We start from the raw sequence: 57,671 nt of genomic DNA, 5'->3' as shown, positions 1-57,671 counted from the left end.
GGACAGATAGGGCTAAGCCCAAATAGACCAACATCCCCTCAATAAGTCAACTTTAACGTACACAATTGGTTTATATAGTTTAATAGTGTAGCCGAATCTTTGTCATGAAGATTCGGTTTTTTATCTTGTTTTATTATCCGATCAGAAAAGCATTTTTCATTTCCAATTCAGACTTTCTTTAGTAACTTTAATCCATTGTAAACGCTGAACTCATCGTTTACAAGACTTTGCAGAATACGTTTTGCCTTGTACAACGTTGATCGGCAAGGTTCTTATGTATCGTCCTTGGTCGCAAGTCCAAGGGTGTTCATCGACCTAAGTAAAGACGATTCTGGGATGGTTTCGTGCTTATATCGATTGTCATGTTTCAAAAAAAAATAAAAAAAATGCTCTTTATAATTTTATTCATTGTGGCGGTAGTCGCCGCAGGTGTGGCCTATTATTTATTCACCAATGGTAACGTTAAAGTAGATATGGCTTTGAAATCAGCTACGCTATATGGATTTAAAGTTAAGGGGCTGGACGGCTCGTCCATCGATTTCACGCAATTTAAGGGTAAAAAGATACTCGTCGTAAACACCGCTTCTAAATGTGGGTTTACACCTCAGTACGAGGGACTTGAACGCTTATATAAAAGATTCAGTGATAAGTTGGTTATTATAGGTTTTCCTTCAAATGATTTTTTAGACCAAGAACCTGGTAAGGATGCCGAAATAGCTGCTTTTTGTCAACGGAATTACGGCGTAACTTTTCCGATGGCAGCAAAGATTGATGTTAAAGGAAAACGGCAGGCGCCTATTTATCAGTGGTTGACCAACAAAAGCTTGAACGGCGTAGAAAGTTCTGCTGTCTTGTGGAATTTTCAGAAATATCTAATCGATGAAAATGGCAGGCTTATGAAGCATTTTCCTCCAAAAACAGATCCCGAGGATCCTGCAATTGTGGCGTTGCTCGAGTAATATCAATCTGAGGAGAATCCTAGTTTTCTACGTAATTCGGTATGGTTCATTTTGCCATATGCCAATTTACTTTATACGGAAAGGACTCATAAAATGAGTCGTCCTCTGTTATTGTAAATCCCTGTTCAGCATTGACTTTAGCCTCTCGCATGAGTTTTTCGGCATTGACAGCATCTTTTTTCTGTAGTAAGCAAAGTCCTTTATAATATTTTGCATCTGAAAAATTTACATATTCACGCAAAGACTTGTCAAAATATAAAATTGCCTTATCGTACTCCCTTAATTCATATTGAATAATTCCCATATAAAATAAATCCAAAAAATGAATCCAGTTCTCTCCGCGATCTTTTATTGTTTTTTCGAAGTCTTTTGTCAAGATTTGTGCTGCTTTTTCAAAATTGTTCTGTTGTAAATAGCATAATGAAATATAGAACTGATAGGAGTGATCATTTTGATAACCGTAACCAAATTCTTTTTCAGCCATTTCCATATCGGCAATTGCGCTTGTATAGTCTTTTTGAAAAATACATTTTAAATATCCCCTCCTTCCGAGGTAGCTTTCGCGGTCATAAAGGACCGCTTTATTATAGCATCGTAATGCTAAATCATATTTTTTCATTTTCCAGTAGGGAAGAGCCTTGTTTTGCCATAATATGGCAATGGTCGAATCCTTTTGAAGGGCTTTATTAATATTATCCTCCCACCCCTGTAGGGTATAATGATAGCGATAAGCACCGTTTTTGAGGTATTTTTCTATGATGGCTTCTTGCTTGGTTTGACTGCATCCTGATGAAAATACCAGTAACAATAAGAGTGAGGAAACTATTTTCATTTTTTAATTTTTTATAGTGGAAAATCTTTTATTTTACCTGACATAACGTTTTCGGATTACCGCCACTTACTTACCTGCAGTACGTTTTCATCCAGTTGTGCCGCTAATGATTTCGCCCGTGCTTTTAAGATCAATTTTCTGCCAGTAATTGTTCGGGTAAAGATTAAATCACAATTCCCTACGTGTGCTTCCCACTGATTGCTAAAATATTCGGCGAACTCTTTTTTGCGTGCCAGCAGTTCCGGAACAGCATGATAATCTTCCTGCTTGACAAAAAAAGCAAATTTGTTTTTCCTGACAATCACATAACGCGGATTATTGATCGGTGCTATAATCTCCTGTAATGCATTGATGAATATTGATTTGTCGTATGTTGTGCCCCCTTCTAAATGGCAGTAAACGGAACCCGAGCGATCAACTTGCGTTTCTACGCGTACTTCGTTTCGATCAGTCCGTATGATATGAGCTTTTAGCAAGCCATTTAAGAGTGCATAACTCACTTGGTTGAGATCTTTGGAAATATCTCGGTATTTCAAATATAGTCTGAGTGACCTGACTGTATTTCTACCGAAAAGCAGCATTCCGACTGCACCCAAACTGGCCATGTAAATATAAAAATCTTTTAGGCTTTGCATATTTTTTAATGCTCTAAAAAATCCCTGTACATTGTCAAGTCCAAAACTAAGCCAGGCAGCGCCCACTGTCGCGAGTACGTTTCTAATTGTTTTGTTGAGATACAACGATTTTACACGTTGATAATCTTGTTCTTCAGCAAAAGGTATCTTGATCTCCTCGACGAGATTCACTCCTTTGCTAAGTGCATCATTCCACCGCTGTCTGAGGTTCTCTCGGTTGGCAGCAAATAGCAACATTTCCGCATTTTTCCGTGAAATTTCCCCAACGTTGTTTATGTTTTCGGGTAGATCAAAACGGCCTATACCATTTTCAATTTCAGGTTCTTGTCGCAGCGAGACGCCGACAAAACTTTTGAACCGTCGCTTTAATAATTTAAGGTCATCACCGCCCGTTGCGGAAGTGGAGTCTGCACATACCAAATGCCAGATATTTGCCGTTTTGTCCTTATTGCCCTGTTGTGCTCTGATAGCCCGACCCCGCATCTGATTGGAAAGTACAAATGAGCCGACAAAGCTCGCTAAAATCAGGGCATTGATTGCCGGAGCGTCCCAGCCTTCACCTAACAATGACTTGGTCCCCAGTAGGACTTCAATTTCTCCAGTCTGGAATAGCTGTGTGACGATGTGAACGATATCGTGTTTAAGTCCCTCTGTTTGGTTTATTAAAAGGTAATTTGTATCAAAAGGAACAGGGCTCGCAGCGTTGTCATAAATATCATACTTAGCAGCAGTGGTTTGAAATACAGCGTAAGTGCTAGCCGGAATAATGATCAAGGATCCTGTAAGCACAGCGATTTTCTTATTATTCTTATTTTCCCGTCTCAATTTTTCGAAAATAGGTATAACACCTATTTTGTTCAATTCAAGCGTATTATGGTCGGTGCTTACATAGAATTCTTTTCGGATAAAATCCGAAAGGACTACCAACCGTAGGTTTTTACCCAATTTTTCATATTCAAAATCCACAATCGCTGTAATAGCGTCCATTTTACTGATACTGGATGTCAAATATTGTCGGACACGGCTATTTTGGGAAAAGTTCACCCGTTTTCTTTCCGTGGCACCATGCCTTTGTAATCTATTTTCTAGCATGTTGCGGTGTTCTTCAAACGCATTGAAATGTACCTTTTCCTGGTACAGATAAAATTCAAGTAGAATTTCGAGCCATTCATAATCCAGGCGAGGTATTTTAAAATCTTTGCCACCGATGATCTCCATATGGAGCTCGGGAATTGGAATTTGGTTGGCATGGAGAAAAATTAAGAATGCTGAGTAATATTTCAGGTTATTATAGACCCAGTCGAGATCATCCATCGGGTTTAACCATATAGGATGATTTTGGACCGCCTGAAGTACGATTTTGTCGCTGCTTACTTCCTTAAACAGTTTAAGCATGCTATCCCTATAATCGGCAATAAACTGTCTTTCCTTCTGGCTAGGATTGGTGAAATAGATATAATCCTGATGCGGACATAGATCACTCTCAATGACAAGTTTGGGGACGGAAATTTCTGCATCTATGGGACCATTTAGATCCATGTAGCGCTGCCATTCTGTTGGAGTGACATCGTAAGGTGGAGTTGCTGTTAGACCAACAACCGTCGGCTTCAGCTTTTTCTTTATATGGGTTAATGTATGCCACCATTCATTTTTAAGATGGTGTGCTTCGTCGACGACAATCGTGCCAATTTTTTGCGATTTCAATCCCTTTAGGATAAGCTCAAGGTTTGACCCGAGCTCCGGCGCATCCTGATCATTGCAGGCAGCATGCAGTCCCTGATAGGTTACTACGGTGAAAAATTTTGGATTCCGGATATCCCTGGAGATCCAGTCCGGCATGGTGTCCGTTTGAAGAAAAAGTTCACAGAACCGTTGTATCCATTGGTTACGGATTGCACGCGTCGGTGCGAGAATTAGGGTTGGTTTATTGATGCGTATAGCGACTTCAAGCCCCAAAACCGTCTTACCTGAACCGGGAGGTGCCACCACATGTAAATGACCATCTTTAAGATGCTCTTGTAATTCTTCAAGTACCCGTTGTTGGTACTTGCGCCATGAATATTTGAATTTAATTGCTTTAGGGTATTCAGTCAATAGATCCGGATAATTTAAAATTTACACTATATTGTAGCGCAATATACCAATTTTGGTTGCAAATACGATTTGCAGTAGAAAACTCGTATAATTCCTTCTATTGACCTCGAATATAAGTTATATATTGAATAAATTTTATTTAAGTTAAATTCCGTGTAAGCTTTCCGAAGAGGAAAAATAGCCGTTTTATCCAACATGGAGGTGCCTCCTAAGTACGTTTAATGCATTTTAAAAGCACTAGTCCCTTGTGCCTGATCAGTGTTATATCCGTGCTTGATCCGTACATCCTTCAAAAACGGGCTAGTTTCAAGCGATTAATTTTAGCAGTTGGTTAATTTTTGATTAATTCTGGACGAGCGGGATTTGGCATCGTTTCATCCTCCGTTAGGCTTATTGGACAGCGGAACAATTATTATTCGCGGAGACAGAATTTATATTCGTACATCACTCCCGGAAAATAACTTGATATCTTTGTAAGCGTACTTGAAAGTGTTATCGATGAATAGACAACAATAATTATAAAAATACGGGTAATATGGGAAAAATTATATTCAGATTTTGGTTGCTTAATGTACTGATAAGTGTCGCGCTATTTATCCTATACCGACTTGTTATTGCAGAGACGAATACGGCTGCTACAGGATTTCTGGAGACGATTATAGTTATACTGGACATTGTTGTCAATTTAGGTTTTTCAACAATTTACCTTTTCGTAGTGATTTTATGTTCTTTACTATTTTTTCTAAATCACATCGAAAAAATTCGCCGAAATAAAGTATTATCGTTTCTGACATTTTCGGGAATACCTGCTGTTTGTCTGGTCTTACTGATTATTTATATTTTGGCTGGAGTTTATAAATATAATATGGTTCTTGACCCGTTAAAAATGCTGCTCCTTTTTTTCGTTGTTTATCTAGCCAGCACCGTCTTAGAATTTGTCCTGTTCAGAAAAATAATCGAAAAACAGCAAGCTGCTCCGAAAGTTAAGCAATAAAACTGCATCATTGTCGTCTGTCTGACTATTTGTTTAATCAAATTAATCAAAATTGGCTGAGTTCAGATACCCCGATGATCTTAATGTTTCTAAGATGTAATTCGCTTCAGCTTGATCCATATCATTCGCGAATTTTATTGTTTTAAAACCATATTCAAATCGAATAGTCCCTCTATTTTTAAACAACGACAAATCATTCCTGCGGCCCCAAAAAACGAATTCAAAGGGCTCCTCTTCGATATGAAAATTCTTTACTTCCCGTAGATCAAATATCTTATTTCTGAAGAATATATCATTTTTTCTGGCCATGCTGATCTGCTCACGATCTATCACGATGATTTCTTTTCCAATTAAGTACCACGATAATGTTTTAATCACAAATAAGCCCCCCAGAGTCCAGCCAATCAACCAGATTACTTGAAACAACCGGTCAAATTCTAATCCGCTATTTCCGTTATTAAAAAAGTCCTTTACGAACGAGCCTCCAACAAAATTTAATCCAATAAACCAAGCGACCAGCCACAAACTAAGGAATGCTATGACAGGCATATGTTTTTTTGCTGGGATGGTAATTTGGTATCCATTTGACGTTTGGTCAATATTTGCAATACCATCATAAGGTCTTTCCATGGTGATAATTTGTTACTCGTTCAAAATTGGTTAATTTAACAGGGACTAATATGCGAAAAGTCAAACAATAAAAAACTATTTTTTATCATTAAATTATATTAATTTTTTCAGGATAAGCCATTTGATTTATGCGTAATTCGCAGATCAAATTTTTTTATTGTTGTTCTCGATGAATTCTAATGCTTCCTCTAACTGATTTTCATCAAAATATCGCTCTTCTAAAGCCGAGTTAAATAAATGGAGCATCTTGTTTTCAATATTGACTATTGACTTCATGAAATCAGAATGGGATACAACCGCACAGCGTCCGATTTTTCCGAAATGTTTAATTCCCCATAATTCCCCTTCAAAAAATGCTTTTAATTTCATGTCTTTCATCATAGACATGTCTTTAACCTTAATCAATATGTTGACATGCGCATAACCTTCATTCAATTTTTCTTCGAAAAGTTGTTCTATCAAAAGCGCATCAATTTCTGTAAATGATCCTATTAATTCCAACGCAAGTGCATTGCCTTTAAATTTTTTTATTTGATTGATCATGATGGTTTGTTGGTTTTATTGTTTTGCATGTCATCTATATCGTAAAGTTAAAAAATATGGAACGTAATTGAAATTCAGTTATTCACATGAATTAAAACCCAATTGCGGGGGCTGACGAATGAATGGTCACTTTCTGGCATATTTACTTTCCTTTACAAAAAAACGTAGAGGTAGAGCCGCGTGTTCCTGAGCATAAGCAATACCGATTCGTGCTGCTTTTCCGATTTGTGCGGGATTGTATTTTAATCCCTGATCTTCAATCCAAATGCGGTCGTCGGTCAATAGCGCATCATTAAACGACGCGTCAATTCCCAAAGCTTTGGCCGAAGAACCCGGTCCGTTGGAAAATGAGGGTTTTTCTGGCAGCACGTGTCTCCGCAAAGCCATCACGTCAATGCCAACGAGCGGTTCAATACTTCTTATTAAAACGCATTGGGGATCCGCTGCACCGGACGTAACAATATTCAACAGATGGTGAATTCCATAACATAGGTATACATAGGCCACACCACCTTCACGATACATCGGCTCAGTCCTGGAGGTTCTCTTTCCGTTAAATGCATGAGATGCTTTATCCATAACGCCAAAGTAAGCTTCAGTTTCGACAATTCTACCCCCTGTTAGCAGGCCGTCTTTTTGCGTATAGAGTACCTTTCCTAACAGATCTTCTGCCAGGAATAAAGTATCGTTATTGTTATAATAAGATTTAGGCAGTTTACTCATCCTTTATACAAAAAATTGACTTATTTATCATTCGTATGTTACTCGTATCAGTAGAGGCATTCAATCCTTCTCTAAGCACAGTTTTGTTTATCCCTATTTCCGAGTTCTTTTTCTCCTAGGTTACATCGTATGTGTTCTCCAAGATTAGCCAATCCAAATCTGAAAGCAATACCATGCCATAACTGGCAACATCAATAACCTTACCCATCATCATCTATGAATCAAATTGTCAACGATTATGTCCATCGTCTAACGTTGATTAAATATAGGGAAAATCAACATTTTATCGCTAACGAAGAGTAGTTAAGCAAATGATTTTCAAACTCAAATTACAGCGCGGATAAAAAGCCTTTTTATCTTAATTTTCGTAAAGCCTAACAGCGGCAATAGGGAAGGTGGCATAGGCTGACAAATAGTAAGCAATGTATACGTATGGTCTGCCAAAAAAATATGATGACGGCGATTTTTCAGGTATCCATACCAATATTGCTTTAACGTGGCACGCAGCAAATAAGGACAACATTGTGGCGCTGAGCACTGAGCTGACGGAAGCAGAAATACAAAGGTATTTACACATTACCTTGCCCTGATTGACCGAGCCAAGGTTCGGTTTTTTGTGATGGCAAAAAATTTTGATGAGCTGCTGAACCGCAAAGAAAATAGGAGTGAGATCAAATTGCCAGGCCAACTCTGGAATATGTAAGCTCCTGGAAATACCTTTACGAACTGGATGAATAGGGGGCGTCGTTTTTTTATTTTATAAGATATGGGTTGCACCAAATTGACCAGGCATTAAAGTTGTTGCCGCTTTGATCTTGCGTAAGGAGCTCAAGATCATCGACACCTGTTATATCTAGATCAAAAAGATGCTGTTCATTGGGCTTGACATTATGGGAAGAAAGGATTTTCCCATTACCACGGATGATAAATTGAATGCCCTCTGGTTTTTGAGCGCCGTCACGTAAAGCTGCGATGATTTTTAATTGCCGCCACTTTTTTGCAAGCTTGTACTTATATAGGGATGGTGCATGGGCATATAATCCTTTGCGATATACCTTAGCGCTGTTTTCTAGGAAAAATAAAGCGTTAGATTCTGCTGTGTAATAATTTCTCGCTGGGTTTTCCCAACCTACGTAAGCTTCTTCCCATGCTGCGTCAGAAAGAAAAATACTATCCTTTTTTATGGTTTTAAGGTTGATGGGTTGGTCGTCCTGCAACAATTGATTTAAGATACTCAACTTGGCCTGTTTTTGATTATCCAGGCTGTCATTTTCTACTACTCTAATCAGGTCATTGACGGTAGCCTGACCAAAATTGTTAATGGTAAGGAAATCTCCATCGTTACTATGGCTAACCATTTTTCGGTATTCTTTAACTGATCCGTTGTCAAATAAAAACAGCATTCTAATTTCATAGGGTATATTGCCTTCAAAAGGAGCAATATCAATTTCTACAGAATTGCTCTGGTTGACTACAGCGGTAAAGCTGTTGCTCAAATACTCGGAGGTATTATAAGGGTGGATCAACGCTACAACGCCATATGGTACTGTACCTGCACGGTACTGGAGCTTTAATTTTGTCGTATTTTCAGCTTGAAATAGCTTAAATGATTGTAATAGGAATTCGTTTTTTTGTTGGATAGGTTTTGGTCGCTGTGTAAATATGGGATGACTACTTAATTGAAATACTGAAGCTTTGGAAAATTTAGCTGATTTTAAACCTCCCCATTTTTCGTCTTTGTAGTGCCTGCTGCCATATTCTCCCATTAAGGAAATCGTTTTTGAATTGAACTCATTTGGAAAACCATGATCGTGTGGTAATCCAAAAAGGTGGCCCATTTCATGTGCTATCCCACCTAGGTACCAACTGTTGAACTCTCCTACAGTACATGCTTTATTTGTGGCAAACATCTCAGTAAAAGTTATTTTGGTGCTTGCGTCCGTGAGTAGTGCCGGATCTAGGAGGTCGCAGTCTGCAACCATGCACAAGCCCGAGGAAGCAGAACCCCTGCCATAGTATGGCGAATGAAAGATGTAGGTACCATTTTCATCTTTATGGCTTAAAGCATTAATGACAAGAATATGTTCGGTGTTTGGATTGATAGCAGGTGCCAGTTTTTCGAAGATTTCATTTTCTATTTCACGCCCTGAATTTATTGTATAATCATTTGAGGATTTCGCCCCTTGAACCAAGTGGTACCGATAACCCGAATCGTCTGTCTCAAAAGAGATACCATCACTCTTAAATCCCGAATTTCCAAGCTCAGTTTTGTAATAGGAGGAGATATCTTTCAGTGTTCGGTCGAGACGATTTTTCCAATCGGAAGATAGTTTTGTGTCAGCAGGATAAAAATAAACAACCTTAACAGTATGAAGCAGTTTATTTTTATTTGTTGAAATTGCTCCTTGAGCGAATTGGTTGAGTGTTATTAGTAAAATAGACAGCATTATCCAGAGGAAGTTTGGCTGACGTTTCATCCATGGTACTATACAATCGCTATTGATTTCAATTAGGTTTAATCTAGGTTTCATATTATCTAGACACTAAGTTAAATAAAATCAGCATGATTTTCATTAATAATATGCATAAGTTCTTCTTCTATATAGTTTTATATCCTATTTGGCTTGAAACGCTGGTTAAGTGGAAATCAAAATATTCTTCCTTACGATAACCCAGGAGATCAAGTTCAGCTTGATTGCCCCAAATAATAACTCCTCCGTTTTTTGTCTTTTGTGGTTTCTATTTTCATATTTTGTTTGGGTGGAGTGCTGTCCATCTATCAAGGTGTTATGCATATGCGGGAGCCCGAATTGATGAAATATCCTTTGTGGAATTATATCGTCTTGATACTCTCACGTATTTGTTATAGCAGCTGCTTTCGTTTTATAAATGGGAGTATCAGCGGAGGTAGCTTTATGCCAGGATTGCAGAGGTAAAGCGTTGATTATGCCTACTACGATCAGATGAACCATTGTGATATTTGGAGATGATAACTTAGCGATTGATATTTACCGAAAAATGAAGGAATTGATATAAGAATGACAATGTAAAGATGTAAGTTTGTATATCACCAATATTAAATTTAAGGTTATGCTATATTTAGGAATTCTAGTCTTTTTTGGACTTATTACATTATTTGCTTCATTTTATACGGTAAAACAAGAATCTGCTGCTGTGATAGAAAGGCTGGGTAAATTTTTAAAAGTGAGTCATGCTGGTTTGCATTTAAAAATTCCGTTTTTGGATCAAATATCTAAACGTCTGAATCTTAGAATAAAGCAATTGGATGTCATAATTGATACCAAAACACTGGATAATGTTTTCATCAAGATGAAAGTTTCTGTCCAGTATCAGGTAATCAGAGACAACGTAAAAGATGCTTATTATCGTTTGGAGAATCCCGAAAATCAGATCACATCGTATGTTTTTGATGTTGTGCGTGCTGAAGTTCCAAAAACAAAATTAGATGACGTTTTCGTAAGAAAAGATGATATTGCCATTGCCGTAAAAAGTGAATTGCAGGATGCGATGCAAAGCTACGGTTACGATATTATTAAAGCATTAGTGACAGATATTGATCCTGATGAACAGGTCAAACATGCCATGAACAGAATCAACGCTGCTGAACGCGAAAAAACAGCCGCAGAATATGAGTCTGAGGCTCAGAGAATACGAATTGTTGCTGTAGCAAAAGCTGAGGCAGAATCTAAAAAACTACAGGGACAGGGTATCGCAGATCAGCGAAGAGAGATTGCGAAGGGACTGGAAGAATCTGTAAAAATGCTGAATGCTGCCAATATCAATGCACAGGAAGCCTCTGCGTTAATCGTGGTTACGCAACATTATGATACACTGAATGCTATCGGCGCCAATAGCAGAAGTAATTTGGTTTTGCTTCCTAACTCGCCGACAGCAGCAAGCTCTATGCTGAATGATTTGGTTGTTTCAATTGCAGCGGCACAGAAGATTGATGGACATAATAGTGCGCAATTGCCTGATCTTCCTAAAGATGGCGGTCTTTAGGGATAGAAATCCAAAGAAGCTCTTCCATAGACGTATTATCTAAATGTTGATGTAACTGAATTCCTCAAAAGTAGGATATGGGATAAGATTACCAAGGGTACCACCAGGTTGGGCAATAAAGCATATGGAAATTGTAACATAGCAATATTTGGCTGATCATAAGCGATCAATTGTATAGGAATTGGGGATGACAGTATTCCTAGAAGAACAACAATGAGAACTGAGCAAATACCGAATATGTTCCATAATCTGAAAATCTGGAAATTGAAAATTTTACGAAAGAATATGCCCGTTATCAAAAATATTAAGGCAGTAATTCCGAAAACTATATCATAATTGCAGCCAATAAAAGTCATTTCTCGCGGCAGCATTTTAGTTTTGAATAAAGCATAGAGAATAAATTCTACTGGAATACGCAAGATATGTATCGCCAAAAGCAAATACATATTTATTTTTGTATTAACCAATAGTATCGAACAACAGACGATTGTTATAACTGTACCCAATAGCGTTAAGGCGAAAGATGGGGGAAATTGTATAAAGAACCCTGCAACAGCGGCAAATGATATGAAGAGAGACCAAATGATATAAACTCGCGTAGAAAGTTTGTGGCGTACAGCGAACCAAAATAATACAAAACAACTTATTGTAATAGCTATAAATAGATTCTGCATGATTAAAAAGCATATATCTTATAAAACTAAAGCATAAAAGGCCTAAAATACTTGCCTTAAGGCAAGTATTTTAGTGACAGGAATTCCTCGCTATATGCTTTTGACCAAAATGAGAATATTATAACGACAGATGCTCCAAGCATTGGTCATTATCGAGAAAATTTTATTTAGCTTCCCTCAACAGGTATTTAGGAGAGCTTTTTACTTCGTTACCTCAAAACGATTTGCTCCATAATTCGAGTTATTCAGTGATAAGCCCATTGCGAATAGTAACTAATAAGCTACGAATTCTAAGTGACCATTTACAGATATTTAATCATCATTTAAATAATTAAATGTGTCTTTATTTTTACTGCCATATACAAGGGTATGCCGTCAAAACATACCATGGTTTAACAAGTAAATTTAAAGACAATGAAAAGATTAATGATGAGTTTGGTAGCAATGGTGATGCTATCATCTGTTGCTTCGGCCAAGACAGCCGCAACAACAGTCAACGGAAATGCATCTGTGGAAACAACTTCCCAGCGCCTGGCCAACAATACGGTTAGGGTTACCGAGGCAACCACTGAAACGAATGCGGCATTCGTACGCTGTAATTTTAAAGTAAGTATTTATAGCTGTGATGGTGTTTTATTAGGCAGCGCTGTCTACACAGATTATGCTTCTTCAGCTGGCGGCTGTGCTAATTTCTTTGCAGCAATGCATGACTGGGTTGCAAACAACTAAACTTTTATTCATTCTTACACAAAAACAAAAGCGGGGCTTTGACCCCGTCTTTCTAAACTAAATTATCATGCGTAAATATTATATATTCTTTTTATTTCTATTCCTTTCCAGATTATCTTCTGCACAGCGGCTTCATGCGACATATGAATACATCCCATCAGCCATGGCTACTTTTAAAGAAGATGTCTATTATGATGGAACAGTGAAGATTGCTGTTCGTGATTCGATGCCAATACGCAAGCAGGAGCTCAACAAAGATGGCGATGATGAAGTAGCTTCCTCATTTTCGATAACAATCGGATCTGGCAAGAGGTATAACAGGGTCGTGATCCATCAAAATAAGGCTGACCAACAGTTAGAAACCCGTTCCATTCAAGGTGTTAACTATTTGGTGACGGACAAATTTCCGGCATTGGTCTGGAATACCGATTACACCGATGTGGATACGTTAGGCAAACATGTATGCCACAAAGCAACGGCCTCTTATCGTGGAACTACTTTGGTCGCTTATTATACCAATGATATTCCCGTGCCTGTGGGACCATCGAAATTTGGTGGCTTGCCGGGCCTTATTGTGATGCTGTATAACGAAAGTGCCAATCCGAACTATTGGTACCTGAAGGAGGTAAATTATCCCTATGCGGGAAATATTCCCGTAAATGATAAATATATCCAGTCTTTACCCAAATTGAGCCTGGAAGAATTTGTCAAGAAAGACGACCAAATCAATGAAGAACAAATGCGTATTATGTACAGCAAAATGCCAATGATGGAAGGTGTAAGCGTTGATAGACAAAAAGTTAGAGGCAGTGTAGAGCAAGTGTATGAATGGGAACATCAATAAGCGGATAGCGGCCTTATTCAGCTTTTGTCTGTTGTTTATGGTCGTACATGGACAGGTTGCTATCCACGGAAGCGTTAGTACTGAGGGAAAAGCGTTAGGAGGGGTACGTATTGATTTACGGCGTGATGGCGATAACAAAATGTTGGCTTATACGTTTAGCGACGGCCAAGGCAAATATCATGTGCAAACGGCCCAAAGTGGACCATTTACGTTGCTATTCAAGGCGCTGAGCTTTAAGCCAGCTTCACTTTCGATTACGCCTACGCAGGCCGACACGCTGATTGATGTACAGTTATTAGCTGGAGGGGTGGAGCAATTGCAGGAAGTGATTGTCCATTCCAAAGGCCCCTACCGCCGGGGCAGAGATACCATTGAGCTTGCTGTGAAATCCTTTTTGCAGGGTGATGAGCGTACGGTAGAGGATCTTCTTCGAAAGATTCCCGGCATTCAGGTGGGGACCGATGGGAGTATCAAAATAGGCAATAAAGAAGTAGAAAAAGTGATGGTGGAAGGGGACGATTTTTTTGAAAAGGGCTATCGCCTGCTGACACAAAGTATGTCCGTTCGTCCCTTGGAAAAAATTCAGATATTGCAGCGGTATTCTAATAATAAACAGCTGAAAGGTATCGAAAATTCGGACAAAATTGCACTAAATCTGCAACTTAAGGAGGAAAGCAGGGCACAGTGGCTTGGCTCGGTGGATGCGCAGGTTGTTCCCATAGGTCCAAAATATTATCAGGTCAATGCGAACTTGATGAATTTTGGAAAAAAGAACAAATATTACCTATTAGGTGCTGCTAACAATAATGGAGTCGATGCCGTAAGCAGTATTAACCACCTGATCCAGTCTGGTTCTCCTGACGAACCAGGTCAGATTGGTGTCGGAATAACAACACCTACTTTGATAGATAATACGCCAAATTTGCCCGGTTTTGATTATAAAAGAACGAATTTCAATAACGATAAGCTGTTGTCCTTGAATACCATTTTAAATCCGACCCCACAGTTAAAGATCAAATGGCTGGGTTTTGCAAATCCTACTAAAAAATCATTTTATCGAAATACCGTTCAGAACTATCATTTGCAGGATATTCAATTTACCAATACCGAAGATTATCAGTTTACCAGAAACATCGATAACTACTTCACGAAACTGGAACTGCAGTTGGAGCCCAATAAGCGTACACTGTTGAGCTATTCAGGTACACTAGGTTCTCTGAGAAAAAATGATTTGGGTGCATTACTGTTTAATGGTGTTCAAAGTGAGGAACTGACCAAAAGTAAAGGATATTTGACCAACCATAATCTGAGTTATAGCTACAAATTTTCGGAGCGGGATGTACTGGTCAGCTCACTACGTTGGATAAAGCAACAGTCGCCATTGGACTACAGTATCAATCAATACTATTATGAAGATTTGTTTGGAGGTAAAGATATCCATGCGGTAAAACAACATATCGAAAATAATCTGCAGTATCTGGGGGCTACTACACACTATGTAAGCCGAAAGAAAAATGGTGATTTTTTTGAGTTGGCCTTCAATATGGCCTACCAGCAGCAACAGCTCAACACTGAATTGAAGTTGTTATCAAATCCAAACGAGTCAGGTGGGACAGCAGTCTCTCCTTCGGGATTTTCCAATGCGATGGACTTAAACGTGTTTCAGACGAACCTTATTTCCAAGTATACCTTTAAACGAAATAAATGGGAATTGACACCCCGCTTGCAGGCAGGTCTTGTACAGAACAGGTTGACAGATTTTGGGAAACCCAAACATAAAAATAGCCTGTTGCTTTCTCCAGGACTATCGGGGAAATGGGTTATCCACCCAAAAGGGCGACTGGAAACAGATCTCTATTTTCAGCAACAGAATACCTCACTCACCGAGCTAATTCCCCATTATTATACGACAGGGGTTCGAAACTTTATTCGAGGAATGGATAATCTAGCGACCTTAAGTAGTTCAGGTGGTACGCTGATATACACTTATGGAAGTATGACAGATCGTTTTTTTGCGAACCTTTCGGCCGGACATCAGATTTTGTTTGATTATATGGGTACAGAAAGCAGTTTAGACCCCAATTTTAGCCTTGTGCAACAAGTATTGCTTAAAAACAAAAAGAGCAGCAATTACAAGGCAGATCTCAATTATTACCTGAAAGTTGTAGGTGGAAATTTCCGTCTGGACTTAGGTGCAAACACGGCAGATTACGAAACATTGGTGGTGGGCGTGGGCAATCGTCAAATTCATACAGAGACATATGATTATGGACTATCGTTTAGAAGTGCATGGAAATCCAGGTTGAATATTTACACAGGTTATGCCCTGCAGTCGGTTACTTATCGCTCAGATAGCAAAACTACACTCAATAATAGCCGCGGATTTCTGAATGTATTTTTGAATATGGGAAAAAATATACAGTGTAATCTAAAGAATGAATCCTATCGCTTTGGCAGTTTCCTTGGGCAGGATTCCAAGACCTATTATTTTTCGGATTTCTCCTTATCTTATGAATTGCGGCAACATAGGACAAGATTTACCATGACAGCAAAAAATATTTTTAATACTCGCTTTTTCAGAAATGCTGAATTGACAGACCTTTATAATACCAGTACCGAATATAAACTTTTGCCGGGTTATATCAGTTTTGAGGTAGATTATAGCTTTTAAGTTTTTATCTTGAAACCAGGACAGAACATATCCTCGAAGATGAAAAATTCTTTCAGGATAGGCCTGCAACCGTTGCTTTTTATTACAAGTTGATTTCATCCGAAATTAGATTGTCAATAAAAACGCTTTGATCAATTCGGCGGTTTCAATAGGTTTTTCCGCAAGAATAAAATGGCCACAGTTTTCAATTTTTTTAAGTGTTAGATTACTGGTGATTTCCGGTAAAGAATGAAGCAGTAGGTCATAGCCACTTGCACCAATCGCCAGGACTGGCATTTCTAATTTACTGTAGCTCGCGTAATCTTTAATATCCTGTGGAAAGGCTTGATACCATGCATTGGAACAACGAATAGCATCTTTATTATCATAAGCTTCACTATAAACAGATCTATCAAATTGGCTTATGCTATCTTTATTAATCAGCAGGTTGTCAAATAACCAAGAGATGACGATTGACATGCGTCCCTCAAGTAACCTTTCCGGTAATTCTTTTACTTGATTAAAAGCTAGCCACCATGGATATAGATAAGTTTCCCCCAAAACAGGTAGCATAGGAAGCTGATACATGCTTGGGTCTGGATGTGGTGTATCCAGCAGTATCAATTTACTAGTTGCTTGAGGATAATTACAAGCAAAACTAAAAGCAACATGTGCACCGATATCGTGACCTGCAATAAAAACGCTGTCCAAGCCTAAATGCTTTACTAATTTGTAGATATCCTTGGCGATGTTCTTTTTGTCGTAACCATTTTCCGGTTTATCCGAGCTACCCATTCCTCTAATTTCAACTACAAATACTTGGTTGCTTTCTGCTAATATAGGCATTACATGATGATACGCCCACCATGTTTCTGGATAACCCGGAATAAGAATTATGGGGTCTCCTTTGCCTCCGTGAACATAATGGATTGAAATGTCATTTATTACGATAAAATTGCTTGTGAAGCCGGGTACAAGTTTAATAAGTTCTTTGTCGGAATATGCTGTTTTCATGATAAAAAGATATTTATAGCGACCATTGATTTTCTATAGACAAATTTAAACTGTATTTTTACAACCAACAAGTATGAAGTATACTTTATACTTGTGGTATTTTTTTAAACTATTGATTATCAAGTGAAATTAATTAGTCAACTAGCGAGGGAAGCGAACATTCCTATTGGAACTATACGTTTTTATGAAAAGAGTGGACTCATTTCTGGCAAGACAAAAAAGGATATAACTTCCAATAACTACGTTTATTACGATGATGAAGTAACCGAAAAACTGAGGTTCATAAAGATGGCAAAAGCTGTAGGTTTTACGTTAGCTGAAATTAAGCAGGTTATTGATGCATGGTATCAAAAAGAGCTAACTCAGACAAGTAAAATGGAAGTGCTCGATCTTAAATTGGAACAGATAGACGCTAAGATAAGGGAACTTAAAGTAATGAAAAAGCAAATCGAACAATGTAAAAGCAATATCCAAAATGGTTTAAGTCGATAACCTATGTTTCCGGCTTTACCTACTCCTAGCTCATTGAAATGAAAAAGATGAAAGAATACAAAATTGCTATTGGATTGTCAACCGTATTGTGTCTAATTGCCTTTTTTATTAGAGATCGGTTTTTAATGTTTTTTACAACCGAAATTATAGGTGAAAGCCCCTTGTTTAAGGATAGCTGGCGTCTACCTGGCCAGGTTTTACCAACACTGATTTTTATTTTCTCTTTTGGAATTCTCCCTTTTCTGTATTTGTCAGTCAAAAATTATTGTAAAGTATCTTCGGTAAGAAATCAACGGCTTTCCCTTCTAATTATCAGTACTTCGGGACTTATATTGTGTTGGGTGCGCTTGGTTTATTTAAAATTTAAAGTTGCTCAGATACGAGACCTGTTAAGAAGGGCCGAGTTTACTTCGGATGGTGATATACCCAGCGTTCGGTTTCAAGATATGCATCTAGAGTCTTATCTCTTAGTAGGCTTACTTGTTGGCTGGCTACTAAGTATTATTATTTTTAGAAAATCTACAAATCCTAAACTTTAATTTCCCCCCTGAATGCTTAACGAGAGGGGGATCTCGTACTATGAACTGCATGAGAGTGTAGAACATCCTGCGGTGTTGTCATAGCTAGAAGGACGTTTGACGGAAAATTTCGGAAATAATTCTTGGTATGGATTTTCTAATGCTTGCGTTAGTTTCATTAACATTGCTGTTTTTCCAGCATTAATTTCTTCAATGCATTGGTAAAGCAGATAGTTCCGCAGTATAAATTTGGGGTTTGTTTTTTTCATTAAATCCAGGGACTCAGCTTTTGAAATTGAATTTGAATACAAGCGGGATTGATACTGTTCCATGAAGTCTTTAAGTCTGCTAAGCTTTTCTTCATTTAAAACAGCGTAAGCTACTGGGCTAAAATGTTCATGTAAATCAGTTTCTGGAGTTATTTTTTCCAATTGATTGAAGAATAAGGTATGATCCAATGCAAGTTCTTGCATTAAACCCTGCCAGTTGTTAAAAAACACCTCATCTTCCTTTTTTAGCCCATCAAATCCGAATTTTTTGCAAAGCATTTTGTCATGAGCTTCCCAAAAATAAACGCCAAAATTATTTAGGGTGTTTTCAAGGAATTTTTCATCGTTGATGATAGGTTGGAGGGCATTCGCAAGTTTCCATAAATTCCAGTTTGCAATCTGTGCCTGCTTTCCAAATGCATATCTCCTTCCTGGTAGATCCGTGGTATTGGGCGTGAAATTTAAATTATATTCATCCATCATTGAATAGGGACCATAATCGATCGTTAGGCCTAAGATCGACATATTGTCTGTATTCATTACCCCATGCACAAAACCTACTCTAAACCATTCTACCATTAAGTCTGCCGTGCGGTTACATACATTTTCAAAAAAATCTTTATATTTCTGCTGATCGGATGAAACAATTTCAGGGAAGTAATTTTCAATCGTAAAATCAAGCAGATCCTGTAATAAGCTGTGCTCCCCCTGAGCAAACATCAGTTCAAAATGTCCAAAGCGAAGGAAGCTTTCGGCAGTTCTGATTACCACGGCTCCTTTTTCGTATTGTGGGTTGCCGTTGTACATGATATCCCGAAGAACATCTTCTCCCGAAAAGGCCAGGCTTAAGGCCCTGGTAGTAGGTATGCCCAAGTGATACATGGCTTCACTCATCAGGTATTCACGTACAGAAGATCGCAATACGGCTCTTCCGTCTGCACGTCTTGAATAGGGCGTTGCACCAGCTCCTTTCCATTGAATTTCGGTCTTCTTACCTGCGGCATTGGTAATTTCGCCTGCAAGAATAGCCCTACCATCGCCCAGTTGTCCGGCCCAGTTACCAAATTGATGTCCCGCATAAGCTGTAGCGTAGGTCTGAATATTGTTAGATAGGTGAGATCCTACCAAAAAGTTAAGATCCTTTTCTTCAAATTTACCCAGCCCTATTTCCTCAGAAAGAGCCTCGTTGAAAGCAATCAGTTGAGGCTGTTCAAACCCAGCAGGTTCGATCGTAGCAAATAACACTTTTGGCGTGCCTCGCTGTGTAGGATTATTGGAAAAATCTCCAGGGAATTTTTTGAGGAAAGGTTGTTTGATCTGTTCAATATTCATACGGCAAAGATATTAATTATAAAAGATATAGACTTTCCAAATTATGGAAAGGTCCTGCATATGGTCAAAGCGTTTTCAGAATGACAATGTTGAGAGAAAAATCAGTTGCTGTCGGACTAGGCTCGCTAATTATTGCAGTGACGGAACAATTCATGAAGATCAAAGCCTGTCTAACAGAATACAGAGTTCTGTTTTTCTCTAGCACGGTCGTAAGCCTTTTTCAAGAGGTAACAGGCATAGGCAACATCTTGCTTATTGTGAAGGTAAAAACTGATCCATCCTGAATTTTTAAATAGATGATGGTCCTTGATTTTTCCGTCCATCATTAATGATTTTTTTAGCTCTTTATTTAATAAAATGTCCACTAAACCATTGCTATGTACATGTGCGAATTCCTTTTCCGAATAATTGAACGCAGTCCCACCATATTTATGGATCCCAACCGTCGTTCCGGGCATACGTTCGACATTTTCTTCCAGGTCATCGATCCAATGTAGCAGTTCGGGCTTCGTAATGAACATCCAAAGTCTCATAAGACTATCAAATAGAATGGCTAATAAAGGGATATCCTTTAAAAAGCCAAGTCTTCTTACCACAAAAGAAAACATAGGTTATCGCTCGCTTAATAGTTTAATATGCTCCATTACTCGGAAATGGACATTCCTAGTGATACTTTCTGCCCAAAGGTCATAATACCAAGTAGGGAAGACATGGAGATTATACCAACTGTTCCCGATAAGGGTAGTGGTACCATTTCCATTGTCTTTCAACATAAATTGACCTCTTTTGATATCTATATGTCCCATAATTTCAGGGTCTTTGGGTTGATCAATGATATCAAAAACTAAGTTTTCATTGACGTCAAATTTTACAATCTTCTCATCGAAAATATATCCGTTGCTGAAAATGCATTTTCGGTTTGCGCCCAATTTATGCTCACTTACCGTTGTGGCCATTGGGCTCGGCATTCCTATATTAAAGAGCCAATAGTTTTCCTTCTGAGATATCGGATCGAAGGCGACCACGTGCTGCCATACTTGTGCTGGACTCGCATGAATCAAGATCTCATCGGAGACCATATTTTCGTGATGATGATCACTCAGGGAGTCAACAATAAAAATTCCAAGTAACAGGCTAACAATGCTTATATTCAATTTTTGATTGCTCTTTTTAAACATTGACCTTCCAATAAAGGCGCCTGCGATAACAAAACCAAAAATAAGAGGGGAAACAATTAAGAGGCAAATAATGCCTTCACCTAAGAATATAAAGCTCAGTAAGATAGCCATGAGACTACCCAAGATAGAGCATGCCGTTATTTGTGTTCCTCTCATGTTGGTATCTTTCCAACACCAAGCCATAATAATACCCATCAACAGTGGAATAATCACAAACTCAGAAAAGACAAGTACACCCACATCCTTGGGCAGCAATGAAGATTGCATACCAATAATTAGAAATGCAAAAATGTTGGCTATTAGAATGCCCTGAACTATTTTAGAACTTCGTACTTTATAAAACGTTTGTTTCAAACTCATCGTATTTGATTGTTAGGCTTCCCGACTCAGGCTGATCTGATTTTAGCCGCATATTCACACACTGCTTAAAGGCGTTTAAGTGAAAAGGCGATATCGGAGCTAATGCTTTTTTAATTGTTAATGACCAGTGGTGTCTCAATATTTATTTCGGTATTTTGTGCCTTTACCCAGGGACCTGCATAATAGTTCCATTCATCATTCGGGCGACCATTTATGAATATGCCACCCACTTTTGGCTTGCTATCCGTTGTGCTAAAACTTTGTATGGCTAAGATATTAAATAATTCGCTATTTAATAAATTTTGGAATGCTGCTAAATATAATGCTATTCAATTGAAGCTGATCAAAATGTTACAAATACGGAAATGCCTTTGCGTTGGAGGTATCCTACTTCTGAATTCGATACAAATCGCGAAAAAGTTGATGAAGCAAGTCTACGACAGTGGGGTGGAGTTGATAATGTGGATAAAATTATTTGGTTATTACAGAAATAAGTAAGAAACTCGCTTATAAGATAATGGTAGAAACCGCATTTCGATAAGAACGTTGTGGTAATGCTTGTTCATAGAAATAGACAACTCCAATGAAATTAAGAAAAATTATATTGCTTTCGGTGATAACCCTTTTAGGGCATACGCTCTTCGCTCAGGCAAAAAATAAGGTAAAGGTACTGCAAATCAATATCTGGCAGGAGGGGACTGTCGTGCCGAATGGGTTTCCTGCTATTGCAGACGAAATTATTGCCAAGCATGCAGATGTCGTTCTCTTTAGTGAAGTCCGCAATTACAAGGGAACAGATTTTATTCAGCGTATACTAACGGAACTCAAAGCTAAGGGGGCCATATATTTTGGCCAGTCCAGTGACGCAAAACTGGATGTCGGTTTTATTTCCAAATATCCGATTGAATCACAGCATGCGCTTTATGAAAAAGATAGTACTATGGGCGGTGTTTTAAAAAGTAAGATCAAGATTGGAAAGCGTTCTTTTGTATGTTATTCTTTACACTTGGACTACACGAATTATGCCTGCTATTTGCCACGTGGTTATGATGGTGTGACCTGGAAAAAGTTAGATCGTCCTGTATCAGACGTAGGTACCATTATTGAGGCTAATCGGAAAAGCAAACGTGATGAAGCTATCCAGGATATCCTGAGCGATGTAGAGAAAGAGGATCAATCACAATCGTTTATTATTGCAGGTGATTTTAATGAGCCTTCGCATTTGGATTGGACATTGGCAACAAAAGATCTTTTTGACCATCGTGGGGCAGTGGTTCCCTGGGACTGTTCGGTTTTATTAGAAAAAGCCGGATTTATAGATAGCTTCCGTCAATTACATCCCAATCCGGTCAGTCATCCTGGTTTTACTTACCCTGCTTTTAACAAGGATGTTCCCATTGAGAAATTGGCATGGGCACCCACAGCGGATGATCGGGATCGGATCGATTACGTTTATTACCGCAGCAAAAAGCCGTTGAAGCCAGTAAAAGCTAACATTGTCGGTCCTGTGGAAACCGTAAAGTATGGGCAGAAGCAGGAAAAAGATAGTGAAGATAACTTCCAGCTGCCCAAAGGCGTGTGGCCAACCGATCATAAAGCGATGTTGGTTATGTTTAAATTCTAGTGCATTAATAGCCATATGAAATATACCGAAAAGACCGTAAGTGCCTACGAATGATAATTTATCTTCAGCGAATTATAATTGGTTCGATTTTTAATAGGTTGTACTGTTAAATTTGTGTTTAAAATGATAAGTTTATCATGAACAAATCAAGCTAATGAAAAAGATTAAAAGGTTCGTTTTAGTGGTCGTCGCTCTATGTGTAGTAGCCCTGGTTGTTGTGGTGATAACCAATAGCAATGTAACGGCTAAAACAGATTCGGTGATTTTCACGGAACTTAAAGATGTGCCAAGAACCAAGGTCGCCATCATTTTTGGCGCTGGTATCAATGGTGATCAGCCAAGTAGATATTTGAAAGATAGACTCGATGCTGGGATTTCGTTGTACAAAAACCACAAAGTGGATAAAATATTGTTGTCGGGAGACAACGGAAGAGACGAGTACGATGAGCTTAGCGTAATGAAGTTGTACTGTCAGAAAAATGGCATCGATACCGCAAAAATTTACATTGACTATGCTGGGTTCGATAGCTATTCGACCATGTACCGGGCAAAATATATATTTAATGTTGATACGGCAATCTTGGTATCTCAGAAATATCATCTAAATAGATGTGTTTATCTGGGCGATAAATTGGGCATAAAATCATTCGGCTATAGTGCAGATCGGGGCGCTTACCCGGGGTATAAATATTATGTATTGAGAGAAAAACTATCAGTTACGAAAGCCGTTTTGGATATAATGAGAAATAGAAAACCAAAGTATTTAGGTAAGGAGGTGGATGTAAACGGAAAATCGAATTACACGAAAGAATAAGTTATGAAATTTTATAGATTGATAGACCATTTATTATCGCATAATTGTTTGATAAGCTAGATGTTAGTTTAATAATGTGCCATAGACAAATGAGAGTTATTCTAAACATATTTTTATTTTTATTCGGGATTGGGTTTCTAATTCTTTTTGTTGGTATCGGTTTGTTTATGGCTGGTTTTGGCGGTGTTGACAAAGATTATTCTGTAACGGAACTTAAAGAAAACTTTGAGGAAAAAAGAGCCGATATTTATGAAGTCAAAAATTATATAAACAAAATAATTCCACCAGATAAATCTGTTGAAATAGAATTTAGCAAAAACAATACTTTAGGTATTTTCCATTTGAAAGTGGACGGCAAGTTTGAAAGTAACTGGGATGTGAAAATTAATTCGAATAAAGCAGACTCTTTATTGCAAAAACTTGGTTGGACAAGAGGGACTTTAAAGACTCTCAAAGAAAAGTTAGATAAAGCAAATTGTATCGGTATTACAAGCGGAGAACCTTGTAACATAAGCTTTCAACGAAGCGGAATGGGGAGGTATTCCTTTAATTTGTTTGATAAACCAATTGCCGATAGCTTAAAAGCGCGTTACAATGACGGCTGCACTTACATTATGGTAAATGACAGGCTTGTGTTGGAATATGGTGGTGGTGCGATAGGAAGTCAATGCTTTTATAATTTAGAATAGGTAGAAAGCTTAGCCGCTAAAAAGAACAGGCCGTATGAAATTGACTATTAAAGAATCTTATCATCAACCGAAGAGTTACTCTTTGGTACCTTAACCATTTATAATTCCTTCAATAAACAAAAATCGTCATTCAGAAGTTTAAAATCATTTTAAAACTTCTGAATTCTTTGACTGGTAAGATCGCGGGATAAGAGTGAGCGCTAGAATAAACGAAGTTTAATCTTCTGCAGCGCCAGTATTCTTCTTTCTTTTATTAGTAGCATCCGAGGATAAAATAGCTAAAGCTAATGTCTTCAGGAGTTTGCGGGAATCAAGTTGAATAAGTATTTTCGTATAAATTCCAACTTGATATGAAATTCCTTTTAACCTTTATTTTTTGTTCCTGGTTTTCTTTTTCACTATTTTCTCAGGTTGGGAAAGTAGGCAGGCAGAAAGATCAATTTGAAGCAATTGATTCTGTTCTCGGCCAAGTTTTAAAAGATCATCATGTGGCGGGTTTTGCCGTTGCTGTTGTGAAAGGCGATAAAATAATTTATAATAAGGGATTTGGTTATCGTGATTTCGCGAATAAAAAACCCGTCACACCCAATACGCTTTTTGCAATTGGTTCAAGCTCCAAAGCTTTTACTGCTTCATTGTTAGGTTTGTTGAGAGCAGATGGCAAACTAACATTTGAGGACAGAGCGGTATCTTTACTGCCAACGTTGCGGTTTTACAATGATGAGATGGATAATCAAATCGTTGTTAAAGACCTAATGGCGCATAGGACTGGCTTGTCCCGCTATGATTTATCTTGGTTTCTGTTCAATAGCAAAAATAGAGATAGTCTGATTTCGCGGGTCAGATTTATGAAACCCAGCTCAGGCCTGCGAATGAAATGGTTCTATAATAACTTCATGTACCTTGCTCAAGGAATGATTGTGGAGCGATTGAGTGGTAAGACATGGGAACAAAATATACAAGAAAAGTTTTTTACCCCCCTACAAATGACCCGTTCTAATACCGATCTCTTAGCATTTCAACGGGACAGCGATGCTTCTTTGCCCTATACACTTTCCAAAGATAACACGATAAAACCGATTGATTATTATAATATTAGTGGTATGGGGCCAGCAGGAAGCATAAATAGCAGTGCTAATGACATGTCTAATTGGCTCAAGGTTTGGCTCAACCGAGGTTATTTCAATGGGAAAGAAATACTTCCTGCAAATTATATAAATGAGGCTGCGAGCTCCCAAATGGTGATGGATGCAGGTTTACCAGACAAACATAAAGATGTCTTCCTTTCCAATTATGGTTTAGGCTGGATGATTGGCTCCTATAGAGGACATTATCAAGTAGAACACGGTGGAAATATTAACGGATTTTCTGCGAATGTGGCATTTTTTCCAACAGATACACTCGGAATTGTCGTATTAACCAATCAAAACGTATCTAAAGTTCCTACAGTGGTCAGAAATTCCATAGCTGATATACTTCTTGGTTTGAATCCAATCGACTGGAATGGTGAAAAAAAGGCTGAAATTGACTCACTGCGTCATATTAAAAAAGAAGAAGAAGAAAAGTTGCCCGTTACAGCGACGAAACCTTCCCATTCCTTAAAACTGTACACTGGTTCTTTTGAAAACCCTGCATATGGAATTATTGAGGTAAGGCTTAAGGATAACAAGTTATACAGTGAACTCGGTTATGAGAAGGTTGTTCTTATTCATCGACATTATGATGTTTTTGACCCACGGTCTGTCGATAAAAATGGGGTAGCGGATACTGAACCAAGTAATCTTCTCTTTAACTTCTTTAGCGATGTGGACGGTCAGATTCAAGGTATAGGAATTCTGTTGGACGGTAGTGAAAAACCGGTTATGTTTGATCGTAAGCCCAGTCCTGTTGTTGCATCGCAGTAACCGACCAATCGTATGGACCAATAAGATGAAAAGGAAGGTGCCGACACGCTTAAGCCAGTTGCCACAGAAAGGATGAGGTGTCAAACTGTAATTGAATATACGAAAGCAGAAGATTGGATGGATTTTAGAATTGGCAACTTTAATGAATCTTAAGTATTATAGATTTTGTTATTGTTAATTTATAGACGCATTCTGATATATTCATCTGCAAAATTAATTGATTACAATTGGCATTTTGAAATAAAATAGCTTTTTTAAAGCATATTAGTTGGAGAATATGAACATCCATTCTAGGCCACAGGATATGATCTCGTAAACCCAAGTGAAAAAACCGATTTTATTATAAACCGAATGACTTCTTTACCAAAATTCTTATTAATTGGGATATTCTTCTTATGGAGCGGAGCCCTTTATGGGCAGGCTACGGAAAATATCGTGCAGGGTAAGGTCGTCAATCCTGATCACGTACCTGTTTTCCTGGCTACAATAAGCTTATACAGTATTGATAGCAAACTGATAGCTAGTTCAATGACAGATAGCACGGGCTGTTTTCAGATTGCGTATAAACTAACGGGCAACTATTATTTGTTGATTAAGCATCTTGGTTATAAAGAATTGAGGAGCAGTTCGTTTAATCCGACCAATGGCGACGTTGGGACACTACATCTCCTCCGACAGGAAAATACATTGGAAGCGGCGGAAGTCGAAGGCAAAAATAAGTTGTTTTCTGTGGATGGAGGTACGGTCGTCTATCATGTAGAGAATAGCATAGGTTCACAGGATATATCAGCTTTCGATGCTTTGAAAAGATCTCCTGGTGTGCAGATAGAGAACGATACAGACATTACACTCAATGGGAAAAGTGGTGTACAGATTCTCCTGGACGGAAAGCAAACTTTTCTTTCAGGAAAAGAACTTAGTGATCTATTGAAATCGATGTCATCCAATAACCTCAAATCCATCGAAATTATCAATAATCCAAGTGCCAGATATGATGCCACTGGAGCTGCAGGTATAATCAATATCAAAACCAAAAAAAATCAGACAAAAGGATTAAATGGAAACATTTCCACGACCTTTGTCTATGGTGTCAGTCCCAAACAATTGGAAAACCTTGCATTTAACTATCGGGTTAATAGGATTAATGTCTATGGAACTTACAATCATACATTGGGGTATTACAATTACCTTTATGGTACGGATCGCCAGCAAAATGGAAGGTCGTATGACAGCCATACGATCGACGTGGACAAACGTCAGAAAATGGCGGCTCAAGTCGGGGTAGACTATTTTATTGACGAAAAGAATACGGTCGGTTTTTTGGCAAATGGCAATTTTATCTTTGGAGGAGGTCTCACCAATACCGCTACAGCCATTACGACACCGCCTTCCACCACGGTTGAGGAAACGCTGGATGCCATTAACGATTATTACGGGCAGAATACGAAACGCTACAATTTTAACCTGAACTACAAATACGAAGATACAATAGGGCATAGTCTAAATATTGATGCCGATTACGGTCTCTTCGGTAAATGGAACAAAAACTTGCAGTCAAATATTTACCGTGACAATCAGTATGTCGTTACTGACGAAAATCTTTACCGTACGCTTAATGATATCGATATTGATCTAAAAGGATTAAAAATAGACTATGCGACGCGGTTATGGGGTGGGAAGTTGGAAACAGGTGCCAAATACTCCGCAGTAGGCTCGAAAAATAACGCAAACTTTTATCATGTTAAACAATCGGAAGATAGCCTAGACAACAGACGTTCAAATGATTTTCACTTCGATGAGCATATCAGCAGTGCGTATGTTGACTACAAACGGTCCATTGGTGCCTGGTCCCTACAGGGCGGGCTGCGACTAGAATATGCTGGCTCCAATGGTACCCTACTTTATCAGGAGTATGGGGCAGGTCTCAACGAGCATATCAATAGAAAGTTTACTAACTTTTTCCCCTTTTTTTCCATTGCCACACAATTGACTGCTAAACAGACGCTGTCTTTGTCTTATGCCAAACGTATAGAAAGACCAGCATATCAGGATCTCAATCCCTTTGTATATATGCTTGACGAGCTTTCATTCTGGAAAGGGAACCCTTTCTTGGTACCTTCATTGACCCAAAGGTTTTCGTTACTTTACTCCGTGAAAAATTCGACAATAATAGGCATAAACTATGCCTATACAGACCAATTGAATGCAAAAGTAACAGATACACTGGAACAGGATAAAATCATGATAATCAGTAAAAATGTGGGGACACAGCAACATTGGTCCCTGTCCCTGACGCAGACTTATTCGCCTAGGCCCTGGTGGGACATGACTTTCAATGGCCTGTTGTATTATATCCATAATGACGTTTCCTTTGACCAGTATCAAAATCTCAACTTGAGGCAGACTGCGGGACGTGCCGATCTCCTTCAGACCTTCAAACTCCCCTTTCAGATGAGGGCAGAAGTTTCGGTGGTCTACAATTCAAAACGACTCGGAGGGGCCAATACCATCAGTAGACCGGTTAGTCAAGCGGACATCGCGTTCCAAAAATCTGTATTAAAAGACAAAACAACAATACGACTGGCTATCACCGACATCTATAAAGGTAACCAAGTTAAATACACGCAAAATTTACCAGGACTGCTTTCATCAAGTTATGGCTACTACGAATCAAGACAGGTACGTCTGAGTTTCAACTATAGGTTCAGCAGTGGAGCGACTAAGGATCAACGTAATCGCAAATCGGCTCTCGAAAGCGAAAGCGGCCGGATACAATAAGATATCGGCACCGTTTGTACATATTTATTTTTTAATATTGGCCCTGCAATACATTGATGAATCTTCTAAATTTGAAATCTATAAATTAATAAAGACACGACATGCAGTTTACTATTTTCTTTTTAACATTAACATTTCTTTGCTTTAACTGCGAAGCCCAAAAGCAAGCTGAAATCTTCAAGGTGATGTCATGGAATATATTGCACGGAGCAAATGATAGTGAGGATGGCAAAGCCCATGCGGTACAGATTATAAGAGAAATAAATCCGGACATCATATTGATGGTGGAAACTTACGGTTCCGGTAAAGAAATAGCCGATTCCTTAGGGTACAATTTTCATTTAATTGCTCCCGAAGGAACAGCCTTAAATGATAAGAGTGTTAATTTGTCCATCATATCTAGGTACCCTTTTGGTGAACGGATTGACACTGAATTTCCATTTTATCTAGGAGGAAGAGAAGTTATCATCCACAAGCAGAAAATCAGATTATTCTCGAATTGGTTTCATTATTTACCATGGGAAAACGAGCCCGAAAAGTTGGGTAAAACAGCTGCGGAGCTTCTTATTTGGGAAAGATCGGGAGCTAAATATGAAATGATACAAAAGGTATTGCCCTATCTAAAAAAATATGCTGCACAAGCGGATTCAATTCCAATGATTCTTGGTGGAGACCTCAACACGCCGTCTCATTTGGATTGGGGCAAGGATACAAAGAAAATACATAATAATCTGGTTGTTCCCTGGTATTCAACAAAAGTATTGGCCGATATCGGACTGGTGGATACTTATAGAACCTTGAATCCCAATCCCATCACACATCCAGGTATTACATGGCATACGAAAGGGGAAAATGATGACCATCGGATAGATTATATATTTTACAAAAGCCGGAATTTAAAAGCGTTAAAATCTGAGTCTTATAAGGTATTCTTTAATGAGCCAATCAAACTGAACGGTAAAGAAATTTTATACCCTTCTGATCATGGTTTTGTAGTGACAACATTTAAAATAAGGTAAAACGATCTTAAATACATCATACAAGTATTGCTGCGCTTATTTATTTTCATCATTTTTATATCGATTCCTAAATAATGTGATAGAAATATTTTCTTAACTGCTATAAATTTAAAATGTAAAAGGTTGAAAAAAACAGATTACGAACAGTTTGCTGGTAAAAAATGTCAGGAACTTATACAGATCCAGGAAAGATTTAGAGCGCAGTTTGAGCTAGGCAACTATCAACAATGGTATTATGACGCTGAACTTGCGCTTCTGAGGTTATACAATAACGATGAAGATCAGATTTATCTAAAATATATTCCTATAGGTACTTTTTCATTTACATCAGAAACATGGATGTGGAGCTGGTTCAATGAGCATAGTGTCGAACCCAACAAGGGGAGTATACTTGCTGTTAAAGATTTTGGAATCAAAAACAATTATACCAAATTGACAGAAGGAACTTTCCCGGCAGATGAATTCGATTGTTGGGAGTTTGCGGCGATTTCTTTGGATATGTTGGATGGCATGGGGCTTTATAGGGTAAGTATAGAAAAGCTCCAAAGTTATTTCCTGATCACTGCTGTTCTGGATGAAAATTCTCGGGAAGTTGTCCATTTAAACCAGGCAAAAGTAACATGCAAAATCCATGGCTTGTCGAGACCAGCATTTATATGCCAGCATCTTGATCTGAAAAATCCTAAAGGTTTTGAAGAAAGTTTCGACACCTATAAAGGGATGGAAGTTGATGAAGAAGATGACTTTGCGGCCTGGTGCGACGAATGTGAAAGGGTCAGAATGAAATATAATGGTTGGAACGAAGACTCAGAAGAATTTGCGAAGATCAAACTTGTTTGTGAAGATTGTTACTTTGAGCTGAAAGACTTTAATAAGGCCGAGTAATTATATTATCCGTCTTTGAATTGCATATGTAGTTACCGATCCAGGGGAGGAAGCTGCCTCAATTTGGAAGATAACAGATTTGCAACTTTCCATATCCCATTGGGGACAAACCAACAAAACGTTTAAAATATCGACTAAAAAAAGATTGAACATTTAAAATAAAGTAAAAACAATCATAAAGCTAACCCTCATACCAATTGATGACTAAAAGTACCCGGATTATTATTATCATTTTCTGTCTCGTTAAACTGACACTTCACATTATAGCCGATTTCCATTCAGGTTTTCAGGGCGACGAACTGCTACATATAGACACCGGAAACCATCTGGCCTTTGGCTATATGGAATTTCCGCCTGTCATCGGAGTTTTGGCATTTATCCAAAATTTGTTTCACACTCAATCGGTCTTCATTCATCATCTTTTTCCACATATCGCGACAATACTCATCGTCATCTACCTTGGTAAGACCGTATTTGAACTTGGAGGGGGGAGTATAGCTACTGCTATCGCATTATCCTGCCTATTGATATCGCCGGGCTTCGGAGGGTCGCAGCAATCGTTTCAGCCGGTTGTATTTAGCCAATGTTTTTGGCTGATCTCATTTTATCAGTTGGTGAGGTTTGTAAAATATGAAGACAGAAAATACCTCTGGTACTTAACGATCTTTATTTCCCTTGCTTTTCTTACAAAATATGATGCACTGTTTTTTTTGGTGGGCATTGCTGCGCTACTGTTCTTTAGGCGAACTCGGAAGGCTTTAAGAGCTGCCAGATACTGGCAATGTATGGTCGTTGCTCTTCTTATTTTATTGCCAAATATTGTATGGCAATATGCGAACAATTTTCCAGCGTTGCAGATGTTTGCTAGGCTTTATGAGACGCAATTAGATGAGCTAACTTTCAGCAAAGTTGTTTTTGGACTTTTTTTAGATGTCAATCCTATTACAGCCATTATGCTTATCCCTACATTGATTTTTATCTGGGGTGGTCAAAAAACAAAGCACTATTATAGGCCTATAGCGAGTTCAATTCTACTGTCTATTGCATTTTTGGCCTATTCAAAGGGTAAAGCTTATTACTTTTTCCCGATTGTTCTTACGTTATTGCCCTTTTGTGGTATTTTGTTTGAACATATCATTCTGCCAAAGAGAAAATGGTTGTTAATTCCACTGAGTGTCATTTTATTACTTGGAACTGTTTTGATACCATTTGGTCTACCTATATATTCTTATGCACATTATATGGATCGGATTCATAAATATTTTCCTAAAAATGTAAAAAACGGTAAGGAGGTTCTTCCTATGCAAGAGTATATTACCAAGCAAAAATGGGAAACGAGCATGCATGAACTACACTCAGTATACGACAGTTTACCCCCAAATGAAAAAACAAGTTGTCTTATTTGGGGCAAACATTACTCGCAGGCTGGTGCGGTCGAACTTATGAAGAGTACATTTGGGCTCCCGAATGCTTTTTGTTATCATGGTAGTTTCTATAGCTGGGCACCATTGGGTCGAATGCCCCAAACGGTGATCGCCATTTGTTATAACGATACCAGTGATGACTTCTTTTATCCTTTTTTTGAAGAAGTTGTTCCTGTACGAAAGCTATATAGCCCCTATGCAAGTAGCGAAGGTTGGGTGCTGCAGACGATTTATATCTGTAAAAAACCTAAACAGGACTTTAACAAAATGAAAGATTTGTTTAAAAGCAGAATATTTGAATAAATATACTACTTACTTTATTTGACTGGGGCGCATTCCAAATTGTTTTTGAAAAGCCGTTGAAAAAGCTTGCGTACTACCATATCCGTATTTTAACGCAATATTGCTGATCGAATCGACATCATTTTGTTGCAGTTCTTCAAAGGCTTTGATCAGAACCGATTGATGGTAAAATTTAATAACAGAAATATTATAGATCGCTTGAAAGCCAGTAGTTAGTTTAAAGCGGTTCAAACCAATAGTTTTGCATAAATCGTTAATAGAAAGTTGTAATATCTGATCTAGATTTTGCAACAGCTTTCTGACTTCCTGTAATTTTTGAATATCTAATGCGCTAAATTTCAATTCTTGATGCTTGACTGATGAAATGGCATTTAAGTAATGTGCCATGATCTCATACAATTTACACTCCATAAATACCCGTCTAAAATTGCCCTTGAGCCTACATTCCAATATTTGCTTAATAATGACGGTAATGACTTTAGAAATATCAAAGACCACTCCCTCGACTGTTTTTGAAAAGACGGCATGAATACATTTTTTCTTCTCGGTCTTCTGATTGACATCGAAAAATTTATCAACCACTTGAAGAAAGTCCTCTTTGTTAAATATGATGGTTACCTGTTCGAATTTTTTCCCTTTCTCAGCTACAAAAAAAGAATCTTCCCCCTGCGGGTTATACATAAAGCTTTGCTGTGTACTTATTTTGGAACTTGTAGTGTGATTCCATTCATGAACGATATCTCCCTTTAGACTGATTGTCAGTAAAATATTATTGTTATAATATTGATTGTACTGCATCTTATAGGTTTCAAGGGGAACCCCGGATAAATAGGCTAAAGTAATATTGGGTACAAGGGGAATAAGAGCAGTTTGTCCCCTTCCAAGTATGGGGGCTTTAAACTTTAATATTTCGTCTTCGCAATTTTGGCGTACAATCTCTTCAAATGGCTGCTCTCTCAATTCCTTGATAACAATAGGAGCTTTCATATCAATAATTTATTGAATGAATATACAAAAAAATAATGCGTTTCGATGCAAAAATAATGCGTTTTGATGAACAGCCTTCCGGGTATTGCAGGCTAAATTTGCTATAAATAACGATACGTTTCCAATTGTGAATTAAATATTACACGCTGTTTATTGTCGTGTCTTTCTTAGGACAAATTTTACTGATAAAATAAAAATTATGAAACATGTCACATTGCAACCAGGTCAAGAATCTGGACTATTCGGTCCTAGTATTTTTAGGATTGATTTTGATCCCATGGGTGCCGGGCAGACCGGCTATTATGAAATCCACTATTATGGAGATAATAATCAACCGAATGGCCAGAATTTGACGGGTAAAATTAAAGAGAAATTAGGTTCTGAATATACCTTAAATCATAAATTCAAGTTCAAAGTGAAAAATACTGGACTGAAGACTGCCATTGGCTTTGAATAAGGCACATAATGGGCTGAATAGCTCAATCTAAAAAAGCGAGCCACCTGTTAAAAAAAGGGATGCCGAAAACGATATAGAGTAGGCTGAAGGATAAATAAATACGTTATGCCAACAAATTTAATGCGAGCTGGTACCGTCAACGAAACCGTTGACATCAGCGGAAGGAAAAAAGACCAAATGACTGCGGCACTAGTCAATTCAGTTACCGCGGTAACAACCAAAGTAAACCTTAAATTTTTGGATGATAAGGGCAAAAGCTCCTATAGAGTTTTTACTCTCTCAGCAAACCCGGCTCATTCGGTTGTTTATATTCCTGCAGGAGCGTTAACATACAGCGCGACTGTTACTGGCGAAGACATCAAAATAGCCTGGGCCTAAGTCACGCTGTTAACCAATGCGAATTTTATAAAAACATATTTACAAATTAAAACAAAAGCATCATGGCTAGAAAAGTAAAAATGACGGTAAATAATAACACTGGTAAGGTGTTGACGTTAAAACCTAGCACACCAAAACATGGGAAATTCACCACAGATCCTCCGGGTACGATTGAATCTTCCGGAAGTTGGGTCTGTACCACAAGAACAGGGGGCACATTTGGTCCCGAAGGTACAGTGATTTATCAGACTGATGGCGGAAAAATAACCATCGAGTTCTACTACAATCATCCGATGAACCATAGCAAGAGTTCCTATAGAGTGACGGTTAGCCCATCCGATTCGATTGGATACGACATCAAAGGTAGTTTTGAAGGACATGATCAAGATATCACGTTTGAATTATATCTGATCTGAGCAAATATGGAATTAGGCTATGGGAAGTTTAATCAATGAGAAGCCAGATACGGGTTCAATAAATACAGCTAGCTGGATGGAAGGGCTCGACCCTACATTATTCTTGAATGGGATTATTATGCCGGGGAGTCACGATGCAGGGATGTCTCAAACGGATCATTGTGGTGCTGGGGCCGATTTAAATAAAGGAATCGTGCAAACGCAAGCATTGGATATGTTGGGGCAATTAGCGGCAGGAGCGCGCTACTTTGATATTCGTGTCGATTATGATCACGGTAGACTGGTAAGCTATCATCAGACAGGGAATGCTGGATGTAATGGACAGCCGCTGGTCGATATGATCGAACAAGCCATTGCATTTATTGATAATCATAGGTCGGAAACCTGTATTTTAAAATTCTCTCATATCCGTACGAATCGTAATAACGAGCGGGAAATAAAAGATCGAATAGATCAGTTTTTGGCCAACATGCAATACCGAAAATATTTTTATAACAATACACATTACGATGTCAATTTAGCAAAAATAAGTCTGGAAGCATGTCGCGGCAGGATTATCTTGGTCTTCGATTATCCCGAACATATCAGTGCGCGAAGTGGACGGTTTCGCTATTATGATCAGGACAAAAGCATGGATCCGGCTCATGAGCAAAGTAGATCTTGTGATCCCAATATTAGCGTGTATGATTCGTACTCAAATACAGTTTCGCTCGAAAAAATGAAACAGGATCAGTTGGCTAAATTGATTGCTTACGGCGGTCTGAATAAGAATTACTTCTTTTTATTGTCCTGGACACTGACGCCCGATAGCAGCACATTCTTGACCAGTTCTATGAAAAATCTGGCCAAAGAAGCCAATCGGGCACTGGAGGAGCTAGCGGACGGATACCTTAGACAAGTCCACATTCCCAAACCCAATATCGCGTACATGGACTATGTGAATGAACAAACAGCAAGAAGCATCATTGCTCTTAATTTTCTTTAAATAGCGATTCTTTAACCCATTAATTGTAAAGTCTTATGGAAAAATCTGAAACAAATAACCCCTTGTACGGGGTGACAATTGGCTCAATTATTTATTCTCAAAGTGGAAAATTTGCTCCAAGTGTAATTCGGGCACCCATCAGCCGGATGATTGCACAGCAGCATTCCGAAAAATATATGTCTGGTGAAAGCAGTTATTTGTATTCTGAAAGGATGAATCAAGGTACTTTCGGAATGTCCGGTGCATATGGTGCTTCTGGAATGAGTCTGCTCAAGTCATCCTTGTCTGCTTATGTGGGGGAGTCAAAGGCAGCCACGGATAGGTCTGTTGTCGTGAATTATAGTGCGATTGCGATCGGTGGTATAGAATATGTTAATTTCGAAGATCTGACAGCAAGTGACCTTATTGCCAGTCTGAATGGCGCATGTCAGGAAGGTGCACAAGCAGTATTAACCGCTTATAATAATGTGATCAAGTATGCCGCAGAATCAAAACGTGATATACGAAAGGCACTAAAAGAGACTGATGCAGAATCGTTACAGCTAAAAGAACTGGTCAATATATGGGTGGAAGCTTCGGAAGATTTTGCACATGATTTTGGCGATGGTTTAGTCGTTGGTGTTATCTGGGGTGGACTAGGGGGAGTAACCATGAAAATGACCTCTCAAAGTGAATCGGAGTCTTGGCAGTACGGTGGTTCTGCTGATTTTTCCTACGCAAATGCATTTGCCGCTGTCGCTGTGCAGGCGACTTATGATGGTGGCCAGTCGCACGGTAAGGCGAAGGTTAATGTGACTAGCAGAAGTTTTTCCTGGGGGACAGTCCTTGATGAACAGGTAAAACAATGGCTGGATAGCCTGGAAAACAAATCATTCAGTGAGCTTGCCGATGTGAGTGTTATTGAGAAAGCGCCTAAGATGGAAATCAGTCGTGGAGCACCGACGATACCCGAATTCCACAAGCCCGAGGTCGATGAGAGAATTGAAAAAGAGGTGGAGAAGATAGAAAATTTGGATGACCTCAAAGAAATGGCGGAAGCATCGGCTTATAAAAAAACATTAAAAACAAATCCAAAGCTCTCTTTTGACGAGTTTATCAATAACGCCGAGCAACCTGCAAATACAGACAAATTGAAAAATCTTCAAGAAAAAATAAAGGCAAATGATATTGATACGCTAAATTTTACAAATAAAAATAAAACTAAGAAAGCACATTTCACAGCCTCAAATCTGTCAGAATCTCAGGGAAACGTACATGCTGGGCATGAAGTGAATACAGAGGGATACGTTCCTTTAGGCGCGTGGATTAGTCATTGGTCTGCACTTTTTCCCTGGATGGCGCAGGGATATTACAACAGTATCGATGGCATCGAGGGGGAAGAGATCATCCGATTACGTGTTATGCTACAGGATTATCTGACGCTCAGTCGCATGTATTATATCGCTCACAATGCCGGCATTGCTGAGTTTAAGCGAAAAGATCCTGCGCAAGTCAATGTATCGACTTTAAGTCTTGGAGATGCATTTGCTCATGCTGCTGCGGAAGTCCAGAAGGCTATTGAATTTTCTGATTTTGGCAAGGTAGAGCAGGGCTATAAGGACTTAAATGAGGCTACAAAAAACATTTATAAGCTGTGGAATGAGGTTTCATTTCTGAGGAGTTGTGAGTTGGGGCTGGGCCTAATCAAAGACAAGAAAACGATAGGTCCCGCACTGAAAAATACAGATCAGAAAAGCTTGGGCACCCGTCAGGCATATTCGTTGGTAGCATGTGATTTTGAAGGAAAAAACTACACAGTTTTTAGCCGCGCTTATAAGGTACTGCCCTTATTGACCCCAGATGGTGATATCTTGGCTTTCGGTCCCGAACAAGGTGCATTAAGTTCGATATACGACAACGAAATCGTTTTTACCAAACCAGGGCGAACAAAATATCTCGTATTCAGTTACGATAAAAGTGCTCGGGAATTATTCCATCAGGATCATCAAATTAAACTTTATCCAATACCATTCTCCGCTGCCGAAAATGTTTCAGCATGGAAAGGGATGTCTTTAAGTACCAATCTAGGTTCTATAAAAGGGTTAAACTTAGCCTTAACTTCATTGAATGATCAATTGGAGAAACTTCAGGCATGGTCTTTCAGTAGTATGAATTGGAGTAAACAGTGGAATGGTAAAAAATTATATAGGCAACACCGCATAAAAAAACAATACCTTGGGATTATTGATGAAATAAAAAACATATTTGCATAGAACTTTTTATAAGGGGCAACAACGGCTCAATCCGTTTAAGAATAGGCTATCTGACAAGATACTGTGAGGGTGATAAGTATAAAATTGTAGAAAAAAGGCTATCTAACCTTTAGATAGCCCTTTGCATATTCAGCTTTCCGTTGCTGTCGCGCTAAATTGATTGAATTTGTCTGACCATTTGGTTGGTAAATCCCCATTCATTGTCATACCAAGCCATCACTTTCACCAGATCGCCATCGACAACTCGAGTCATTTCTAGATCTACTGTCGCTGCAAATGGACTTTTGATAATATCGGTAGATACCAAGGGCTCGTCGGTTACCGTTAGCACCTTTTTATAGCGATCAGTTTTTGATTCTTCGATCAAAATTTGGTTGATCTCTTCGGTTGTGGTGGACCTTTCTGCAATAAACGTAATATCGGAGATGGATCCTACTGGAACAGGTACCCTAACGGCTATACCGTCAAACTTTCCGGCGTATTGCGGAAGTGCTTTTGTCGTCGCTATTGCAGCACCCGTGGCCGCGGGGGCAAGGTTAATACCTGCAGCCCTTCCCATACGCGGTTCTTTTTTTGATGGAGCATCGACCAATGCCTGTGAAGCTGTATAACCGTGTGTGGTATTTAGTATTGCTTTTTTTATTCCCAGTCTCCTGCCCAATATTTCGATTACTGGACTTATATTGTTTGTCGTACAGCTTGCGCATGAAAAGATAGAAACCCTTCCATCTTCGGTATTTACCCCATGGACCACTGTCGGCGTATCTTTGGTAGGGCCCGAGATGACGACAAATTTTGCTCCAGAGGTTAAATGTTTTTCAGCGTCCGCTTTGTTCGTGAAAATACCCGTACTCTCTATAATGATATCCGCTTGAATATCTTTCCAAGGTAACTTTTCAATCTCCCTGATACTTGTATATTTAACCGCCTTTCCATCGACCACAATTGTATCTCCCTCGATACGCACATCTTTTTCATATTTCCCATAGTTACTATCGTATTTAAGCAGATATGCGGCGTTTTCAATACTCATCAGATCATTAATTCCAACGACCTCAAGATCGGCAGTTTCTGTTATTATTTTTAAGGCAGCACGTCCGATGCGACCAAATCCATTAATTGCTATCTTTTTCATCCTATTCCTTTTAAATCTGTTTATATTATTTCTTTTGTTTTTATATATAGACTAAGTTCTTTTATTTTTCGAAAAAAAAGATTGACATGGATCAAGAATTTCGCTAAGCTAAAGTCACCCAGTTAGTTTTCAGGGATTAGAAGTCAATTGTAAGTAACCATGGGCCTATCGATATCGAACTACGACAGAGTTCTGACAATAAAGCGCTGTTCAAAACAAGTACAGGCTTCATTATCTATTGGCTAAACTGAATTCTTCTTCTGTTACGGGATTTAGCCAAGTAACTTGAACATCTTCTTTAAAATTAGTGATGGCAACATGCACCATTTTAGTAGCAGCAGTTGCGCCGTGCCAGTGTTCTATATTCTCAGGAATATTGACAACATCACCTTTTTTGATTGCTTGTGCCGGCTTTCCTTTTTCCTGATAGAGTCCATTTCCTTCGATTACCAGTAAAACCTGACCTTTAGGATGTGTATGCCAGTTTGTTCTCGCACCAGGTGCAAAAGTTACGCTACCTGCCGAGAAATCATTGTTTTTATCTTTTGCTACCAAGGGGGTTAAAAATGCATCTCCAGTAAACCATTCCTTAGGTAATGGTTCCCCTTTGGGAAATATTTCTGCTGTGTTCATTGTATGATCTGTTTTAGTATTGCAGGCGAATAAACTTATCGCCATAATTGGGATAACGAATAACCCGTTCATATAGTTTGCAATTTGGTCTTTATAAAGACCATCCGATATAAAGATGATCCGAATTCTTTATTATATGTTTTTAATAATTTTTGCCGGAATTCCACCAACAACTGTATTATCCGGTACGTCCTTGCTGACTACGGAACCAGCTGCTACCACCGCATTTTCTCCAATCGTAACGCCGGGCAGGATTGTTGCATTTGCCCCAATCCAAGCATTCTTTTTGATATGGATCGGAGCCACATTTAACGATTGTCTGTTTTCAGCCTCAATTGGATGGCCTTCTGTTAATAAACTCACTTTGGGAGCTATTAATACATCATCTTCTATAATTATACCACCTAAATCCAAAAAAATACAGTCGAAGTTGATGAAGACATTTTTTCCTATCGTTGTATTCTTGCCATAGTTGATATATAATGGTGTAAATACAGTTGTACTTTCATCTATAGCTGAACCGGTAATCTGACTTAATAGATTTCTTATCTCTTTGGGATCAGCTGAATTGTTCATAGGCACCAATAATGCTTTTGTAGCAAAAGAAGCTTGCTGTAAACGGTATCCCTGGGGATCATCGGAAGAAATATTTTTATTCTTTTTCAATCGTTCAAAAATATCTTCCTGATAAGTATTATCTGATGTTTTCATAGAATAGCTAGTTAAATTTTATATGTAATTTAATGGAATAAGTACGTTATTTTAAATTAGCAATAAAGAATGCTGTCAGTTTATCGAATGGAATTTTGTCGAATTGATCATATAAGTCAACATGAACTGCATTGGGGATAATCATTAGCTCCTTTGGTTCGGTAGCAGCTTTATAAGCGTCTTCACTGAAATATCTTGAATGAGCATTTTCACCTGCAATGATTAGCATGGGGCGAGGTGCAATTTCCTTGATATAAGAGAGAATCGGCATATTCATAAACGACAGGGGGGAAGTTCCCGTCCATGAAGCATTTGAATTGATAGAACGAGGATGAAATCCACGAGCTGTTTTATAATAATCAAAATATTCCCTGACAAACTGAGGCTCACTGCCAGTCAATTTTTCCGGTAAATTGTTTGTTGAAGATGCGTAAGATCTACTTTCGGCATCTTTCCAGCGCTGCAGGCCTAATTGTTCCAATGTTTGTGTACGTTGCGCAGCAGTTATCACATCGTTATAGCCTTTTGACATGACGCGCGTCATATCGTACATACTGGTCGTTGCTACTGCTTTTATACGTTTGTCTACTGCCGTTGCATTTAATGCAAAGCCAGCAAATCCACAGATGCCAATGATTCCGATTTTGCTCCTGTCAATATTTTTCTGCAACCCTAGAAAGTCTACAGCTGCGCTGAAATCTTCGGTGTTGATATCTGGCGATGCTACGTTACGAGGTGAACCGCTGCTTTCACCAGTGTAGGAAGGGTCGAACGCCAAGGCAATAAATCCTCTTTCCGCCATTTGGTTGGCATACAATCCAGAAGATTGCTCTTTCACTGCACCAAAAGGGCCACTGATGGCAAGTGCAGATAACACTTTGTTGTCTGTGTTTTTAGGGATGTATAAATCGCCAGAAAGTGTGATGCCATAACGGTTTTTAAAACTTACTTTTTTGCGGGTTACCTTATCGCTTAATTGAAAAGTATAATGATCTGACGAACTATTCATCGGTTTTAAATTTTGGTTTGATTGTACATGCTGCGCGGAAGTCCTATCAGAAAACAGGAAAGACAAGACCAATAATGTTACTGCTATTTTCATATCTGTATTATGTTAATTATTACATATACAAAGGTAGATCAGTATAAAGGGGAGGTGTTAACGATTATCAAACCAAAACTTAAGAATTTCAAATCTCAGATTCCCGGAGCGATTTCGGGTTTGTTCCTGTCAGTTTTTTAAAGAAGTTATTGAAATAAGTAGGATATTCAAATCCCAGTGCGCTGGCTACCTCTGAAATATTCCAGTCTGTATGTTGCAGTAGGGCTTTTGCTTCTGTCAAGATTCTTTCTGAAATCAGCGTCGTTGTAGATTTGCCCGTAATTTCTTTTACAGCACGATTCAGATAGTTGACATGGATGTTGAGGTTTTGCGCATAATCTTGCGCTGTTCTCATTTTGAGCGGACTTGTAGGTGTTTCGATTGGAAATTGACGTTCTAATAGTTCCAAAAACACCGATGCGATACGTGCTGTACCATTCTTGGTAGGGGTATACACTTCTGACGGTTGAAGTTTAAGGGCTTCGTGAATGATTAGGTTGATATAATTGCGTATGAGTTCATCTTTAAACGTATAATCACTTTTTTGCTCTTCGATCATCTTCTCGAAAAGTGTGTTAAGGAACAAGCGTTGATCCTCAGTGATTTTTAAGACCGGCGTACCTCCGATTTTAAAGAACGGCGATTGCTGCAAGCTTTCCGCGCGGTCGGCCTGTTTTAAAAAGTCTTCCGAAAACAAGCATGTATAACCAGCATAGGTCGTAGAAATGGTTTCCCAGGAATAGGGGATATGCGGGTTCCCAAAAAATAGTATCGTGCCTTCTTGTTCAAAGCTTTTATCTGCGTAATGAATCTTACTTTTACCAGTTGTAAGGCATATTTTAAAGAAATCTTTACGACTATAAACACGTGTAGCATTACTGTCATCCTCAATCTGAAATGCTTTAAAACCCTGCAATCTCAGTTCACTATTGAATTCAGAGACACTTCGGACTATTTTTGTTTCCATAGAACAAAGTTAAGAAATTCAAATATAACGTTGTATTTAGTGCAAAAACAACCTAAATAAACGGCTGTATTATCTCAACGGCTGTATTATCACAGTGCTAAACTCGACCTTTTTTTATTTTTATCAAACCAATCACTTCAAGCATTTGTCTATTTATTGACGATCGATTCAATTTAGGAAGTTTAGTTTCGGTTGATTTAATTTTATGGTCAGGTTTAATGCCTGGCCATTTTTAAGCTTAGGTTTAGGGACTGGGCTTTTAGAAAGTATACTCCGGTCCATAAAGGATTCGTTTATAATTTAGTTAAGGGGCTAGTCGAAAGATTAGTCCTTTTTTTAAAAATTAAGGAACAATTCTCACTGGATAACGTTCATTGAAGAGCTTCGAATGTTCTGATGTAAAGGAGAAAAATAGGCTTTCTATTCACGCTAGCTTGACGAAAAAGTAAATTTGACGAATTCAGAATAAATGCTTATCATGGCCTCTATGATAGTTTATCATCTAAAAGATATACAATATAAAGCTGAAAGGGCGATCACCCCTTTTCATATTTTTGATTTGGACAGGGAAGCTCTCGCAGCTTATAGAGAACCTCATACAAAAGACCATTTTTGCCTTTTGTTTGTTAAAAAAGGTCGGCTCAATCTGCAGGTGGAAGACCGCCGTTATACCGTCAATGCACCTCATATATGTGTCATCTTTCCCGGTCAGCTCTCCTCCAAAGAGTTGCTAAGCGACGACTTTGAAGGCAAATTGATCCTGTTTGACGAAGTACTATTCTGTTCGGATATCCTGAAAAATGAATTGAGTATTTACAACTACAATATCTCCGTAAAACTCAACCATATTGAATTGCCCGAGGCAGAAACCTCAGAAATAGAGATGCTGCTGGAGCAGGTCGAAAAATCATATCAGGATTTAACATCGATCAAGAAGGAGCAAGCGCGTTTCTACATCAAAATCATCTTACTCAAATTGGTGGAATTTGTCCATACCAAATGGGGAAACAGCCAGCTCAGTAATGAAAACGCAAAGATCTATGGTAAATTTCTGGAATTGTTGGAAAGGCATTATAAAACGGAGCGTACCGTGGGCTGGTATGCAGAAAAATTACAGCTGTCTCCAAAAAAGTTAAATGAAATTACCCGCAAGATTGCAGGACTGACCTCTATAGAAACCATTCATGCGCGGATTATGAATGAAATCAAACAACTGCTGCTGTTATCCAACTACTCACATAAGGAGATTGCCTTTGAACTCGGATTCAATTCACCTGCGGCACTGAACAAGTTTGTGCGCGCCAAACTGGATGAAACGCCAACCAATCTGCAGCAGCAATTGGCGCAAATGTATAAGACTTAAGTCTATTATGTGATTTGATATGGTTTTATCCTGTGGTTGTGTTGGATCAAATGTATATCATATCGTAAGTAAAGTATAACATTTGCCTTCCCGGACACAGTAACTTTGCATCAGAAATTTAATGTAAAATATATGAGCAAGTTATTTGTTGCCAGCGAAGTATTCCACGGGGCTGGTACATTGTCGGAATTGAAAAATCTAACTGGAAAAAAAGCCATCATCGTAACTGGTGGTCAATCCATGAAAAAAAGCGGAACTTTGGACCGTGCCATAAGTTATTTGACCGAAGCAGGATTGGAAACTGCTGTTTTTGACGGTGTCGAAGAAGATCCATCATCGGCGACAAGCCTTCGAGGTGCTGCAGTGATAACTGATTTTCAGCCTGATTGGATCATTGGTCTAGGAGGTTGCTCTGCAATTGATGCGGCAAAGATGATGTGGGTGTTTTATGAATATCCCGATGCAAATTTTGAAGCGATGACCCAACCTTTTAACGTGCCAACATTGCGTCAAAAGGCTAAATTCATTGCCATTCCATCAACAAGCGGTACAGGTACGGAAACCACAGGATTGGCTGTGATCACCGATCGGGAAAAAGGGGTGAAGTATCCAATCGTGTCGTATGAATTGACGCCGGATATCGCTATTGTCGATGGTGAAATTTGTGCCACGATGCCTGCACATATTACCTCCAATACTGGTCTAGATGCTCTTACACACTGTGTGGAAGCCTATGTGTCCAACATCGAAAATAACTATGCCGATGCCTTGGCTAAAGGGGGACTGGAAATTGTTTTCGAAAATCTGGAAGAGGCGGTCAATAACCCGACAAACATTAAAGCACGCCAAAATATGCACGATGCATCTTTTATGGGCGGACTGGCTTTCAACAATGCCTGGTTGGGTATTGTCCACTCTCTCTCGCATCAGGTAGGTGCACTCTACGGCGTCCCTCACGGAGCTTCCAATGCGATATTCTTGCCTAATGTGATCCGTTTTAATCAGACAGCTACAACAAGATATCCTGATTTGGCTAAACTTGTCGGTAGAGATTCGGCCGAAGGATTGGCACAGGAAATTGAAAAACTAAGAACTGCGGTCAACAATATTGGCTCCCTCAAGGCATTTGGTATTTCCAAGGAAGACTGGGAAAAAAATCTGGATTATATGGCTCAAAATGCTTTACAAGATCCATGTACTGGCTTTAACCCGCGTAAGCCTAGCCTACAGGACTTAAAAGATCTTTATAACGCTTGCTACGAAGGTGTGATTTACGAGAATTAATCGAACAGGCCACAGAAAGCGGTTGTAGCGAAGGTGCGCAATCGCTTTCTTCTGAATAAAAAGCACTGTTCCAGCTGCAACCGCAACTAATGTCTTATAAACCAAACTAAGTTTCATTCGTTTAAAATAAAAGATGCTTTATCGATAAAGATGCTATGGATTGAGGCTGATCGGTAAATTTCTGTCGTTTGCAACGTTAATTCAATTCATGAAGATTAGCTTCATTCTTTATAGCATGCAGCGGTAAATTCTATAGAGCTGTACTAATAAGTTATTGTATTTTGAACCTTTTTACCGTGCTATTGTGTTATAGCGGAAAATGGGGTAAACTTAATTTAGTATTTTGGCAGATAATGAGATTATTGCACCAAGAGTAAGGGCGCGCGGAAAACGGTATTAAATAAAAAGTATAGCAGATAGATCAAATAACTTAAAAACTAATGATGCTTTTTGACAGATTCATCTATAAGTTTCATTAGCTGATTGACAGTTTTAGCTACTTCTTCTTTCCGCACAACTAATGTCTTTTTTTCTAGATCTGGAGGAAGGGAAATCTTGCCATTAAATTCAGGAAGAAACATATTGATCATTTCCTGATTCATTTTATTGAAATTAAAAAAAGTCCATTTTTTGGTTTCGTCTTCTTTTAGCGCTAATAAGTTAGCTGAAGTGATCGCCATTTTGTCTTTTTCGGGCATGGACATGACCAGTACTTGGGGAATAAAGCAATACGCTATTCCATCAATCTTCGAGATATCCATATCGACATAGTTAATCATGGAATCAATTTTAACCCCGTATTTTATAAGAGAAGAATAAAGTTCTTTGGTCACCTTTGTTGCTTGCTCAATGCCGCCCATGCTTTCAATTATACGTGGCGATGTTTGACTTAGAATACCTTCGATATCTCCGGAAATAGACGCTTTTGTCATGGTTGAAAGCGCTTCCCTAAGCTGCGGATCTCTTTGCGCAGAGCTTATATGGTGAAAAATAGTTAATAGTGTAATTAGCAAAAAAAATCTTTTTCGCTGGATGTTTTTAAACTTGTTGAACCAATTGTTGCTTTGCATAATGGAAAGAGGCTATTTCGTTTTAAATTCCGTAGGTCTCATATTGGTGAGCAGATAAAAGTTATTGCTAAAAGCCGCGATATTTGAATAGCCAATCTCGTAGGCAATCTCAGTCATATTGAAATCTGTATCGTTGATTAATTCCATTGCCTTAATAATTCGTAGCATTTTTAAGTACTGAACAAATGTAATGTGCAATTTATGCTGGAATAATCTGGTGAGACTGCGAACACTCATTCCAGATTGCTGAGCAATCATCGCTAAACTTAGATTTTCATTTAACCGATTTCTAAAACTGTCGATTATGGTATTGAGCCTTTGATCGTCTGTTGTAGGAAGTTGTATGGAGAATTTTTTGAGATTTTCTTTTGATAATACGCCTTTCAGCGTATTTAAAAATTCATACTCCCACGAACCTTTGTAATAATCACCTTGCCACTTCTCACTAAATGAGAGCATTTCTGCCAGGAGCTTACTCACTGGATAAATACCCAATTCCTCATAAAAATTACCAGCACTTTCTTCCGGAAAATAGATATTGATAATAAACAGGTCCTGCGTATTGAACATCAGGTTGTGCCGATAATTTTTTGGTATCCAAATATAATGATTTGAGGGAATATAGAAGTCCTTTTCGTCAGTCTGCAAGTAAGCAATCCCGCCATAAACTAATAACAACTGAGCTTTATTGTGCTGGTGAGCAGGCAAACGCTGCTCCGTTTGCTGTCGCATCACGAGGATTGAATCAGGGTTTTGATCAACAATATGTATTATTTGACTAAGAATTTCCATGTGGCCAAATTTAATAAATATTAGGCTAATTATATGAAATCATACTTCACCATGCTAGATAATTTTGCAGTGTAAATAATAGTAAAGTCATTATGAAACATAAAATCATAACATCTCACAAAGATTTTAAACTTGAAACACAAGCTCAAAAGTCTGATAATAAATCACATCATTCAGATGAAGAAATCGACAGTGCAAATATCTTCTGGTTTGCTTATGGGTATAACTATGCTTTTATGCCAATGGTAGATTTAACTTTTGCCTTCGATGAATTGAAAGAGATCGTAAAACCATGGCTAGTAAAAGGAAAGAAATATATAAAGAAAACCGATGAAACAATATAGAACAGTCCGGATTTTGGGCATATTGTTAGCCCTATTTGTACAATCACTCTATGCCCAGCATATTGAAAATGCGCGGGTATTAAGTTTGGAAGAAATTTGGAAAGTAGCCGAAACAAATAACCGTCAACTGAAACTATCCGACCTACATCTCCAGGAGAGCAATTTAGAAATATTGGAAGCGAAAGACCGTTTGTTGCCGGAGCTTTCGGTTGGTGGAGATGCAAAACTCAATTCCAAATTCCTGATCTATGACAATGGATTATTTTCTTCTCCACAGGATGTGCCTGTAAAAGGTTATGGTTACGGCGTGGGTTACAACCTGAACGTCAATCTTTACAATGGTGGTAAAGACAAAAGAAACATTGCCATGAAAAAGGAAGAAGCGGTACGCATACAATATGAAGTTGATCTGCAAAAGCACAGTGTAAAATACAATGTTGCAGCTGCTTACTTTGATCTATACAAGTTTCTGCATTTCCATGATTTTCTTGATGCAGAAATTGATGCAGAAAAAAAACAACTGGCACTCGTAGAAAGCCTGCATAAAAACGGCACTGTGCTAAAGAGCGATGTACTGAGAACCTCCGTAAAATTAGCGCAACTGGAGCTCAGCCTTTCTGATGTTACGAAGAAGATTGAAATCGCTAAACAACGGCTCAATATTCTGATGGGGCGTGAAAATGATGCTGAGCTGGCAATAAAATACCAAGATACAATCGAGTTAAGCGCTATCACTGAAGGTGACTATGAGGATTATGTAGACATCGCTTTTAACAAATCGCCGGAATACAAGATAGCCTATAGCGCTGTCAAATTGAGCGAAATGAACATCAAGCAGGTAAAAGCGATGCTGTTACCTAAAGTCTCCTTGTATTCGACTTACAATTACACCTATCCGCAGATTTCATTCTATCCGTATTCCAATGATTTATGGGGATTTGGTCAGACAGGGGTTAAAGTCCAGTTTTCTATCGATAATCTATACAAAAGCAAGCATTCCATCGCTCATGCCCAAGTGGTCAGTAATGAGGCAAGAGAAAAAGCGAACATTAAAAAAGATGAAATCTATCTTCAGGTAAAAGAAGCTTATTTGCAGCGGCAACAGGCTTTGGAGAGTATGGAAACAGCGGAGCAAAATATCATTAAAACCGCCGAAACTGTTCGTGTTATCAGAAGTAGCTACATAAACCAGGAATCACTTCTTACCGATCTTCTAGAAGCCGAAAATGCTTTACTGGAAGCTAAGTTTAATCTGACAACGGCACAAACAAACGTCAAACTTGCGCATATCAGGCTATTGGCAATTATCGGAATTCTTTAATACAAATATCATGAACAAAAATAAAACAGATAAAATTGTTGTAAGCTTAACCAAATGGTTTGGTATCACATTATTCGTAGGAATCATTATTTGGGCAGCAGCTTATTTTTTCGAGGGATATCGCTATGAACAGACCAACGACGCTCAGATTGATGCCTATCTTTCCCCGATAAACGCAAAAGTAGGGGGCTATATCCGTAAAATATATTATAAGGACAATCAGCAGATTAAAAAGGGCGATACACTTGTGGTGATTGAATTGGATGAGTACGGGCTGAAAAGAGATGCTGCGTCCGCAGAACTCATGAGCTCACAGGCAAAATTACCGATCTTGGCGGCAAGCGAAGGAACGCAGGTTAAAAGTATTGCAGTCATCAAAGCCCAATTGGGAGGTGCTAAAGCGCGATTGAATCAGCAGCAAAAAGAATTTGACCGGTATAAAAATCTACTGGCGGACGAATCGACCACACAACAAAAATTCGACAACATCAGTGCTACTTTATCCATCACCCAATCAGATTATGACCAGACAAAAGCTTCTTTACAGGTCGCCGAATCTAAACTAAACGATTTCAGGGTACAGCGCAATGCCATAGAGGCAGAGATAAAGATAAAAGAAGCACTTCTCGAAAGACAAGAATTGGACATTAGATATACCGTTATCACAGCACCTTTTGATGGACAAATTGGGAAGAAGACCATTCAGGCAGGACAACTGATACAGCCCGGACAGACTTTGGCATTCTTGGTGAACAGAGCCGAGGAAAAGTGGGTAATGGCAAATTTTAAGGAAACACAGATTGGGAAATTCAAAATCGGTCAAGCGGTATCTGTTGAAGTCGATGCTTTTCCAAATGAAAAATTCACCGGTACAATCGAATCCCTTTCGCCAACCACAGGCTCCCGTTATTCGTTGCTTCCGCCAGATAATGCTACCGGTAATTTTGTTAAAATCATCCAACGTATTCCTGTTCGGATTAAACTGACCGATATGTCCGAAAAATTAACTAAGCTTTCTGCCGGAATGAATGCGAATGTTTACGTTTTAAAAAACTAACGATGCAAGCACATAAAATACCAATTTTTAAATCCTGGGTATCAGAATGGATGGCAAGGTCCGTCATATTTGCTATTCTCATGAGCAGTCTGTTTAGTTTTGCCTTTTACGGAAGTCCGGTTGCTGCGATGGGCTTTTACGGAATACAAGCTACCGATGTACAATATGGTATGGTCGTTATTTATGGTTCTACCGTAGCCTTTCTGGCTCTGGATTTTAGAATCGTAAAATATTTTGCACCAAGGGAATATCTACTGCTGGCACTTGCGGTAAATGCACTATGTGCTGTGGTCTGTTTTTATTTCAGAGATTGGGCATTATTTGTTTTCTGTCAGTTTTTGCAGGGTATTACCTGTGCATTGATGTCGGGAATTGTGTTACAGCTTATTTTTCCACGGTTACAGTCTGTACGTGCCCGTGTGATTGCTTATAGTCTCCTTTATGGCAGTATACAAATAGCTGTACCATTTTACTCCATCTATATCAGTGTCGTCATTCATTTCTTTGATTTCAACTGGATATTCTACGGATTTATTATTGTAGTCATTATGCTGACAGGTGTTGTTTTACTTACCATGAACAGTAAGGCCCGGTTTACTAGAAAAATACCACTGTATCAGGTGGACTGGATAGGCTATTTATTTTATGTGTCTTTTATCTTGATAGTTGGATACATCCTTGTGTACGGACGACAATTGGGATGGTTTGATAGTTCATTAATCAGCACACTTTGTTTAGTTAATTTAATTATTCTTTCTCTTTTTATTAGCAGAGAATTGAAACTTAAGCGACCATTAATCAATTTACAGATCTTTAGAACAAAGAATTTCGTTATTGGGCTTTTGCTTCTTTTTACCTTTTATATCTTTAAAGGAAGTACTGGGCTTGCCTATGGTTATCTTGAAGCGATTTTAGGAAACCATCCACTGAGTACCATTCCGATATGGATTGCCGTAATTGTTGGAACTGTTTTGAGTATGTTTATCATTTCCCGATTTGTCTTGATGGGCTATAACCTGATCCGGATGATTATTGTTGGTTTTGGGTTGATGGCAGTATATTATGCCTATATGATACTATTTGTTTCTGTACAGGGCGAAACAGCAGACTTCCTTCTGCCCATGTTTATTTATGGTGTGGCAACAGGTGTATTGTTTGTCCCGATTGTTTCATTTGCGGCATCGTCAGCGCCTTCCAAAATCGCCGTCAATGCCTCTCTGATTGGTATATTTTCAAGGTTCATAGGCTTTACAGCTAGTCTGGCACTTAATAACGAGCTTCAATTATTTGCAAAATCATCCGTAAGGGAAAAGGTGCGGGAATCGCTCACCGAAACCAGCCCTCAATTGCCTGTTACCTTACTGGATATTCAAAACCAGTACATAAATGCAGGCAGTGATATGTATACGGCAAAAACAGTATCTTCCGGCTATTTTAATCAAATGATCGGTCAGCAAATATTGGCTCGCGCTATCAGGGACTATTATGATCTGATGTTGACAGGTTTGATTTTTGTCCTCATTATTCTGCTGCTCTTGCCTCAAATTCAACATGTTGTTTTGAGATTAAGAAAAGGAAATGTTCCCTATTAAAGATTTTGTTATTTCAGAAATTATCAAAGCAAAGTATTATGCAATTCCAAGGCCGGGATCGAACACTTGGCGCATGAGCCTATGGGCTACAAGATTACGCAACCGATTTCGTTTGAAGGAAATTTTCTGATCCCAAATTTTATAAATAATTTGTCGTAATGACGCTTTTTTAGCAGTTAAACTTGTTAATGCAATTATTATTAATTTTGTATGCTAGATTTTGTATAGGCCCCAAATTTTTTAAGATCGGCAATAGAGGACAAAATAAGATGATATGACGGATGTGCTTGAAAAATATCTATTCTCGATAGGGATGTTGTCTGCTGACGAAATAAATTTTTCTGTTCAGTTCTTCAAATCACTTGGTTTGAAGAAGGGTGATTTTTTTATTCATATGGACGAACCCTGTCGTCATATTGGATTCATATCCTGTGGTGCGGTAAAAGCATATGCTATTGACAAGGAGGGTAAAGAAAATATAACCTGCTTTAAATTTGAAAATGAATTTGTAACCTCATTCCCTGAGTTTGTCGCTCAGGAAAAATCCAGAAGGAGCATCAGGGCGGTGGAAAATAGTATAATCCATAGGATAAGCTATACTGATTATCAATACCTGCTTGGTCAAGTGACTTCTTGGCACAAGGTTATACAAGCTGTGATGGAACGGGAATATAGCCAAAAGGAACAATATCTCCTGAATTACAATAATAAGTCAGCTCTGGATAAATATCGCCATGTTCTTTCGAATGAACCCAAGCTCGTTCAGCGCATAGCGACACAGGACCTGGCATCCTATTTGGGCATTACACAGAGATCTCTTACACGGGCGAAGGGACAAATACACAGCCCCAAAGTATTATAGGACAAATGTCCTTATATATTTCTGTTCAGTGATATAGATTTGCACAAAAAAGCTATGTTACATCAAATTGCCCAAGAAGTGTTCCATGTTCCATTGATGCCACGAAACAGTATCAACTGCTATATCGTAGAGGGTGTATTGGTTGATTGTGGGATACGAAGTTCATACAATGTGCTGAAGGATGCCCTTCAGAAAATACCTGTCCACCAACATGTACTTACGCATGCGCATGCAGACCATCAGGGCTGTAGTGATCAGCTCTGTGATGAGTTTGGAATACCTTTACTTTGCCATGGAAATGAAGTGGCTAGGACAGAAACAGGTATGGTAACCAATGATTATCCAAATCCCAAACATTGGATTGCAAAACTTCAACAAAAATATTGGGCAGGACAGGGCCACAAAGTCGACGGTACACTCGTTGAAAATGATAGCATCGGAAACTTTCGGGTCATAGAAACTCCAGGCCATTCAAGCGGTCATATTTCTTTATTTCGTGAGCGAGATGGTGTATTGATAATCGGGGATGCCGCTACAAATATGAATCTGCTCACAACAGTGACTGGCCTAGGGCTCCCTCCAAAAATATTCACGTCGGATCAACAGCACAATATTAGATCGCTTCAGAAGTTGGCAGGACTGAATCCCTCCATCATATGTTTCGGTCATGGCCCGGTGATGCGAAATACGGACCGAAAGTTTGAGCAATTTGTAGCGGAATGCGTATCGTTGTTCAATTCGCGAACCACGGCCCCTGTATGAAAGTAAAAAACAAAATAAGAAGTTCCTTATTTCTTGCGATGCTCTAGTGAATTTTTCAAATTCAGGACTTTTATGAAAACTGGGAACATCTTATTGCCTAAGAAGTTTTAAGTAAGTTAATATTATTCCGCTGTGCTCGGCTTCGTGAAAGTTAGCCGCTTGAAGTGCTTGGATGTGATCATTAATCGAGAAGCCAATTGGTAAGCTGAATGGTTGGTATTCAACAAATATACCCGATGCTAAATCTTTACTAAGTTGGTTTACTGTATAAAGCAATAGATGTTTTATTTCATCAAGGTCTGGCGTATTTTTCCAAGTATGCGGTGCAGTTCCAATTTTGAACGTTTCCATAAAATCCTGTGATATATGCATTGGAAGTCCACTACGCATATACATATGTCGCTGTTGGGAAGTGATACAGTGACCAATTTGCCAAACGATATTATTGTTAAAGCTTTCTGGAATCTTAAATAATATGTTATTATCAACTGTTTCTATTAATTGTAATAATCTGGTTCTGCTGGCTTTTAAAATTTCGAATTCAAATAATTCATTCGTCATAGTATTGATTAATATTTTAAATTAATTTAATAAACTCATTGTGAATTTCGTCCAATATACATATATTAACAAGTAAATATTCAAAGTCCAGTTAATAAATATTCTAAACCAAAATCTTGTAATTATGATCCATCTCAAGCTAAATATACACTATAAGATTTTGGTATTTATATTTTTTCTTTCTAGTTGTACACCTGTAAATAGACCAATTGCGAAATTAAATAAGTTTACTCAAGGGGGAATGAATCAATTGACAAATGATTCATTAGGACTAAAGATTGATTTCTATGGGAACGCAAACCTCGGATCTAAGTATATAGATTTAAAAGATGTCAGATCTGTTTTTCGAAAGAGAAAAATAAAGTTTCCATCAAAGAATATTGTTTTGTGGGGTACATATGATGTGACAAGAAACCCGATGTATTTTGTGGGTAGTTTGGAAACTTTTTTAGATGTCTCAAAGTTCACTGCAGATACTTCTATGTATCATTGTATTTATTATCGAAGTATTCAGAAAAATAGAGATAATATAATAAGTAGTGTAGCGATCCCATATAAAAAAGATTCATTTCTTTTGATTAGCGAGGTTAGGACGGAAATCACCGATATGCAAGAAAGTGCTAAGGATGTTTTAAACAGCATAAAAACTTCATACAATTCTTTGGCTTACGGAGCAAAATTTGTCGAGCAAAAACCAGATGAAGAACCCGATTATTTTAGTATAGCTGAATCAGCTTTTAAAGATAGGGGATATGTTAACTATGTATATCCAAGAGATACCTTAGAAAAGCTTGTTCTGCAAAACGAAAACAGCCAATTTGCGAACGAATTATTTAAATCATATAGTTCGTTTCTTGGTGAAAGTGTTCAATATGATAGCGCGACTAAACAAGAACAACAAGCAGTCGAAAAAACGGCTGTTACAATCGACGAGATAGTCGAAAAAATTAAGGCACATCGAGTGCTTATGTTTAACGAGAATCATTTACAACCACGCTGCCGTTTGTTAATCAATCTTTTGCTACCAAAACTTTCCAAAGAAGGTTTTAATGTCCTGGCTTTAGAAAGTCTATCCGAAGATGAAGACCGGATTAATAGATTGGGATTCCCAAATGTTGAGAGTGGATTTTACACTAGGGACCCTAATATGGCGAATCTCATTAGAACGGCAAGAATTTATGGCTTAAAAGTGATTGGCTATGAAGATTTTGGCAATGCAAGTCAAAGAGATCTCCAACAAGCTAAGAATCTTATTCAAAAAAGTGAAATCGCTACAAAAAATCAAGTTAAAGTTATTGTATTAGCCGGAGGAGGACATATTGAAGAGGGGGATACTGGAGAAAATAAAAGTATGGCTCAGTATTTTAAGAAACTGACTAAAATTGATCCCTATACGATTAATCAAGTTAAATTTTTAGCTATGCAAGAAATTAACGATTCAATATACGTTATGGATAACAAGGTGTTGAATGGTAATGACTTGTATTTATCAAATAATCTGAATAGCGATAAAATAGTGATTGGATCCAATGATTTAAATCGAAGATATCTTCTATTAAGTACTGATTCGACCAAATCAGGCAAATCTGCCATTTACATCTATCATGAAAAGGAATATCAATTGGATAAAACAGCGATCCCAGTTTACTTGTCACTTTCCCAAAAGGATTCGGTACAGATAGAGCTTCCAAAGGGAATATATAGATATCTCAAGAGAGATTACTATGGGGCTATAATTCATCAAGAAATTATTGAAGTGGAATGATAAACTGATATGAGTTTTGGTCAGAAGAACTGGAAGTGCTACGCAATCTATCTGCGTACTTTTATATTCCTATGTAAGGCTCGATTTTTTTTAAGAAAACTATCTGACTGATATAGAGTGATCTCCTGTTGTTTTTATGCTCTTTTTTTAATGCGCAAAAAGGCTTCAGTATCGCAATCGATCTTTGTGTTAATGAAAAATTAAAAAACACGAAGAAATGAAAGCACATATCATTAAAAAGCTAATGGAAATAGAAGCGAGTGAAGGGATACGTATACTTTTCGCCTGTGAATCAGGAAGTCGGGGTTGGGGTTTCCCATCAATCGACAGTGATTACGACGTACGTTTTTTTTATGTGCGAAAAGCGGAGGACTACTCCCGCTTGTTTCCGCTGGCGACCGAAATGCGATTTCCAATAATCGATGACCTCGATATGGTAGGTTGGGACCTCTTTAAAGTACTCACATTATTGTATAAGAGTAATGTGAGTCCATTTGAATGGATACAGTCGCCAGTCGTCTATTACGAGTTTAACGGATTCAAAACAAGTTTTAGGACAATGGTCGAAAATTATTTTGACGCACGTAGGCACGCCCATCATTATTTAGGGATTGTCCGTAGCAAAATTGAAGATCTCCAACGAGAAACGATGAAGCTCAAGAGCTTATTTTATATCCTAAGATCTTTACTTGCAGCAGACTGGAATATCACCTATTGCAGTTATGCGCCTATGACATTAGCAGAACTATCCGTATTATTGCCTGATGTTGTAAAAATCGAAGTGTTGGAATTGCAGCTGTTGAAGAGTCAAGAAGATGAGGGGTTTATATACAACTGTTCAGCGTCCATAAGGAATTATATTGAAACAAGGTTAATAGATTTAGAGCATCAAGTAAAACAGGTTCCCGTATCCGTATCGGATAAGGAAGGACTGGAGAATTACTTTAAAACCGTATTAAGATGACTATAGACGAACTTCGAGATAGCGGGCTGATCCTGTTTGAGGCCGTTGTCGGTAGCCGGGCATATGGATTGGCGACAGCATCTTCCGATACCGATATCAGGGGGGTGTTTTATCTGCCCCTGGAATATTACTTGGGCGGTCAATATATTGCGCAGGTTGCAAATGCAAGCAATGATGAAGTTTACTATGAGCTTGGGCGCTTTGTGGAGCTTCTTTCAAAGAGTAATCCTACTTTATTGGAGCTTTTGGCTAGTCCTACCGATTGCATACTATACAAAGATCCTCTGTTTGATCAATTTAAAATGCAGGATTTTATCACCCGAGAGGCCGCAATGACCTTTGCGCAATACGCCATGGTACAGGTGCGGAAGGCAAAAGGATTGAACAAGAAAATCAACAATCCGATGGATCGAGAACGTAAAAGTTTACTGGATTTCTGCTTTATCATAGCTGGTAATGGTAGTTTATCGTTAAGAGCCTGGTTAAGCAAGCAGTTGTGGAAACAGGAAAACTGTGGTTTAGCGAAGATCGAACATGCAAAGGGGATGTATGCCCTGTATTATGATGAGACGCAGACTTTGGGTTACAAAGGCATCGTTGCTACACCAGAGAGCACTGAGGTTTCCTGCAGTTCTATTCGTAAGGAAGAAACACTTTGTGCGTACCTCTTTGTTAATCACGAAGCTTACTCTTTGTATTGTAAGTCCTATAATGAATATTTTAGTTGGGTTTCAGAACGCAATGAAGCGCGCTTTCGAGGGACAATGAATCACGGGCAGGGCTATGATGCCAAAAATATGATGCATACCATACGTCTATTGCAACAGGCAAAAGAGATTTTGTATAAAAGTGAACTACAGGTACAACGTTTCAATAGGGAAGAGCTCCTGCGCATCAAAAATGGTGCTTATAGCTATGATGAACTTTTTGTCTGGTCGCAAAAGCTCTTTCAGGAAGTGCAGGAACTCTGCTTGCACA

At 38.5% G+C, this 57,671-nt stretch carries 52 protein-coding genes (2 of these 52 cut by a window edge); 33 read left to right on the top strand and 19 right to left on the bottom strand.

Annotated features, from left to right (window positions below; translation table 11 throughout):
* Positions 1-45: the 3' end of a glycoside hydrolase family 71/99-like protein gene (locus M2419_RS25005; RefSeq protein ID WP_259255819.1), read on the top strand. 1,245 nt of this gene lie to the left of the window's left edge; only the last 45 of its 1,290 coding nucleotides appear in the window; its start codon lies beyond the left edge, outside the window; its stop codon occupies positions 43-45.
* Between the two features lie 341 nt (positions 46-386).
* Positions 387-959, top strand: a complete 573-nt coding sequence (locus M2419_RS25000) for a glutathione peroxidase (protein WP_182981207.1) — start codon at positions 387-389, stop codon at positions 957-959.
* Positions 960-1,005: 46 nt separating this feature from the next.
* On the opposite strand, the gene M2419_RS24995 is transcribed toward M2419_RS25000, so the two are convergent.
* Both M2419_RS24995 and M2419_RS24990 read right to left on the bottom strand, forming a co-directional pair.
* Positions 1,006-1,791, bottom strand: a complete 786-nt coding sequence (locus M2419_RS24995) for a tetratricopeptide repeat protein (RefSeq protein ID WP_259255818.1) — start codon at positions 1,789-1,791, stop codon at positions 1,006-1,008.
* A 56-nt stretch (positions 1,792-1,847) separates the two neighbouring features.
* A complete protein-coding gene (locus tag M2419_RS24990) occupies positions 1,848-4,520 on the bottom strand; it encodes a DEAD/DEAH box helicase family protein (RefSeq protein WP_259255817.1) in 2,673 nt (890 codons plus the stop codon).
* Between the two features lie 535 nt (positions 4,521-5,055).
* Between M2419_RS24990 and M2419_RS24985 the strand changes: the two genes are divergently transcribed.
* A complete protein-coding gene (locus M2419_RS24985) occupies positions 5,056-5,514 on the top strand; it encodes a hypothetical protein (RefSeq protein WP_259255816.1) in 459 nt (152 codons plus the stop codon).
* Between the two features lie 42 nt (positions 5,515-5,556).
* Here the strand turns inward: M2419_RS24985 and M2419_RS24980 are convergent, their stop codons facing one another.
* From M2419_RS24980 to M2419_RS24965, 4 genes are all read right to left on the bottom strand, one after another.
* Positions 5,557-6,144 carry a hypothetical protein gene (locus tag M2419_RS24980; RefSeq protein WP_259255815.1) on the bottom strand — a complete coding sequence of 196 codons (588 nt, stop codon included), beginning with the start codon at positions 6,142-6,144 and terminating at the stop codon, positions 5,557-5,559.
* Positions 6,145-6,288: 144 nt separating this feature from the next.
* Positions 6,289-6,687, bottom strand: coding sequence for an STAS/SEC14 domain-containing protein (locus M2419_RS24975; RefSeq protein ID WP_159728492.1), 399 nt, complete (start codon positions 6,685-6,687; stop codon positions 6,289-6,291).
* Between the two features lie 126 nt (positions 6,688-6,813).
* A complete protein-coding gene (locus M2419_RS24970) occupies positions 6,814-7,410 on the bottom strand; it encodes a DNA-3-methyladenine glycosylase (RefSeq protein ID WP_259255814.1) in 597 nt (198 codons plus the stop codon).
* Positions 7,411-8,162: 752 nt separating this feature from the next.
* The gene (locus tag M2419_RS24965) at positions 8,163-9,941 is read right to left on the bottom strand and encodes an NPCBM/NEW2 domain-containing protein (protein ID WP_259255813.1); all 1,779 of its coding nucleotides are present in this window, start codon (positions 9,939-9,941) and stop codon (positions 8,163-8,165) included.
* Positions 9,942-10,500: 559 nt separating this feature from the next.
* Between M2419_RS24965 and M2419_RS24960 the strand changes: the two genes are divergently transcribed.
* The 4 genes from M2419_RS24960 to M2419_RS24945 all read left to right on the top strand — a co-directional run bounded on the left by M2419_RS24960 (position 10,501) and on the right by M2419_RS24945 (position 16,351).
* Positions 10,501-11,433, top strand: coding sequence for an SPFH domain-containing protein (locus tag M2419_RS24960; protein ID WP_075992121.1), 933 nt, complete (start codon positions 10,501-10,503; stop codon positions 11,431-11,433).
* 1,088 nt (positions 11,434-12,521) lie between these two features.
* A complete protein-coding gene (locus tag M2419_RS24955; protein WP_259255812.1) occupies positions 12,522-12,836 on the top strand; it encodes a hypothetical protein in 315 nt (104 codons plus the stop codon).
* A gap of 67 nt (positions 12,837-12,903) precedes the next feature.
* On the top strand, positions 12,904-13,680 hold the full coding sequence (locus M2419_RS24950; protein WP_259255811.1) for a GLPGLI family protein: 777 nt from the start codon (positions 12,904-12,906) through the stop codon (positions 13,678-13,680).
* Entirely contained in the window at positions 13,661-16,351 is a 2,691-nt protein-coding gene (locus M2419_RS24945; protein ID WP_259255810.1) for a carboxypeptidase-like regulatory domain-containing protein, read from the top strand. Before M2419_RS24950 ends, M2419_RS24945 begins: the two co-directional genes overlap by 20 nt.
* Positions 16,352-16,456: 105 nt before the next feature.
* Here the strand turns inward: M2419_RS24945 and M2419_RS24940 are convergent, their stop codons facing one another.
* Positions 16,457-17,344 (bottom strand): alpha/beta fold hydrolase, encoded by an 888-nt coding sequence (locus M2419_RS24940; RefSeq protein WP_259255809.1) that lies wholly within the window; start codon positions 17,342-17,344, stop codon positions 16,457-16,459.
* Positions 17,345-17,467: 123 nt separating this feature from the next.
* Between M2419_RS24940 and M2419_RS24935 the strand changes: the two genes are divergently transcribed.
* Together M2419_RS24935 and M2419_RS24930 are read left to right on the top strand one after the other, a co-directional pair.
* A complete protein-coding gene (locus M2419_RS24935) occupies positions 17,468-17,836 on the top strand; it encodes a MerR family DNA-binding protein (protein WP_075992126.1) in 369 nt (122 codons plus the stop codon).
* 47 nt (positions 17,837-17,883) lie between these two features.
* Positions 17,884-18,375 (top strand): hypothetical protein, encoded by a 492-nt coding sequence (locus tag M2419_RS24930; protein ID WP_153845495.1) that lies wholly within the window; start codon positions 17,884-17,886, stop codon positions 18,373-18,375.
* Between the two features lie 38 nt (positions 18,376-18,413).
* Here M2419_RS24930 and M2419_RS24925 read toward each other — a convergent pair whose 3' ends face one another.
* The 3 genes from M2419_RS24925 to M2419_RS24915 form a co-directional block, all read right to left on the bottom strand.
* Complete coding sequence (locus tag M2419_RS24925; RefSeq protein WP_259255808.1) at positions 18,414-19,955, bottom strand: YdiU family protein; 1,542 nt, start codon at positions 19,953-19,955, stop codon at positions 18,414-18,416.
* 170 nt (positions 19,956-20,125) lie between these two features.
* Complete coding sequence (locus M2419_RS24920; protein ID WP_259255807.1) at positions 20,126-20,551, bottom strand: luciferase family protein; 426 nt, start codon at positions 20,549-20,551, stop codon at positions 20,126-20,128.
* A 15-nt stretch (positions 20,552-20,566) separates the two neighbouring features.
* Positions 20,567-21,493, bottom strand: coding sequence for a hypothetical protein (locus M2419_RS24915; protein ID WP_259255806.1), 927 nt, complete (start codon positions 21,491-21,493; stop codon positions 20,567-20,569).
* A 583-nt stretch (positions 21,494-22,076) separates the two neighbouring features.
* On the opposite strand from M2419_RS24915, the gene M2419_RS24910 reads away from it, so the two are divergent.
* From M2419_RS24910 to M2419_RS24875, 8 genes are all read left to right on the top strand, one after another.
* A complete protein-coding gene (locus M2419_RS24910) occupies positions 22,077-23,117 on the top strand; it encodes an endonuclease/exonuclease/phosphatase family protein (RefSeq protein ID WP_259255805.1) in 1,041 nt (346 codons plus the stop codon).
* A 154-nt stretch (positions 23,118-23,271) separates the two neighbouring features.
* Positions 23,272-23,931, top strand: a complete 660-nt coding sequence (locus M2419_RS24905; protein WP_259255804.1) for a vancomycin high temperature exclusion protein — start codon at positions 23,272-23,274, stop codon at positions 23,929-23,931.
* A gap of 89 nt (positions 23,932-24,020) precedes the next feature.
* Complete coding sequence (locus tag M2419_RS24900) at positions 24,021-24,620, top strand: hypothetical protein (RefSeq protein ID WP_259255803.1); 600 nt, start codon at positions 24,021-24,023, stop codon at positions 24,618-24,620.
* 350 nt (positions 24,621-24,970) lie between these two features.
* On the top strand, positions 24,971-26,524 hold the full coding sequence (locus M2419_RS24895) for a serine hydrolase (RefSeq protein WP_259255802.1): 1,554 nt from the start codon (positions 24,971-24,973) through the stop codon (positions 26,522-26,524).
* Between the two features lie 351 nt (positions 26,525-26,875).
* On the top strand, positions 26,876-29,302 hold the full coding sequence (locus M2419_RS24890; protein WP_259255801.1) for a TonB-dependent receptor: 2,427 nt from the start codon (positions 26,876-26,878) through the stop codon (positions 29,300-29,302).
* A 185-nt stretch (positions 29,303-29,487) separates the two neighbouring features.
* Positions 29,488-30,321 (top strand): endonuclease/exonuclease/phosphatase family protein, encoded by an 834-nt coding sequence (locus M2419_RS24885; protein WP_259255800.1) that lies wholly within the window; start codon positions 29,488-29,490, stop codon positions 30,319-30,321.
* A 123-nt stretch (positions 30,322-30,444) separates the two neighbouring features.
* Positions 30,445-31,206, top strand: a complete 762-nt coding sequence (locus M2419_RS24880) for a DUF6882 domain-containing protein (RefSeq protein ID WP_259255799.1) — start codon at positions 30,445-30,447, stop codon at positions 31,204-31,206.
* Positions 31,207-31,406: 200 nt separating this feature from the next.
* Entirely contained in the window at positions 31,407-32,933 is a 1,527-nt protein-coding gene (locus tag M2419_RS24875; protein WP_153845505.1) for a glycosyltransferase family 39 protein, read from the top strand.
* A gap of 9 nt (positions 32,934-32,942) precedes the next feature.
* On the opposite strand, the gene M2419_RS24870 is transcribed toward M2419_RS24875, so the two are convergent.
* On the bottom strand, positions 32,943-33,920 hold the full coding sequence (locus M2419_RS24870; protein WP_153845506.1) for an AraC family transcriptional regulator: 978 nt from the start codon (positions 33,918-33,920) through the stop codon (positions 32,943-32,945).
* 199 nt (positions 33,921-34,119) lie between these two features.
* On the opposite strand from M2419_RS24870, the gene M2419_RS24865 reads away from it, so the two are divergent.
* The 5 genes from M2419_RS24865 (at position 34,120) to M2419_RS24845 (ending at position 38,408) form a co-directional block, all read left to right on the top strand.
* A complete protein-coding gene (locus M2419_RS24865; RefSeq protein ID WP_153845507.1) occupies positions 34,120-34,377 on the top strand; it encodes a hypothetical protein in 258 nt (85 codons plus the stop codon).
* 105 nt (positions 34,378-34,482) lie between these two features.
* Positions 34,483-34,755 carry a hypothetical protein gene (locus M2419_RS24860; RefSeq protein WP_153845508.1) on the top strand — a complete coding sequence of 91 codons (273 nt, stop codon included), beginning with the start codon at positions 34,483-34,485 and terminating at the stop codon, positions 34,753-34,755.
* A 62-nt stretch (positions 34,756-34,817) separates the two neighbouring features.
* The gene (locus M2419_RS24855; RefSeq protein WP_153845509.1) at positions 34,818-35,171 is read left to right on the top strand and encodes a hypothetical protein; all 354 of its coding nucleotides are present in this window, start codon (positions 34,818-34,820) and stop codon (positions 35,169-35,171) included.
* A gap of 19 nt (positions 35,172-35,190) precedes the next feature.
* Positions 35,191-36,156, top strand: coding sequence for a hypothetical protein (locus M2419_RS24850; protein ID WP_259255798.1), 966 nt, complete (start codon positions 35,191-35,193; stop codon positions 36,154-36,156).
* 35 nt (positions 36,157-36,191) lie between these two features.
* Entirely contained in the window at positions 36,192-38,408 is a 2,217-nt protein-coding gene (locus M2419_RS24845) for a hypothetical protein (protein WP_259255797.1), read from the top strand.
* Positions 38,409-38,559: 151 nt separating this feature from the next.
* On the opposite strand, the gene M2419_RS24840 is transcribed toward M2419_RS24845, so the two are convergent.
* From M2419_RS24840 to M2419_RS24820, 5 genes are all read right to left on the bottom strand, one after another.
* A complete protein-coding gene (locus tag M2419_RS24840) occupies positions 38,560-39,543 on the bottom strand; it encodes a type I glyceraldehyde-3-phosphate dehydrogenase (RefSeq protein WP_259255796.1) in 984 nt (327 codons plus the stop codon).
* Positions 39,544-39,774: 231 nt separating this feature from the next.
* Positions 39,775-40,176 (bottom strand): cupin domain-containing protein, encoded by a 402-nt coding sequence (locus M2419_RS24835; protein WP_259255795.1) that lies wholly within the window; start codon positions 40,174-40,176, stop codon positions 39,775-39,777.
* Positions 40,177-40,308: 132 nt separating this feature from the next.
* A complete protein-coding gene (locus M2419_RS24830; protein WP_159728457.1) occupies positions 40,309-40,887 on the bottom strand; it encodes a sugar O-acetyltransferase in 579 nt (192 codons plus the stop codon).
* 46 nt (positions 40,888-40,933) lie between these two features.
* Positions 40,934-41,989 carry an alpha/beta hydrolase gene (locus M2419_RS24825; RefSeq protein ID WP_159728455.1) on the bottom strand — a complete coding sequence of 352 codons (1,056 nt, stop codon included), beginning with the start codon at positions 41,987-41,989 and terminating at the stop codon, positions 40,934-40,936.
* 88 nt (positions 41,990-42,077) lie between these two features.
* Positions 42,078-42,956, bottom strand: a complete 879-nt coding sequence (locus tag M2419_RS24820) for an AraC family transcriptional regulator (protein WP_120334551.1) — start codon at positions 42,954-42,956, stop codon at positions 42,078-42,080.
* A gap of 487 nt (positions 42,957-43,443) precedes the next feature.
* Here M2419_RS24820 and M2419_RS24815 point away from each other — a divergent pair, with 487 nt between their 5' ends.
* Complete coding sequence (locus M2419_RS24815; RefSeq protein WP_159728453.1) at positions 43,444-44,319, top strand: AraC family transcriptional regulator; 876 nt, start codon at positions 43,444-43,446, stop codon at positions 44,317-44,319.
* A gap of 132 nt (positions 44,320-44,451) precedes the next feature.
* A complete protein-coding gene (locus M2419_RS24810; RefSeq protein ID WP_159728451.1) occupies positions 44,452-45,603 on the top strand; it encodes an iron-containing alcohol dehydrogenase in 1,152 nt (383 codons plus the stop codon).
* Positions 45,604-46,040: 437 nt separating this feature from the next.
* Here M2419_RS24810 and M2419_RS24805 read toward each other — a convergent pair whose 3' ends face one another.
* A complete protein-coding gene (locus M2419_RS24805) occupies positions 46,041-46,616 on the bottom strand; it encodes a hypothetical protein (protein WP_159728449.1) in 576 nt (191 codons plus the stop codon).
* A 69-nt stretch (positions 46,617-46,685) separates the two neighbouring features.
* Positions 46,686-47,465: a response regulator transcription factor gene (locus M2419_RS24800; RefSeq protein ID WP_075992143.1), complete on the bottom strand. Its 780-nt coding sequence runs from the start codon at positions 47,463-47,465 to the stop codon at positions 46,686-46,688.
* Between the two features lie 92 nt (positions 47,466-47,557).
* On the opposite strand from M2419_RS24800, the gene M2419_RS24795 reads away from it, so the two are divergent.
* From M2419_RS24795 to M2419_RS24770, 6 genes are all read left to right on the top strand, one after another.
* The gene (locus M2419_RS24795) at positions 47,558-47,809 is read left to right on the top strand and encodes a hypothetical protein (RefSeq protein ID WP_159728447.1); all 252 of its coding nucleotides are present in this window, start codon (positions 47,558-47,560) and stop codon (positions 47,807-47,809) included.
* Complete coding sequence (locus tag M2419_RS24790; protein ID WP_259255794.1) at positions 47,796-49,130, top strand: TolC family protein; 1,335 nt, start codon at positions 47,796-47,798, stop codon at positions 49,128-49,130. The genes M2419_RS24795 and M2419_RS24790 overlap by 14 nt, the downstream gene beginning before the upstream one ends.
* A 10-nt stretch (positions 49,131-49,140) precedes the next feature.
* Positions 49,141-50,187, top strand: a complete 1,047-nt coding sequence (locus tag M2419_RS24785; protein ID WP_182332559.1) for an HlyD family secretion protein — start codon at positions 49,141-49,143, stop codon at positions 50,185-50,187.
* 2 nt (positions 50,188-50,189) lie between these two features.
* Positions 50,190-51,779: an MFS transporter gene (locus tag M2419_RS24780; protein WP_159728441.1), complete on the top strand. Its 1,590-nt coding sequence runs from the start codon at positions 50,190-50,192 to the stop codon at positions 51,777-51,779.
* Between the two features lie 274 nt (positions 51,780-52,053).
* Complete coding sequence (locus M2419_RS24775; RefSeq protein ID WP_182332557.1) at positions 52,054-52,641, top strand: Crp/Fnr family transcriptional regulator; 588 nt, start codon at positions 52,054-52,056, stop codon at positions 52,639-52,641.
* Positions 52,642-52,695: 54 nt separating this feature from the next.
* Positions 52,696-53,403 (top strand): MBL fold metallo-hydrolase, encoded by a 708-nt coding sequence (locus tag M2419_RS24770; protein WP_159728437.1) that lies wholly within the window; start codon positions 52,696-52,698, stop codon positions 53,401-53,403.
* 90 nt (positions 53,404-53,493) lie between these two features.
* Here M2419_RS24770 and M2419_RS24765 read toward each other — a convergent pair whose 3' ends face one another.
* On the bottom strand, positions 53,494-53,964 hold the full coding sequence (locus tag M2419_RS24765; RefSeq protein WP_159728435.1) for a DinB family protein: 471 nt from the start codon (positions 53,962-53,964) through the stop codon (positions 53,494-53,496).
* A gap of 124 nt (positions 53,965-54,088) precedes the next feature.
* Between M2419_RS24765 and M2419_RS24760 the strand changes: the two genes are divergently transcribed.
* The 3 genes from M2419_RS24760 to M2419_RS24750 all read left to right on the top strand — a co-directional run.
* Positions 54,089-55,729 (top strand): hypothetical protein, encoded by a 1,641-nt coding sequence (locus M2419_RS24760; protein WP_159728433.1) that lies wholly within the window; start codon positions 54,089-54,091, stop codon positions 55,727-55,729.
* Positions 55,730-55,946: 217 nt separating this feature from the next.
* The gene (locus tag M2419_RS24755; protein ID WP_159728431.1) at positions 55,947-56,693 is read left to right on the top strand and encodes a DNA polymerase beta superfamily protein; all 747 of its coding nucleotides are present in this window, start codon (positions 55,947-55,949) and stop codon (positions 56,691-56,693) included.
* Positions 56,690-57,671 carry the 5' portion of a DNA polymerase beta superfamily protein gene (locus M2419_RS24750; RefSeq protein ID WP_159728429.1) on the top strand. It continues 86 nt past the right edge of the window, so 982 of the gene's 1,068 nt are visible here — the first part of the coding sequence; the start codon lies at positions 56,690-56,692; the stop codon falls past the right edge of the window. The genes M2419_RS24755 and M2419_RS24750 overlap by 4 nt, the downstream gene beginning before the upstream one ends.

It is taken from the genome of Sphingobacterium sp. BIGb0116 (genome assembly GCF_024808035.1).
Classification (GTDB): Bacteria; Bacteroidota; Bacteroidia; order Sphingobacteriales; family Sphingobacteriaceae; genus Sphingobacterium; species Sphingobacterium paramultivorum.
Note: the sequence above shows the minus strand (reverse complement) of the source record. Positions and strands in the feature narration are given on the sequence as shown.

Excerpts from the sequence above, each read along its gene's own strand:
- M2419_RS24785 (WP_182332559.1), top strand. The coding sequence starts at position 49,141 with ATGAACAAAAATAAAACAGATAAAATTGTTGTAAGCTTAACCAAATGG.
- M2419_RS25000 (WP_182981207.1), top strand. The coding sequence starts at position 387 with ATGCTCTTTATAATTTTATTCATTGTGGCGGTAGTCGCCGCAGGTGTG.
- M2419_RS24940 (WP_259255809.1), bottom strand. The coding sequence starts at position 17,344 with ATGAAAACAGCATATTCCGACAAAGAACTTATTAAACTTGTACCCGGC.
- M2419_RS24970 (WP_259255814.1), bottom strand. The coding sequence starts at position 7,410 with ATGAGTAAACTGCCTAAATCTTATTATAACAATAACGATACTTTATTC.
- M2419_RS24845 (WP_259255797.1), top strand. The coding sequence starts at position 36,192 with ATGGAAAAATCTGAAACAAATAACCCCTTGTACGGGGTGACAATTGGC.
- M2419_RS24980 (WP_259255815.1), bottom strand. The coding sequence starts at position 6,144 with ATGGAAAGACCTTATGATGGTATTGCAAATATTGACCAAACGTCAAAT.
- M2419_RS24955 (WP_259255812.1), top strand. The coding sequence starts at position 12,522 with ATGAAAAGATTAATGATGAGTTTGGTAGCAATGGTGATGCTATCATCT.
- M2419_RS24945 (WP_259255810.1), top strand. The coding sequence starts at position 13,661 with ATGAATGGGAACATCAATAAGCGGATAGCGGCCTTATTCAGCTTTTGT.
- M2419_RS24775 (WP_182332557.1), top strand. The coding sequence starts at position 52,054 with ATGACGGATGTGCTTGAAAAATATCTATTCTCGATAGGGATGTTGTCT.
- M2419_RS24915 (WP_259255806.1), bottom strand. The coding sequence starts at position 21,493 with ATGAGTTTGAAACAAACGTTTTATAAAGTACGAAGTTCTAAAATAGTT.
- M2419_RS24790 (WP_259255794.1), top strand. The coding sequence starts at position 47,796 with ATGAAACAATATAGAACAGTCCGGATTTTGGGCATATTGTTAGCCCTA.
- M2419_RS24760 (WP_159728433.1), top strand. The coding sequence starts at position 54,089 with ATGATCCATCTCAAGCTAAATATACACTATAAGATTTTGGTATTTATA.
- M2419_RS24855 (WP_153845509.1), top strand. The coding sequence starts at position 34,818 with ATGGCTAGAAAAGTAAAAATGACGGTAAATAATAACACTGGTAAGGTG.
- M2419_RS24905 (WP_259255804.1), top strand. The coding sequence starts at position 23,272 with ATGAAAAAGATTAAAAGGTTCGTTTTAGTGGTCGTCGCTCTATGTGTA.
- M2419_RS24885 (WP_259255800.1), top strand. The coding sequence starts at position 29,488 with ATGTCATGGAATATATTGCACGGAGCAAATGATAGTGAGGATGGCAAA.
- M2419_RS24895 (WP_259255802.1), top strand. The coding sequence starts at position 24,971 with ATGAAATTCCTTTTAACCTTTATTTTTTGTTCCTGGTTTTCTTTTTCA.
- M2419_RS24815 (WP_159728453.1), top strand. The coding sequence starts at position 43,444 with ATGATAGTTTATCATCTAAAAGATATACAATATAAAGCTGAAAGGGCG.
- M2419_RS24960 (WP_075992121.1), top strand. The coding sequence starts at position 10,501 with ATGCTATATTTAGGAATTCTAGTCTTTTTTGGACTTATTACATTATTT.
- M2419_RS24950 (WP_259255811.1), top strand. The coding sequence starts at position 12,904 with ATGCGTAAATATTATATATTCTTTTTATTTCTATTCCTTTCCAGATTA.
- M2419_RS24770 (WP_159728437.1), top strand. The coding sequence starts at position 52,696 with ATGTTACATCAAATTGCCCAAGAAGTGTTCCATGTTCCATTGATGCCA.
- M2419_RS24910 (WP_259255805.1), top strand. The coding sequence starts at position 22,077 with ATGAAATTAAGAAAAATTATATTGCTTTCGGTGATAACCCTTTTAGGG.
- M2419_RS24820 (WP_120334551.1), bottom strand. The coding sequence starts at position 42,956 with ATGGAAACAAAAATAGTCCGAAGTGTCTCTGAATTCAATAGTGAACTG.
- M2419_RS24870 (WP_153845506.1), bottom strand. The coding sequence starts at position 33,920 with ATGAAAGCTCCTATTGTTATCAAGGAATTGAGAGAGCAGCCATTTGAA.
- M2419_RS24865 (WP_153845507.1), top strand. The coding sequence starts at position 34,120 with ATGAAACATGTCACATTGCAACCAGGTCAAGAATCTGGACTATTCGGT.
- M2419_RS24890 (WP_259255801.1), top strand. The coding sequence starts at position 26,876 with ATGACTTCTTTACCAAAATTCTTATTAATTGGGATATTCTTCTTATGG.
- M2419_RS24830 (WP_159728457.1), bottom strand. The coding sequence starts at position 40,887 with ATGAAAACATCAGATAATACTTATCAGGAAGATATTTTTGAACGATTG.
- M2419_RS24840 (WP_259255796.1), bottom strand. The coding sequence starts at position 39,543 with ATGAAAAAGATAGCAATTAATGGATTTGGTCGCATCGGACGTGCTGCC.
- M2419_RS24800 (WP_075992143.1), bottom strand. The coding sequence starts at position 47,465 with ATGGAAATTCTTAGTCAAATAATACATATTGTTGATCAAAACCCTGAT.
- M2419_RS24875 (WP_153845505.1), top strand. The coding sequence starts at position 31,407 with ATGACTAAAAGTACCCGGATTATTATTATCATTTTCTGTCTCGTTAAA.
- M2419_RS24850 (WP_259255798.1), top strand. The coding sequence starts at position 35,191 with ATGGGAAGTTTAATCAATGAGAAGCCAGATACGGGTTCAATAAATACA.
- M2419_RS24860 (WP_153845508.1), top strand. The coding sequence starts at position 34,483 with ATGCCAACAAATTTAATGCGAGCTGGTACCGTCAACGAAACCGTTGAC.
- M2419_RS24755 (WP_159728431.1), top strand. The coding sequence starts at position 55,947 with ATGAAAGCACATATCATTAAAAAGCTAATGGAAATAGAAGCGAGTGAA.
- M2419_RS24825 (WP_159728455.1), bottom strand. The coding sequence starts at position 41,989 with ATGAAAATAGCAGTAACATTATTGGTCTTGTCTTTCCTGTTTTCTGAT.
- M2419_RS24780 (WP_159728441.1), top strand. The coding sequence starts at position 50,190 with ATGCAAGCACATAAAATACCAATTTTTAAATCCTGGGTATCAGAATGG.
- M2419_RS24930 (WP_153845495.1), top strand. The coding sequence starts at position 17,884 with ATGAAAGAATACAAAATTGCTATTGGATTGTCAACCGTATTGTGTCTA.
- M2419_RS24995 (WP_259255818.1), bottom strand. The coding sequence starts at position 1,791 with ATGAAAATAGTTTCCTCACTCTTATTGTTACTGGTATTTTCATCAGGA.
- M2419_RS24965 (WP_259255813.1), bottom strand. The coding sequence starts at position 9,941 with ATGAAACCTAGATTAAACCTAATTGAAATCAATAGCGATTGTATAGTA.
- M2419_RS24975 (WP_159728492.1), bottom strand. The coding sequence starts at position 6,687 with ATGATCAATCAAATAAAAAAATTTAAAGGCAATGCACTTGCGTTGGAA.
- M2419_RS24900 (WP_259255803.1), top strand. The coding sequence starts at position 24,021 with ATGAGAGTTATTCTAAACATATTTTTATTTTTATTCGGGATTGGGTTT.
- M2419_RS24835 (WP_259255795.1), bottom strand. The coding sequence starts at position 40,176 with ATGAACACAGCAGAAATATTTCCCAAAGGGGAACCATTACCTAAGGAA.
- M2419_RS24795 (WP_159728447.1), top strand. The coding sequence starts at position 47,558 with ATGAAACATAAAATCATAACATCTCACAAAGATTTTAAACTTGAAACA.
- M2419_RS24810 (WP_159728451.1), top strand. The coding sequence starts at position 44,452 with ATGAGCAAGTTATTTGTTGCCAGCGAAGTATTCCACGGGGCTGGTACA.
- M2419_RS24765 (WP_159728435.1), bottom strand. The coding sequence starts at position 53,964 with ATGACGAATGAATTATTTGAATTCGAAATTTTAAAAGCCAGCAGAACC.
- M2419_RS24985 (WP_259255816.1), top strand. The coding sequence starts at position 5,056 with ATGGGAAAAATTATATTCAGATTTTGGTTGCTTAATGTACTGATAAGT.
- M2419_RS24925 (WP_259255808.1), bottom strand. The coding sequence starts at position 19,955 with ATGAATATTGAACAGATCAAACAACCTTTCCTCAAAAAATTCCCTGGA.